General features: G+C 72.0%; 49 protein-coding genes (1 of these 49 cut by a window edge). 28 read left to right on the top strand and 21 right to left on the bottom strand.

What is annotated here, in order from left to right; translation table 11 throughout:
- Both ACFV88_RS19530 and ACFV88_RS19525 read left to right on the top strand, forming a co-directional pair.
- On the top strand, nt 1–7 hold the final stretch of the coding sequence (locus ACFV88_RS19530) for a LysR substrate-binding domain-containing protein (protein ID WP_385492811.1). It extends 821 nt beyond the left edge of the window; the window shows 7 of its 828 coding nt (coding positions 822–828); its start codon lies beyond the left edge, outside the window; it ends in the stop codon at nt 5–7.
- Nucleotides 8–85: 78 nt separating this feature from the next.
- Entirely contained in the window at nt 86–739 is a 654-nt protein-coding gene (locus ACFV88_RS19525; RefSeq protein ID WP_385492810.1) for an HAD family hydrolase, read from the top strand.
- 39 nt (nt 740–778) lie between these two features.
- On the opposite strand, the gene ACFV88_RS19520 is transcribed toward ACFV88_RS19525, so the two are convergent.
- From ACFV88_RS19520 to ACFV88_RS19505, 4 genes are all read right to left on the bottom strand, one after another.
- On the bottom strand, nt 779–2239 hold the full coding sequence (locus ACFV88_RS19520) for an MFS transporter (RefSeq protein ID WP_385493019.1): 1461 nt from the start codon (nt 2237–2239) through the stop codon (nt 779–781).
- A 253-nt stretch (nt 2240–2492) separates the two neighbouring features.
- Nucleotides 2493–3125 (bottom strand): GNAT family N-acetyltransferase, encoded by a 633-nt coding sequence (locus ACFV88_RS19515; RefSeq protein ID WP_385492808.1) that lies wholly within the window; start codon nt 3123–3125, stop codon nt 2493–2495.
- Entirely contained in the window at nt 3118–3741 is a 624-nt protein-coding gene (locus ACFV88_RS19510; RefSeq protein WP_385492807.1) for a hypothetical protein, read from the bottom strand. The genes ACFV88_RS19515 and ACFV88_RS19510 overlap by 8 nt, the downstream gene beginning before the upstream one ends.
- Entirely contained in the window at nt 3731–4330 is a 600-nt protein-coding gene (locus tag ACFV88_RS19505; RefSeq protein ID WP_385492805.1) for a TetR/AcrR family transcriptional regulator, read from the bottom strand. The genes ACFV88_RS19510 and ACFV88_RS19505 overlap by 11 nt, the downstream gene beginning before the upstream one ends.
- Before the next feature lie 229 nt (nt 4331–4559).
- Between ACFV88_RS19505 and ACFV88_RS19500 the strand changes: the two genes are divergently transcribed.
- From ACFV88_RS19500 to ACFV88_RS19460, 9 genes are all read left to right on the top strand, one after another.
- Complete coding sequence (locus ACFV88_RS19500) at nt 4560–6293, top strand: tetratricopeptide repeat protein (protein ID WP_385492803.1); 1734 nt, start codon at nt 4560–4562, stop codon at nt 6291–6293.
- A 660-nt stretch (nt 6294–6953) separates the two neighbouring features.
- Nucleotides 6954–7583: a hypothetical protein gene (locus ACFV88_RS19495; RefSeq protein ID WP_385492801.1), complete on the top strand. Its 630-nt coding sequence runs from the start codon at nt 6954–6956 to the stop codon at nt 7581–7583.
- A complete protein-coding gene (locus ACFV88_RS19490) occupies nt 7580–8188 on the top strand; it encodes a toxin (protein WP_385492800.1) in 609 nt (202 codons plus the stop codon). Before ACFV88_RS19495 ends, ACFV88_RS19490 begins: the two co-directional genes overlap by 4 nt.
- Entirely contained in the window at nt 8185–9372 is a 1188-nt protein-coding gene (locus ACFV88_RS19485) for an MAB_1171c family putative transporter (RefSeq protein ID WP_385492799.1), read from the top strand. The genes ACFV88_RS19490 and ACFV88_RS19485 overlap by 4 nt, the downstream gene beginning before the upstream one ends.
- Nucleotides 9365–10765, top strand: a complete 1401-nt coding sequence (locus tag ACFV88_RS19480) for an FAD-dependent oxidoreductase (RefSeq protein ID WP_385492797.1) — start codon at nt 9365–9367, stop codon at nt 10763–10765. Before ACFV88_RS19485 ends, ACFV88_RS19480 begins: the two co-directional genes overlap by 8 nt.
- Nucleotides 10766–10825: 60 nt before the next feature.
- Nucleotides 10826–11194, top strand: coding sequence for a VOC family protein (locus ACFV88_RS19475; RefSeq protein ID WP_385492794.1), 369 nt, complete (start codon nt 10826–10828; stop codon nt 11192–11194).
- A 202-nt stretch (nt 11195–11396) separates the two neighbouring features.
- Nucleotides 11397–12251, top strand: coding sequence for a metallophosphoesterase family protein (locus ACFV88_RS19470; RefSeq protein WP_385492793.1), 855 nt, complete (start codon nt 11397–11399; stop codon nt 12249–12251).
- Nucleotides 12252–12303: 52 nt separating this feature from the next.
- Nucleotides 12304–12708 (top strand): hypothetical protein, encoded by a 405-nt coding sequence (locus ACFV88_RS19465; protein ID WP_385492791.1) that lies wholly within the window; start codon nt 12304–12306, stop codon nt 12706–12708.
- A gap of 110 nt (nt 12709–12818) precedes the next feature.
- Entirely contained in the window at nt 12819–13463 is a 645-nt protein-coding gene (locus tag ACFV88_RS19460) for a dihydrofolate reductase family protein (protein ID WP_385492790.1), read from the top strand.
- 24 nt (nt 13464–13487) lie between these two features.
- Here ACFV88_RS19460 and ACFV88_RS19455 read toward each other — a convergent pair whose 3' ends face one another.
- The 3 genes from ACFV88_RS19455 to ACFV88_RS19445 form a co-directional block, all read right to left on the bottom strand.
- Nucleotides 13488–14447 carry a threonine/serine dehydratase gene (locus ACFV88_RS19455; RefSeq protein ID WP_385492787.1) on the bottom strand — a complete coding sequence of 320 codons (960 nt, stop codon included), beginning with the start codon at nt 14445–14447 and terminating at the stop codon, nt 13488–13490.
- 157 nt (nt 14448–14604) lie between these two features.
- Nucleotides 14605–14979 (bottom strand): hypothetical protein, encoded by a 375-nt coding sequence (locus ACFV88_RS19450; RefSeq protein WP_385492786.1) that lies wholly within the window; start codon nt 14977–14979, stop codon nt 14605–14607.
- A 195-nt stretch (nt 14980–15174) separates the two neighbouring features.
- On the bottom strand, nt 15175–17418 hold the full coding sequence (locus tag ACFV88_RS19445; protein ID WP_385492785.1) for an MMPL family transporter: 2244 nt from the start codon (nt 17416–17418) through the stop codon (nt 15175–15177).
- A 257-nt stretch (nt 17419–17675) separates the two neighbouring features.
- Between ACFV88_RS19445 and sigJ the strand changes: the two genes are divergently transcribed.
- The 3 genes from sigJ (at nt 17676) to ACFV88_RS19430 (ending at nt 21675) form a co-directional block, all read left to right on the top strand.
- Nucleotides 17676–18548: an RNA polymerase sigma factor SigJ gene (gene sigJ / locus ACFV88_RS19440; RefSeq protein WP_385492784.1), complete on the top strand. Its 873-nt coding sequence runs from the start codon at nt 17676–17678 to the stop codon at nt 18546–18548.
- Between the two features lie 69 nt (nt 18549–18617).
- Entirely contained in the window at nt 18618–19790 is a 1173-nt protein-coding gene (locus tag ACFV88_RS19435) for an NAD(P)/FAD-dependent oxidoreductase (protein WP_385492783.1), read from the top strand.
- Between the two features lie 217 nt (nt 19791–20007).
- Complete coding sequence (locus tag ACFV88_RS19430) at nt 20008–21675, top strand: ABC-F family ATP-binding cassette domain-containing protein (RefSeq protein ID WP_385492781.1); 1668 nt, start codon at nt 20008–20010, stop codon at nt 21673–21675.
- Here ACFV88_RS19430 and ACFV88_RS19425 read toward each other — a convergent pair.
- A complete protein-coding gene (locus ACFV88_RS19425) occupies nt 21631–22482 on the bottom strand; it encodes an AraC family transcriptional regulator (RefSeq protein WP_385492779.1) in 852 nt (283 codons plus the stop codon). The two genes, ACFV88_RS19430 and ACFV88_RS19425, sit on opposite strands and share 45 nt — an antisense overlap.
- 49 nt (nt 22483–22531) lie before the next feature.
- On the opposite strand from ACFV88_RS19425, the gene ACFV88_RS19420 reads away from it, so the two are divergent.
- A complete protein-coding gene (locus ACFV88_RS19420) occupies nt 22532–22903 on the top strand; it encodes a cupin domain-containing protein (protein WP_385492776.1) in 372 nt (123 codons plus the stop codon).
- Between the two features lie 7 nt (nt 22904–22910).
- Here ACFV88_RS19420 and ACFV88_RS19415 read toward each other — a convergent pair whose 3' ends face one another.
- Complete coding sequence (locus ACFV88_RS19415; RefSeq protein WP_385492775.1) at nt 22911–23594, bottom strand: TetR/AcrR family transcriptional regulator; 684 nt, start codon at nt 23592–23594, stop codon at nt 22911–22913.
- Nucleotides 23595–23688: 94 nt separating this feature from the next.
- Here ACFV88_RS19415 and ACFV88_RS19410 point away from each other — a divergent pair, with 94 nt between their 5' ends.
- Nucleotides 23689–24426: an NAD(P)-dependent oxidoreductase gene (locus tag ACFV88_RS19410; RefSeq protein WP_385492774.1), complete on the top strand. Its 738-nt coding sequence runs from the start codon at nt 23689–23691 to the stop codon at nt 24424–24426.
- Between the two features lie 99 nt (nt 24427–24525).
- Here ACFV88_RS19410 and ACFV88_RS19405 read toward each other — a convergent pair whose 3' ends face one another.
- Nucleotides 24526–25416, bottom strand: a complete 891-nt coding sequence (locus ACFV88_RS19405) for an SDR family NAD(P)-dependent oxidoreductase (RefSeq protein ID WP_385492772.1) — start codon at nt 25414–25416, stop codon at nt 24526–24528.
- A gap of 212 nt (nt 25417–25628) precedes the next feature.
- Between ACFV88_RS19405 and ACFV88_RS19400 the strand changes: the two genes are divergently transcribed.
- From ACFV88_RS19400 to ACFV88_RS19390, 3 genes are all read left to right on the top strand, one after another.
- Nucleotides 25629–26870: a sensor histidine kinase gene (locus ACFV88_RS19400; RefSeq protein ID WP_385492770.1), complete on the top strand. Its 1242-nt coding sequence runs from the start codon at nt 25629–25631 to the stop codon at nt 26868–26870.
- Nucleotides 26867–27508 (top strand): response regulator, encoded by a 642-nt coding sequence (locus ACFV88_RS19395; protein ID WP_385493018.1) that lies wholly within the window; start codon nt 26867–26869, stop codon nt 27506–27508. Before ACFV88_RS19400 ends, ACFV88_RS19395 begins: the two co-directional genes overlap by 4 nt.
- 192 nt (nt 27509–27700) lie before the next feature.
- Nucleotides 27701–28588 carry a DUF4190 domain-containing protein gene (locus ACFV88_RS19390; RefSeq protein ID WP_385492769.1) on the top strand — a complete coding sequence of 296 codons (888 nt, stop codon included), beginning with the start codon at nt 27701–27703 and terminating at the stop codon, nt 28586–28588.
- A 41-nt stretch (nt 28589–28629) separates the two neighbouring features.
- Here the strand turns inward: ACFV88_RS19390 and ACFV88_RS19385 are convergent, their stop codons facing one another.
- Nucleotides 28630–29391 (bottom strand): metallophosphoesterase family protein, encoded by a 762-nt coding sequence (locus tag ACFV88_RS19385; RefSeq protein ID WP_385492767.1) that lies wholly within the window; start codon nt 29389–29391, stop codon nt 28630–28632.
- A 223-nt stretch (nt 29392–29614) separates the two neighbouring features.
- On the opposite strand from ACFV88_RS19385, the gene ACFV88_RS19380 reads away from it, so the two are divergent.
- From ACFV88_RS19380 to tpg, 3 genes are all read left to right on the top strand, one after another.
- Nucleotides 29615–30502: a phosphotransferase enzyme family protein gene (locus tag ACFV88_RS19380; RefSeq protein ID WP_385492766.1), complete on the top strand. Its 888-nt coding sequence runs from the start codon at nt 29615–29617 to the stop codon at nt 30500–30502.
- 119 nt (nt 30503–30621) lie between these two features.
- Entirely contained in the window at nt 30622–32793 is a 2172-nt protein-coding gene (gene tap / locus ACFV88_RS19375) for a telomere-associated protein Tap (protein WP_385492764.1), read from the top strand.
- A gap of 10 nt (nt 32794–32803) precedes the next feature.
- The gene (gene tpg / locus ACFV88_RS19370; RefSeq protein WP_385492763.1) at nt 32804–33361 is read left to right on the top strand and encodes a telomere-protecting terminal protein Tpg; all 558 of its coding nucleotides are present in this window, start codon (nt 32804–32806) and stop codon (nt 33359–33361) included.
- Nucleotides 33362–33407: 46 nt separating this feature from the next.
- Here tpg and ACFV88_RS19365 read toward each other — a convergent pair whose 3' ends face one another.
- The 7 genes from ACFV88_RS19365 to ACFV88_RS19335 all read right to left on the bottom strand — a co-directional run bounded on the left by ACFV88_RS19365 (nt 33408) and on the right by ACFV88_RS19335 (nt 41304).
- Entirely contained in the window at nt 33408–35261 is a 1854-nt protein-coding gene (locus ACFV88_RS19365; protein ID WP_385492761.1) for a TniQ family protein, read from the bottom strand.
- Nucleotides 35258–36514, bottom strand: a complete 1257-nt coding sequence (locus ACFV88_RS19360) for a TniB family NTP-binding protein (RefSeq protein ID WP_385492759.1) — start codon at nt 36512–36514, stop codon at nt 35258–35260. The genes ACFV88_RS19365 and ACFV88_RS19360 overlap by 4 nt, the downstream gene beginning before the upstream one ends.
- Nucleotides 36511–38553, bottom strand: coding sequence for a transposase (locus ACFV88_RS19355; protein WP_385492757.1), 2043 nt, complete (start codon nt 38551–38553; stop codon nt 36511–36513). The genes ACFV88_RS19360 and ACFV88_RS19355 overlap by 4 nt, the downstream gene beginning before the upstream one ends.
- The gene (locus ACFV88_RS19350) at nt 38546–39391 is read right to left on the bottom strand and encodes a TnsA-like heteromeric transposase endonuclease subunit (protein WP_385492755.1); all 846 of its coding nucleotides are present in this window, start codon (nt 39389–39391) and stop codon (nt 38546–38548) included. The genes ACFV88_RS19355 and ACFV88_RS19350 overlap by 8 nt, the downstream gene beginning before the upstream one ends.
- Before the next feature lie 105 nt (nt 39392–39496).
- Complete coding sequence (locus ACFV88_RS19345; RefSeq protein WP_385492753.1) at nt 39497–39910, bottom strand: DUF6193 family natural product biosynthesis protein; 414 nt, start codon at nt 39908–39910, stop codon at nt 39497–39499.
- A gap of 111 nt (nt 39911–40021) precedes the next feature.
- Nucleotides 40022–40393, bottom strand: coding sequence for a hypothetical protein (locus tag ACFV88_RS19340; protein WP_385492751.1), 372 nt, complete (start codon nt 40391–40393; stop codon nt 40022–40024).
- 302 nt (nt 40394–40695) lie between these two features.
- Nucleotides 40696–41304 carry a hypothetical protein gene (locus ACFV88_RS19335; protein ID WP_385492750.1) on the bottom strand — a complete coding sequence of 203 codons (609 nt, stop codon included), beginning with the start codon at nt 41302–41304 and terminating at the stop codon, nt 40696–40698.
- A gap of 375 nt (nt 41305–41679) precedes the next feature.
- Here ACFV88_RS19335 and ACFV88_RS19330 point away from each other — a divergent pair, with 375 nt between their 5' ends.
- Nucleotides 41680–43149, top strand: a complete 1470-nt coding sequence (locus tag ACFV88_RS19330; RefSeq protein ID WP_385492748.1) for an FG-GAP and VCBS repeat-containing protein — start codon at nt 41680–41682, stop codon at nt 43147–43149.
- 72 nt (nt 43150–43221) lie between these two features.
- Here ACFV88_RS19330 and ACFV88_RS19325 read toward each other — a convergent pair whose 3' ends face one another.
- Complete coding sequence (locus ACFV88_RS19325; RefSeq protein ID WP_385492746.1) at nt 43222–44541, bottom strand: MFS transporter; 1320 nt, start codon at nt 44539–44541, stop codon at nt 43222–43224.
- 71 nt (nt 44542–44612) lie between these two features.
- Between ACFV88_RS19325 and ACFV88_RS19320 the strand changes: the two genes are divergently transcribed.
- A complete protein-coding gene (locus ACFV88_RS19320; RefSeq protein ID WP_385492745.1) occupies nt 44613–45659 on the top strand; it encodes a GlxA family transcriptional regulator in 1047 nt (348 codons plus the stop codon).
- On the opposite strand, the gene ACFV88_RS19315 is transcribed toward ACFV88_RS19320, so the two are convergent.
- Complete coding sequence (locus ACFV88_RS19315; RefSeq protein ID WP_385492743.1) at nt 45656–46651, bottom strand: GlxA family transcriptional regulator; 996 nt, start codon at nt 46649–46651, stop codon at nt 45656–45658. The genes ACFV88_RS19320 and ACFV88_RS19315 overlap by 4 nt on opposite strands.
- Nucleotides 46652–46723: 72 nt before the next feature.
- Here ACFV88_RS19315 and ACFV88_RS19310 point away from each other — a divergent pair, with 72 nt between their 5' ends.
- Nucleotides 46724–48082, top strand: coding sequence for an MFS transporter (locus ACFV88_RS19310; RefSeq protein ID WP_385492741.1), 1359 nt, complete (start codon nt 46724–46726; stop codon nt 48080–48082).
- Here ACFV88_RS19310 and ACFV88_RS19305 read toward each other — a convergent pair.
- Entirely contained in the window at nt 48009–48491 is a 483-nt protein-coding gene (locus ACFV88_RS19305) for a GNAT family N-acetyltransferase (protein ID WP_385492739.1), read from the bottom strand. The genes ACFV88_RS19310 and ACFV88_RS19305 overlap by 74 nt on opposite strands.
- 268 nt (nt 48492–48759) lie before the next feature.
- On the opposite strand from ACFV88_RS19305, the gene ACFV88_RS19300 reads away from it, so the two are divergent.
- The 3 genes from ACFV88_RS19300 to ACFV88_RS19290 are packed head-to-tail and all read left to right on the top strand — an operon-like array spanning nt 48760 to nt 57037.
- Complete coding sequence (locus ACFV88_RS19300) at nt 48760–54345, top strand: glutamate synthase-related protein (RefSeq protein WP_385492737.1); 5586 nt, start codon at nt 48760–48762, stop codon at nt 54343–54345.
- A 5-nt stretch (nt 54346–54350) separates the two neighbouring features.
- The gene (locus tag ACFV88_RS19295) at nt 54351–56111 is read left to right on the top strand and encodes a sulfite reductase subunit alpha (RefSeq protein ID WP_385493017.1); all 1761 of its coding nucleotides are present in this window, start codon (nt 54351–54353) and stop codon (nt 56109–56111) included.
- A 2-nt stretch (nt 56112–56113) separates the two neighbouring features.
- Nucleotides 56114–57037, top strand: a complete 924-nt coding sequence (locus tag ACFV88_RS19290) for a hypothetical protein (protein WP_385492734.1) — start codon at nt 56114–56116, stop codon at nt 57035–57037.
- Nucleotides 57038–57181: the final 144 nt, after the last annotated feature.

Below are 57181 nucleotides of genomic sequence, written 5' to 3'. Positions count from 1 at the left end.
GGGCTGACCTCCAGGGCCCCGCCCGGGCCTGCCCGGTAGGCGCACGCGCCTACCGGGAACGGGAGACCGCTGATAGGTGTAGCGCATGGCGAACACCACAGATGCCCCGTCGGGCCGTGCCTTCGACGCCGTCCTGTGCGACCTCGACGGCGTGATCCGCTTCTTCGACCACTCCGTCGTGACCCGAGGGGAACGGGAGGCGGGACTCCCCGAGGGCACGACGGCGACCATCGGGTTCGCCCCGGAGCACGACGGGCCGCTGCTGCTCGGCCGGATCACCCGGACGCAGTGGGCCGAGTCCATCGCCGGTGCGTTGTCCTCGCGGGTGTCCCGTCCCCGGGCCGAGGCCCTGGCCACCGCCTTCACCGAGGCCGACTTCTGGGCGGACGAGCAGGTGGTGGGAGTGCTGCGGCTGCTCCGGGGCCGGTGTCCCCTGGTCCTGGTCACCAATGCCACCGTCTGGCTCGACGGCGATCTGGCGGCCATGGGGTTGACGGACCTCGCGACGTCCGTGGTGAACAGCAGCCTGGTGGGCATGGTGAAACCGGACCCGGGCATCTACCGTCTCGCAGCCGGTCGGGTGGGCGCTCGGCTGGACCGTTGCCTGTTCGTGGACGACCGGGCCGAGAACGTCGACGCCGCGATCGCCTTGGGCGCGACGGGGGTGCTCTACCGGGAGGTGGCCGACCTGGAGCGGGCGCTGGCCCCGTTGCTGCGCGAGGCCCCGTCCCACCCGTAGGCGAGTGCCTCCTGGCCGACCGCGCGCGAGCCCGTCCCGTCAGTGGCTCCCGGTGGCTTTGAAGTTCTTGGGCACCAGCCACAGGACGAGTACGGTCACCACGGCGACGATCCCCGCCGAGACGTACGCGGTGGTGGTGAGTGCCTGGTCGAAGGCGCTCCGCGCCGTTTCCAGCAGTCGGCTTCCCGCCGGACCGCCGAGTGCGGCGGCGGCCTCCGCGGCGCCGCCGATCGACTCGCGCGCCGCCTCGGGCACGCCCCTGGGCATCAGGTCGGCGTAGAGCGCGCCGTGGATCGACCCCAACAGCGCGACCCCGAGACCGACCCCCAGTTCGTAGGAGGTCTCCGAGACCGCGCCCGCCTGCCCGGCCCGCTCCGGGGGCACCGCGGAGACGAGCACGGAGGCGGAGGTGGTGATCGCCAGACCGTCGCCGAGGCCCAACGTCACCAGGAACACGGCGATGTAGACGTACGAAGTCGGCTCCGGGGAGAGGGCCAGCAGCAGGAACCCCGCGAGCATGCCGAGCAACCCGGCCCCCATGACCGCACGCACCCCCACCGCGTGCATCAGCCGGGGCGCGGCCAGCGACCCGACCAGGGTGGCCAGGGCCACCGGCAGGGTCCGCAGGCCCGCCTCGAAGGGCGAGTAACCGTGGACGTACTGGAGCCACAGGGACACCAGGAACAGCGCGGCACCCGCGGCCAGCATGGCCATGAGGGTGGCCAGAGCGGCGGCGGTGAACGGATGGCTACGGAACAACCGGACGTCCAACAAGGGGTCCGGCAGCCGTAGTTGGCGGAGCACGAAGACGGTGAGCACCAGTGCTCCGAGAACCAGGATCACCACACCGGTGGCGGCCGGGCCGTTCTTGGCGACGTGCTTGATGCCCCAGGCCAGCCCCACGATGCCGACCACGGAGAGGGCCGCACTGGCCCAGTCCAGTGCGTGCGTGCCGGCTGCCTTGTACTCGGGCAGCAGCCAGATCCCGGCGGCCACGGTGACCACGACGACGGGGACGTTCACCCAGAAGGCGGCGGACCAGCCGTACTCCTCCACCAGGAGGCCGCCCACCAGCGGGCCGATCGCGGCGCCCGCGCCCGCCACGGCGGCCCAGAAGCCGATCGCCAGGGCCCGCTCGTGGGGGTCGGTGAAGATGTTGCGGATCAGGGACAGCGTGGAGGGCATCACCATCGCCCCGCCCACACCGAGCAGCACCCGGCCCGCGATGAGCTGGGTGGGGCTGTCGGAGGTGGCCGCCAGCACCGAGGCCACGCCGAACAGCACGAAACCCGCGAGGAACAGCCGCTTGCGTCCGAACCGGTCACCGATGGCGCCGGTGGTGACGAGCAGACCGCCGAGCACCAGGCCGTAGACGTCGATGATCCACAGTTGTTGGAGGGCGGAGGGGCGCATGTCGTCGATCAGGGACGGCAAGGCCACGTTGAGGATGGTGGCGTCCATCGCCACCAGCAGGAGGCTGGAGCACAGCACCGCGAGCATCGCCCACCGGCTCGACCGGGAACGCCCCGGCCCGCCGGGATCGGCAGGGCCAGCGGGGTCGGCGGGGTCGGCGGGGTCGGCGGGGTTCGAGGGGTGAGCCACGGCACGTGCCATCCCTTCACGGCCCGGAAGCGTCCGGGTGCGGACGTACCCGGACGCGACGGCGGACGTTCGAGACGGAACGCTCCGCTTCCTCCTGATATAGGCCGATCGGGATCACCGCGCAACGCGAGCCGCGTGGGTACGGGGCCGCTCAACCTCCGTCGCGGAGGTGCGGTCGCCACATGGCCACCGTGGTGAGCGGGCCGACGCCCAGGTGCCGCAGGGTGGTGAAACCGAAGCGGTGGTACAGCGACTCGTTCGCCGGATCGGCGGTGGTGAGGAAGACGCCGTCCGGCGCGGGGAGCGTGGTGAGGACGTGGTCGAGGAGGCGTCGGGCCGCCCCCCGCCCGCGGTGGTCGGGCACCACCCCGATGAACTCCAGGGTCCACGCCCCGGCGGGCGTCTCCTCCTCGGTGACCTGGAGGTACCTGAGCGTGCGGCCGAGCGCTGCCGGTCCGCAGCGCAGCGCGGTGCGCACCACCCAGGCGGTCCGCGCCCCGAGGGAGGGCGCGGTGTGCGAGGCGGTCAGGACCGCCGCGGCCACCGGGCGCCCCCGCTTGTCGACGAGGGCGAGCCGGCGGGCGCCGGGCAGCGTGGCGTGCGTGGCGAGCGTCGAGGCGAACCAGCGCTCCCGCACCGGTGCGGAGGTGCCGCAGATCCAGTGCGTCGCGGGTTCCCCGGCGAACGCTGCGGCCAGGACGGCGACGCAGTCGCCCACGGTGGCGGAACCGTCGAGTTCCCGGCGCGCGCCCTCCTGCTCCTGGGAGGTGTCGCCCTCAGTCATCACGTCTCCGCAGCGGAGCCTCGGGCACCAGGTGGCACACCAGCAGCTTGAGGAAGAACAGCGGAGCGAACCACAGCAGCGCGGCGGGCACCGTGAGCCAGAAGACGTTGACGAGCACCGCCGCCATCCACGCTCCCATCGCCACCGGGCGCTTGAGGTGCACGGGGGCGAACTCGACGGCAGCGGCACCGGCGAGGAGCAGCGCGGCGTTGCCCAGCATCCAGCCCGCGTCGCCCTCCAGGACCACCGTGCCCAGCACGGCCAGGTGCAGCAGATGGGCTCCGACGAACAGGAGCCGGGCCCGCCGGACGCCCGGTGCCTGGCGGTGGTACCAGCGCTTGGCGGCGTTGGTCGCGTTGGTGAGGACGCCTCCGACGAGGTCCAGTCCGGCGAGCGCCACGACGACGAGTTGGACGGTGGACCAGGACTCGCGCAGGCCGGAGGCGGCGGGGGACCAGAGGCCGGCCGCGAGCAGCACCGCGCAGAGCGCGCCCCCGCCGAGCTCCACGGCCGATTCCGAGCGGGACTTCCCCGGTCCCATGAACCGCTCCAGCCACCCCGCCGCGCCCTCGGGCGTGGGCGGGACGTGCCAGTCGGTGTCGAGGTCAGTGCGCACGTCCGCCCGCCTCCCGTCCCCACAGCCCCCGCAACAGGGTCCATACCTGTTCGCGGTCGGGTTCCCGGCCGGCCGCCAGGCCGGTGAGGGTCCACTCGTCGGCGGCCGAGAAGGCGGCGATCGTCATGGTGACCAGCAGGTCCTGGTCGACGTCCGTGCGGATCACACCGAGCCGTTGCCCGTCGGTGATCAGTGCGCCGAACCAGTCCCGCCAGGCCGTTCCCCCGTTCTGGGCGACCGCGGCCGGTGCGAGCGCCAGATCGTCCGGGTGCTCGATGAGGTGGCGGGAGAGCGTGTCCGCGTCCCCCTCCAATCGCGTCCAGAACGCCGGGGTGTCCGCGGCGGGCGTCCAGGCGCCGAGGGCCCCGAGCAGACGCGCAAGCACGTCGTCGAGCACGGCCGTGAGCAGGTCCTCGCGCCCGTCGAAGTAGTGGTAGGCGGCGGTCTTCGAGATGCCCGCCGCTTCGATGATCCGGTTGTACGAGGCGTTCTGCGGCCCGTGCTCCGCGAAGTGCTGGCGTGCGACGGCGAGGATCGCCGCCCTCTGTTCCGGGGGTAGGCGGTGGAACCGGGGAAGGGGTGGAGTCATGAGATCAACAGTACACACCATAGGGGTGTACTGCTAGTACACCCCTATGGTCTTTGTGGGTGAACCGACAGCCGGACCCTCGTCGTGACCCCCTCGGCCCGGACCGCGCCCGTGCACCCTGCAACGGCACGTTAAGGACGTCGACGCCTGGGTAGCACCCCACAACCCGGCGGGGACACGACCGGCGTCCCGCACCGAGGGGCACGGGGACAGGGGGACGACAGTGGCCATGGACACGCCTGAAAAACACGGGGACACCGGGGACACCGGGGATGGCGGGGGCGGCGGGGAGCGGCCGGGGGCCGTCGGGCCCGACCGGGCCGACGGTGCGAACGGGACACGCGATCTGGCGACCAGAACGGCGGCGGCGGAACGACTGGGACAGCAGGGCGAGACCGCCCGCGCGGTGCACGAGTTCGGTGCCGTCCTCGCGGAGCGGTTACGGACCGCAGACCCCCTCCACAAGGACCCGGTGAAGATCCGTCTGCGGCTGGCCCACTGGCTGGTGGCGAACCAGGAACACGACAGGGCCAGGACGCTCCTGGAGGAACTGCTCTCGCTCCAGATCCGGGCGAAGGGCGAGACCAGCGGTGAAGCACTCGCCACCCGCGGCAGGATCGCCGACCTCCTCGTCCACACCGGTGACTCCACCCGGGCCGTGACCGAGCTGCGCGCGATGCTCACCGCGAACCTCGACGCGGTGGGCCCGGACCATCCGGGGACCCTCGCCACCCGACGCAGACTGGCGCACGCCCTGCACGACATCAGTGCGCTCGCCGAGGCGGCGGCACAACTGGACGAACTGAGCCGGGCGTACGGCCGCGCCGGCAACCGCGAGAAGGCGGCCGCCCTGCGCGCCCGCTCGGAGCGTGTCGCGGCCGAGGCGTCCGGCGGCGTCACACCGCCGGCACCGGGGGACGGCGCCGCCGCTCCCGAGGACCTGGTGGCCGCGCTCGACGCGCTCGCCCCCGACGACCCGGAAGCGGAGCACCTGTTACGACGGTCCGCCGACGCCACCGGGGCCTCACCCCGCATCGTCCGCGCCCTGGACGACCTGGTCGCCCGCTGGAACGCAGTGCTCCCGGTCCACACCCCGCTGCTCGTCACCGCGCGGCTCGCACTCGCCGAGGCCAAGGGCCAGTGGGGGCAGCGGTCCGCCGCCGCCGAGGAACTCGCCCACCTCGCCGACGCGCTGCGGCAGCACTCCGAGGTCGCACCGTCGAGGCTCGCGGCGGTCCGTCGCCGACTCGCCCACTGGCAGGAGGCGGCCGGAGACCACCGCGGTGCGTCCGCGACCGTCGAAGCCGCCCTCGAAGCCCAACTCCGGACGTCCGAACCGGCGCACCGCAAGGTGTTGTCCCTCCGGGCCCGACTGGCCACGGTCCGGACCGCGAGCGGCGACCACGCCGGCGCCGTCGCCGAGTACCGCATCCTCATCGCCGCCGCCACGGCCGCCCACGGCCCGACCTCCCGCATCGCCCTCGACTTCCGGGCACGGTTGGCGACCGCGCTCACGGCGGTGGGGGACCCCGAGGGCGCACTCACCGTGCTGCGGGAGGTCCTGGAACACCGGACCGCGCTGCGCGGACCGGACAGCAGCGAGGTCGCCGCGGCCCGCCGCAACCTGGCCGTCGCCCTCGTCGCGGCCGGACGGCGCCCCGAGGCGGTGACCCTGCTGGCCGACACCGCCACCGAGTACGAACAGCGACTCGGCCCCGCACATCCGCACTCCCTCGCGGCCCGGCAACAGCTGGCCGTCGTCCGGCACGACGGGGGGGACCTGCCGGGCGCCCTGGCCGACCTCACCCTCGTCGTGGCGCGCAGACGGCAGGCACAGGGCGACGCGCACGCCCAGACCCGGACCGCCGAACGGCTGCTGACCGAGTGGACGGCGACGGCCGAGTTCGCGGCCCGGGCGAAGCCGCAGGGGAGGCGCCGTGGGCGACCTCAGGAACCCCGGTGACGCCGGACCGCGGGGCCGCCCTGGTGGCCGGGCCGGGCGAACCGTCGCGGCTACGGGGCCGGAAGGGCCGTCCAGGAGGGTTCCCTGCGTGCCGGGAGCGGCGCCAGACAGCGGGCGGGGCGGTCGGGTTCGGTCAGACGGGAGCGGATCATCGTGATACCTCCGACGGGGGGCGAGGGTGGGCGAACCGGGCGCGGCGAACCGCTCCGGGATGCCGCCCCCCATAGACGGCACCCCGGGGCACGCCGACTCCACCGCGGCGGGTGCTGGGGGGCACCCCGTGCGACGGCGGACCCGGCTCGGTCGTCCCGCGCGCGGCGACGCTGCCGCCGCGACGCCGGAGCTGTGCGCACGGCACCCCTTTGGCGCCCACCCGGGTCGGCGGCCAGCGCAGGCTGTGGTCGGTGCCGCCCGATCTCCGGGGTGTGAACAAGTGCGCATCTCCACGCGGTTGCTGCGGAACAGAACGCCGCCCGGAAGCCAACGCGCCCGGTTTCCCGGACGATTCGCTTCCACTGCCGGGGATATTGCTATGCGTCGACGCTAGGTGTCAACGATAGTTTTCAGAAAGGAAACGATCGTTGAGGGGCTTGGGGTGCCGCGGTACCGTGTCGTGTGCGCACGACACCCCTATCGATCCCGATCCCTGGGAGTACCTCGGTGGAACCAGTTCCGTCGCTCTCCGCGACGCTTGAGCGCCTGGAAGCGTTCATCGAAGCGCGGGGGTTGAAGAGGCCGGAACTCCTCGACGTCGCGGAACTGGCGGCCAGGACGGCATTGGCCGAGTCCGAGGTCCGGGTCCTCCTCGCCGGCGGCAGTCCGCCGGCGGACACGGTCAACGACCGGGTCCGCACCCGGATCAGGACCCTGGCCGAGATCAATCTGCGGCGCACCGGGAGGAAGATGTCGGAACTCGTCGCGGAGATCTCCAGGCGCCTCGGCGTCTCCGAGTACTGGGCACGCCAGGTGTGCGACGGCAGGAAGGTGCCCAGCGTCGAATTCCTGCACGGACTGGTGGAGTTCTTCGGGGTCGACGGGGGAGAGGCGTTCTTCACCGCTCAGGGCGACGAGGCGCTGAACCGGGTCCTGCAACCCCTCCTGCGCACCCTGGAGGATCCCGCGGCGGACCCCGTCCAGGCACTGATGGACCGGTACGGAGTGAAGTCCACGGACCTGCGGACGTACGGGTTCATGACCCGCGAGCAGCTGGAGCGGCTCTTGGAAGGGGTCCTCAGGTCGGTGCTGCCCGAAGAACCGGAAGGAATCGACCGGGGCGGCACGGTCCGATGAGCACCAGGGCGATGAAGGCCCTACTCGTCGCGTTGGGCAAGGAAGCCGCGAAGACGGTACGGCGGCCGGCCGACCCGGAAACGGTGATGCACGAGTTCTGCCGCGCCATGAGCGTCCGCCGGGGCAAGCCGGTGCAACTCCTCTTCCGCGCCTTCCCCTCCGACATCCCGGTGTCCGGCATGCGCCTGGACTGTGGCGAACGCTCCCTCGTCGTCGTCGACGAGGGCACCGTGCCCGAAGCGCAACTGGTCATCCTCGGGCACGAACTGTGGCACGAGGAACAGGGCGACCACGGCCACGGTCACGGCCTGCCCGCCGCGGGCCGTACGCTCGGCACCGGACACGACGTGCCACGAGCCGTCCAGCGGGCCGCCGAAGCGGTGCTCGCCGCCGAGGAAGTGCCTCGCGAGGCGCTGCACGTGGTGGCGGCCCGCTCCGCCTCGACCGACGAACACGAGGTCGACGCCGAGACGTTCGGCCTGCTCTTCGGTCGCGAAGTCCGCACCTGGATGACGGGCCGCCACGCGGAGGGCCCCGTCACCACGACGACGGTCGAAGGCCGGATCAACCGCTCGCTCATCAACCGCCGGGGACGCCTCCTGTGACGGTCCCCGCCTTCCACATCCCCTACCTCCTGCCCACCGCCCTGCTGTTCATCGCGGTGGCCCTGAAGTTCCCCACCTTCGTGCGCGCCTGGCGGGACCCCGACATCCGCGCCACCACCCTGCTCCTCGCCCTGGCCTCCGTCGTCTACGTCATCATCACCCCGGTCAACATCCACCGGCTCAACGAGTTCACCGGCGTCCCGAACATCGCCTCGCCCAGCGCCTACTCGTTCCTGACGGCGTCCTGCGCCACCAGCCTCACCATGATCACGCGATGGCGGGAGGAAGAGAGCGAGAGCCGGCGGCGCAGAATGCGCCGCATCCATCTCATCTACGCCGGAATCACGGTCGCCCTCTGGGTGACCTTCTTCCTCGCCCACGCCCCCGCGGTACGCATCTACGACCTGGACACCTACTACGCCAGCACCCCGTGGATGCGCGAACACATCCTCCTCTACCTCGCCGCCCACACGGCTTCGTGCTTCGTCGCCTCCTCCATGCTGTGGAAGTGGTCCCCCGCAGTCACCAACCGCTGGCTGAAATCGGGCGTCGTCCTCCTCCAACTCGGCTTCGCCTCCGGCCTGGTCTACGACGCGATCAAGTTCTGTGCCATCGTCGCGCGCTGGTGCGGCACGGACTGGGACCATCTGAGCACCCGGGTCGCGCCGCCCTTCGCGCTGCTCCAGGGAGTCCTGACGGCCATCGGATTCATCGTCCCCCAGATCGGCCCCTTCCTGCTCCGACGGGCCCGCGACCGGCGCGACTACCGATGCCTGCTCCCCCTGTGGCGGGCGCTGCGGACCGCCACTCCCTCCGCGGCGACCGCCCGCCTCGGCCGCTGGGCACCCCTGGACCTCCTCCTGCTCCAGCGGGAACAGCAGATCCACGACGCGCTGCGGCTGCTCGCCCCCCACATCGACCGCGACCTCCACCGCCTCGCCCACCAACTGGCCCGCTCCGAACACGACGAGGACCGGGCGATCGGTCTGGCCGGCGCGGTGGCCGTCACCGTCGCCGTCGAACGCCACCGTGCGGGCCAGCGCTGCCCCACGGACCCGGTGCAGGTCAACGCGGACATCAGCAACCACATCCACGACATCTCCCGAGCCATGCACCACCCCCGAACCATCGACACCCTCCGCCGACGGGTGTCCCGCAGAGAAGGCGTGAACACCCATGCGTGACAGAGCAACGGCCCGCCGCCCCACGGCCCTCGTGATCGGGGCCAGCGCGACGGGCCTGTTCGCGGCCACCGCACTGGCCGAGTTCGCCGACGTGACCGTCGTGGAACGCGATGTGCTCCCGGACGGCCCCGAGCCCCGGCGCGGAGTCCCCCAGGCGCGCCACGCGCACGTGGTGTGGAGCGGCGGCGTGAAGGCGTTCAACCGCCTGCTGCCCGGCCTCGTCGACGACATCGTCGCCCACGGCGGCCGACTCCCGCGCATCATGGGCGACATGGTCTCCCGCGCCCCGAACGAGATATGGTTCCGGCGCTTCACGGCCACCCCCCACCGCAATCTGGTGTGCTCCCGGGACCTCCTCGACTGGGCCCTGCGGACCCGGGTCCTCGCCGACCCCAGGGTGACGCTCCACCAGCACACCACCGCCCTCGGCCTGACCGGTGACCGCACCCGCGTCACGGGCCTGCGCGTGCGCAGCGCGGACCAGGAACAGGTGCTGACCGCCGACCTCGTCGTCGACGGCTCCGGCCGCGGCTCCCACGCCCCCCGGTGGCTGGCGGCCCTGGGACTGCCCGCGGTCACCGAGCGCCGGGTCAACGCCGGAGTCACCTACGCCACCCGGCTCTACCGAGCCCCCGGCACCACCGCGGGCATCGCCTTCCCCCTCGTCAACGTGCAGGCCAATCCCGCCAAGGCACCCGGCCGGGGCGGCATCATCCTGCCCATCGAGGGCGGTCGCTGGATCGTCACCCTCGCCGGCACCCGGGGCGGTGAACCCACCGGCGACCCCGCCGCCTTCGTGGACTTCGCGCTCGGCCTCGACGACCCGGTCATCGGCGAACTGCTCAGGGAAGCGACCCCGCTGGGCGACGTGGACACCACCAGGGCCACCGCCAACCGCCGCCGCTACTTCGAGAAGATGAACCGTTGGCCCGACGGCTTCACCGTGCTGGGTGACGCCATCGCCGGATTCAACCCCGTCTACGGCCACGGCCTCACCGTCGCCGCGCAGAGCGCCCTCGCCGTGCGCGACACGCTCGCCACCACGCCGCTCACCGCCCCCGGCACCGCCCGCCGACTCCAGCGCGCCGCGGTCCGCCCCGTCGCCGCCGCCTGGGACCTCGCCGTCGGACAGGACGCCTTCTACCCGGGAGCCGCCGACACGCCTCCCACCCCCCTCGAACGGTGCCTCGCCCGCTTCGTGGACCGGGCCGTCGCCACCGGGGCCCGCAGCCCGCGCGCCCTTGGCGCCCTGCTCGACGTGATGAGCCTGGAGCGACCGGCGACCCGCCTGTTCTCGCCCGACATGCTCATCCCCATGCTGCTCGGCCCCAAGACCCCGCACCTGCCCGGCCCCCCACTGGCGGACGCGGAACGCGACGCCGCCCTCCCCTAACACCGGACCCGAGGCGGATATCGGCTGGCGGGCGCGGCCCGCTCCACGGTAGGAAGGCGCATGCTGAGAATCGGATCCACGGTGTTGGGCGTCTCGAACGTGCCGCGTGCCGCAGCCTTCTGGACGCAGGCCCTCGGGTACGTCCCCCGGGAAGAGACGGCGGACGACTGGGTGGTGCTGGTCCCCGCGGACGGGAACGGCACCCAGTTGTCCCTGGGCCGCAGCCGGACCCCGGTGCAGACCCACCCCCGGGTACACCTGGACCTGTACGCGCAGGACGCGGCCGACCAAGCGGCGGAGGTCGACCGGTTGCTGTCCCTCGGCGCCCACCGGGTGGACTGGGACTCGTACCCGCCCGACCCCGACTTCGTGGTGCTCGCTGACCCGGACGGCAACCGCTTCTGCGTCATCGACACCAGCCGCGGTTGACCGGTGGCCGCCACAACGGCCCGGACCCCGTGGCCACTTCAACCGATCGGCCGCAGAGGAGGAACACGTAGAGTGTGCTGCACACCTGCCGTCCCCGCCCGGGGACGAGCGACGGGGCGGCGCGCCTGGACACCAGGACGCAGAGCGGGAACGGGGGAACGGTGTACGAGGATGCCCAACACGGTTCGATGGAGCCGCTGACATGAGCCTGCTAGCCATCAGCGACCTCCACGTGCGCTACACCGAGAACCGGGACATCGTCGAGGGACTACGGCCGGAGTCGGACGACGACTGGCTCGTGGTCGCCGGAGACGTCGCGGAGACCTTCGAGGACGTCGTCTGGGCGCTGCGCATCCTGAGCGAACGTTTCGCGAAGGTCATCTGGACGCCCGGCAACCACGAGCTCTGGACCCCGCCCAACGATCCCGTCCAACTCCGGGGCGAGGAACGCTACCGCCACCTCGTCGACACCCTGCGCGGACTCGGCGTGGTCACACCGGAGGACCCGTACGAGGTGTGGCAGGGCGCCACCGGCCCGGTCGCGATCGCACCGCTGTTCGTGCTCTACGACTACTCCTTCAGGCCTCCCGGCACCTTCACCAAGGCGGGAGCGCTCGAAGTGGCGCACGAGGCCGGTGTGGTCGCCACCGACGAGTACCTGCTGCACTCCGACCCCTACCCCAGCCGTGAGGCGTGGTGCCGCGCCCGGCTGGACTACACCCGCGACCGGCTGGACCGGATCGACCCCGAACTGCCCACCGTGCTCGTCAACCACTTCCCCCTGGTGCGCGAGCCCACCCGCGTGCTGCGCTACCCCGAGTTCGCGCTGTGGTGCGGCACCGAGGCCACGGCCGACTGGCACACGAAGTACCGCGCGGCAGCCGTGGTCTACGGGCACCTGCACATCCCGCGCACCATCCACTGCGACGGTGTGCCGCACCGCGAGGTGTCGCTCGGATATCCCCGCGAGTGGCGCAGCCGGCCGACCGCGCCCGCCGGACTGTGCCGCATCCTCGCCGGGCCCGCACCGCACACCGACCGCGTCGCACCCGCCTGACACGAGCCGGCAGCCGACGCGGAACCGTGCCCCGCGCACTACCGTGAGCCCCATGGAGTCCGAGGTCAGCACGTTCCCTCCGCACCCGGTCCGGGGTGTCCGGGCCGTCTACGCGCGCCAGAGCAGTTGCCCCTCCGATTTCGCCGAGGTCACCGTGGACTTCGAGCCCTGGGAGGACGGCGTCGTGTTCGAGGTGGCCGCCGACCTGACCACCCACGGAGACCTCGGCCCGGACGAGCTGACCGCCTACCGGACCGCGCTCGCCGCGGGCGTCCGCGAGGAACTGGCGGAGCTGGGCGGCACCACCTGCGCGTTGGCGGTGGTGCTGCGCGGCATCCGGATCCACGAGGTGGATTCCCGCCCGGGGTCCTTCCGGGCGGTCGGCCGCATCGCCGTGCGCAACGCCCTGGCCCGGGTCTACGGACCACCCCCGCGGCCGAAACGCCGCCGGACCTGACCCGCCGGACGCCGGCGCCCCGGATCGGCCGCGGAGGTGGCGATGAGTTTTGCCGGCCCGGACGGTCTCACCCCCGTCAACACCCGCACCGGAGGAAGGCGAGCAAGAACGTGCCACAGCTACTCAGAGTGCAGAACTTCAACGTGTCGAGCGACGGCATCGGCGCCGGTGAGGACCAGAGCCTCGAACGTCCCTTCGGCCATGTCGATCCCGGGCGGCTGTTCGCCTGGGCCGGCGCCACGGCGAGCTGGCCCATGCGCACCGACCCCGGGGGCAGTCGGGGCCTCGACGACTACTTCACCCGCGACTTCGCCCGCAACATCGGCGCCGAGATCATGGGCCGCAACAAGTTCGGCCCCCAGCGCGGCCCCTGGCAGGACCACACGTGGCAGGGCTGGTGGGGTGACGAGCCCCCGTTCCACACCCCGGTGTACGTCATGACCCACCACGAGCGCCCTTCGTTCACCCTCTCCGACACCACGTTCCACTTCGTCGGCGGCGACCCCGCCACGGTCCTCGACCAGGCCCGGGAAGCGGCGCAGGGCAAGGACGTCCGACTCGGCGGCGGGGCGACCACCATCCGGCAGTTCCTCGACGCCGACCTCGTCGACACCCTGCACGTGGTCGTCTCACCGGTGGAGCTCGGCTCGGGAGTACGCCTGTGGGAGTCCCCCGACGAACTGCTCGACCGGTTCCACCTGGAGGTCGTGCCCAGCCCGAGCGGGGTGACGCACCACCTGTTCTGGCGCAGATGACCACCGCTCGGGGCGGCCTGTGCGTCACCGCAGGTGGAACCGGTCCGCCCAGGACATGACGTCCGTGGTGGTCGCGTTGCCGCCGCAGAGCACCAGCCCCAGCCTCGCCCCGTCACCGACGCGGTCCAGCACCTGCCGGGCCGCCGGAAGGAGGCATCCCGCGGCCGGCTCCGTCCAGACCTTGGCATGGTTCGCGAGATCGAGGGTGCCCTGCACGGCCTCGGCGTCCGACACCACGACCACGTCGGTGACGAGGGCGGACACATGGTCGTAGGTGAGCTGGGAAACGGCGGGCGCGCTCAGCGTGGAGACGATCGAGGACAACTCGACGGGTACGGGGCCGCCCGCGGCCAGCGCCGCGGACATGGACCGGGCGCCCTCCGTCTCCACGCCCCAGATCCGCACCTGGGGCCGTCGGGCACGCAGCGCCACGGCGACACCGGAGACCAGCGCGCCACCCCCGACGCTGACGAGGACGTCGGTCACCTCACCGGCGTCCTCCGCGAGTTCCAGACCGACCGTGCCCTGGCCGGCCACCACCACGGGATCGTCGAACGGATGGACCAGGGTGAGCCCCTCGCCCTGCAAGCGGGTCATGAGCGCGAACGCGGCGTCCATGGTGTCGGCCAGCTTCACCGTGGCCCCCGCGGCTTCGGCGATCTCCACCGCGCGTGCGGGTGCCGACCGCGGCATGACCACGGTCGCCTTCACGTCCAGCACCTCGGCCATGACCGCAACGGCGATCCCGTGGTTGCCGCCGCTCACCGCGACCACCCCGGCGGCGCGGTCCGCCGCGCTCAACGCCAGCAGCTTCGCCGCCGCCCCGCGCGCCTTGAAGGAGCCGGTGCGCTGCAACAGCTCCAGCTTGGCGGTGACCGGAACCCCGAGCAGCGCGGACAGGCCCGGGGCGGCAACGGTCGGGGTGCGCAGGACCTGCCCTGCGATGCGGCGGGACGCCTCTTCGATGTCCGAGATGTCGATCACGGCTGTGCCCTTCTGTGCGGGTCCCCGGCGGGCGACGGAAGGGGACGAGCCCGCCGGCGGGCTCGCGCGAGTCTCCCGCGGAGACCTAGGGACCGTAGCACCGCTCAGCGGCGGGCGAGGGCGCCCCCCGACGCGCTGAGCAGCGCAGACGCTCCGTTCAGGGTTTGAACCACGCGGTGCAGCCGGTGTCCGCGCCGGCCGCGCCCGCGCAGACCCGATAGCTGAGCACCGGTGCGCTGGCGCTCGTGCTCTGCTCCCCGCACCCGGCGGTGACCCCGTTGGCGTCGGCGATCGTCGCCGTCACCAGGTTCCCGGAACTGCTCGTGAACGTGTAGTGGGTCCGTACGCCCCAGTTGTCGCTGAAGGTGTCACAGGCGTACACCCGTAGACCGTCGCTGCCCGCGCCTCCGTACCCGCGGGTCTGACCGTTGACCTGCACGGTCTGCTCGCCGGCCGAGGCCGGTGCCGCCGTGAGCAGCGCGGTGCTCGTCGCGGTGACGGCCGTCAGTAGCGCTCGGGTCGTTCGTCCCATGGCTGAATCCCCCTGATCGTGCGATGCGTCACCAGGAGCTTGGCACCGGCCGCCCCGTCCGAACCTCCGGCGCCGGGCAGGTCACCCGGATCCCTGATCCGCGGGACGGTTGTTCACCTCCCCACCGGGGTGGACATCCCACGCGATCACTGGACCGTCATCACTGCCCGGGAAGCGGGGACCCGCCCGGCCGGCTCAGGTGCGGCTGCGGGGCACCACTGCATCCGGGTCGGCCCGGTGCTCGGGCACCGGCTCCGGCGGATCGGACTCGCGCAGACCGATCCGACCGTGCAACCGCCGCAGCGGCCCCGGTGCCCACCAGTTGGCGCTGCCCGCCAGACGCATGAACGCGGGTACCAACAACCCGCGCACCACCGTGGCGTCCATGAGCACGGCGAGCGCCAGCCCCAGGCCGATGGCCTTGAGATAGGTGATGCCCGAGGTCATGAAGCCGGCGAAGACGATGGCGACGAGCAGCGCCGCGGCCGACACCAGACTGCCGGTGCGGCCCAGCCCCCGGGCCACCGACCCGACGGGGTCACCCGTTCGCTCGTACTCCTCCTTGATGCGGGAGAGCAGGAACACCTCGTAGTCCATCGACAGTCCGAAGGCGATGCAGAACAGCAGCATCGGCACGCTCCACGTGATCGCGCCGGTCACCGTGAAGCTGCCGATGACGCCGTCCAGATGACCTTCCTGGAAGCCCCACACCAGAACGCCGAAGGTGGCACTCAGACTGAGCAGGTTCAGCACCAGCGCCTTGAGGGGCAGCAGCACGCTCCCCGTCAGCAGGAACAGCAGGACCAGCGTGCTGCCGCCGATGACGGCCAGGGCCCAGGGCATCTTCGACGTCAAGGACCGCAACGAGTCCTCCAGGACCGCGCCGGGACCGGTGACCTGAACGGGGAACGGCGCGTGCGCGGTGCGGATCTCCTGCACCAGCGCACGGCCCGCGTCGTCCGTCTCGGGTTCCTTCGGGACCACCTTCAGATAGGCGGACCGCTCCGCGGCGAAGGCGGCCGATGCGGCACCCGGGGGAGTGCGGCGCTCGCCGTGCGCATAGCCGCCCGTGTAGGTGTCGACCCGCGCCACGCCGGCCAGCCGGGACAGCCGCTGCGCGTAGGCGTCGACCTCGCCCACGGCCGCCGCGGGATCGCCCACCGCACGCAGCACCACCAACGCGGCGTGGTTCTCCTGGGAGGCGTACTCGTTGCGCATGACCTCGCCGACCTGGAAGGAACTGGCGCTCGACGGCAGGATGCGCTCGTCGGCCAGATTCAGCTTGAGGTGGAGGAAAGGCGCCCCGAGCAGCAGGAGCAGGGCGACGGCGGCCAGACCGACGGGCAGCGGGAAGCGCATCACCGCCGTGGCCGTGCGGTGCCAGAAGTTCTCCTCCCGCCGGGGCCCGGACCGGCCGGGCACCCGGAGGCTGTCGATGCGCGGACCGAGGACCTTCAACAGCGCCGGCAGCACGGTCACCGAGGCCAGCGCGGCGATCAGTGCCACGGGAATGCCGGCATAGGCGAAGGAGCGCAGGAAGTAGAACGGGAAGACCAGCAGGCCGCCGAGCGCCAATGCGACCGTCACCGCGGAGAACGCCACGGTACGGCCCGCCGTACGCACGCTGGTGATCAGGGCCGTGTCGGTGTCGGCGCCGCGCGCCAGCTCCTCGCGGTACCGGCTGATGATGAACAGGCTGTAGTCGACGGCGAGTCCCAGCCCCAGCCCGGTGGTGATGTTCATCGCGAAGACCGACACATCGGTGAACAGGGTGAGTACGCGCAGCACGAAGAAGGCGCACGCTATCGTCAGGGTGCCGATCACCAGCGGCATCGCGGCCGCGACCACTCCACGGAAGACGAAGATCAGGACGACCAGGAGCACCGGCATCGCGATGGCCTCGGCTTTGAGCAGGTCCGCCATCGTCCGGTCGGTGATCTCGACGCCCGCCTTCGCGGCGCCGCCCTGCCGGATCTGCACCCCTTCCACGGTGCCCTCGTACGCCCCGCCGCGCTCGGACATCCACCTCTGGACGTGGTCGTCGTTCCCCCTGACCCAGGCCAGGATCAGGGCACTTCGGGAGTCCGCGGCCCGCAGTGCTGCCGGCCGGCCCGCCGACCAGTACGAGTACGCCTGGCGGACGTCGGGTTCCGCGGCCAGACGTTCCGTCACCCGTGCGGCGGCGGTGGCGACCGTCGCGTCGTCCACACCCCGTTCGTCCTCGACGAGCAGCACCAGATTGGGTTGACCCACGTCGAAGCGGTCGGCCAGGAACGCTGTCGCCCGGGCCGACTCGGTCCCCGGGTCCTCGTAGCCGCCGGCCGAGAGTCTCGGGAACGCGGTGGCGCCCACGGCGGCGGCGACCACGAACAGCAGCAGGGCGACGCGGAGGAAGCGCCTGCGCTGCCGTAGTACGGCCCGGGCCAGTGACTGGAGCATGTCTGTCTCTCCTCGGAGTGTTCCGCCCCCGCCCACCGGATGACCGGTTCCACAGGGGCCCGTCGAGCGGGAGCGCCTTCTCGGTGGGCACGGCCGTGCCCCCTCGGGGTGCTTCCAGGAGGTCGACGGAACGAGGCCCGCCGTTCGTGACATCGGGCACGGGCCGCGGCTCCAGCGGCCGTTCGGGGACGTCGGTCCGCCGGACGGAACCTAGAATCGGACGAGATCACGAACGCACGGGGCAGAGGGGACAACGGGTGGAGCTGACCGGTGCGTTGGCGGACGTCGACTGGGCCTCGCACCGCCCCGCGGTCTTCGGAGCGGCCTACCGGATCCTGGGCACCGTGGCCGAGGCCGAGGACGTCACCCAGGAGGTTTGGTTGCGCGCCGCCGCGGCCGACCGGTCCGACGTGCGCGACCTACGGGCCTGGTTGGTGACCGTGGCCGCCCGGACCTCGTACAACGTGCTGAAGTCGGCCCGGGTCCGACGCGAGTCCTATGTCGGGCCCTGGCTCCCCGAGCCGCTGCTGACCGGACCCGACGTCGCCACCCAGGTGCTCGTGGACGAGTCGGTGGGCACCGCGATGCTGGTCGTCATGGAGCGGCTCACCCCCGCCGAGCGGGTGGCGCTGGTGCTGCACGACGTCTTCGACTTCCCGTTCGTCCGGATCGCCGAGGTGCTGGGCGGCACGCCGGCCGCCAGCCGGAAGCTCGCCTCCCGTGCACGGGCGCGGATCGCCCAGGTCAAGGAGCGCCCCCGGGCGTCCAGAGCCGAAACGGAACGCGTCCTCGGGGCGTTCAAGGCGGCTGCCCAAGCGGGGGACATGGCCGGGCTCGTCGCACTGCTGGACCCCGGGGCGGTCTACGTCGGCGACGGCGGCGGTCGGGTCGCCGCCGCCCGCAGGCCGGTCCTGGGCGCCGGGCCGATCGCCCTGCTGGCGGTCAGGCTGGTCACGATCCTTCGTCCCGACTCGATCCGGATCGTCGAAGCGAACGGGTACCCGGCCCTGGCGACCTACCGCGCGGGTCAACTGCTCTGGCTCGACACGGTGGAGATCACCGACGGGCGGATCACGGAGCTCCGCAGACTGGCCAATCCCGAGAAGCTGGCCCGCATCGGTCACATCTGAATCCGCTGTCCTGTCTCCCTGTCGAACCCTCCGATCCCCGGAGGGGCCGAACGGGAGAGGGACGACACGATGGCCCACGTAGTGATCATCGGAGGCGGTTTCGCGGGCGTGTGGAGCGCGGCGGGCGCGGCGCTGGTGCGCGGCGATGCGGACCTGCGCATCACGCTCATCGCGCCGAACGAACACCTGGTGCTGAGGCCGCGGCTCTACGAGGCGGAGCCGGACCTGGCCAAGGTCGAGCTGAGCCGGGTCCTCGAACCGATCGGCGTCGAGCACCTGCGGGCCTCGGTGAGCACGATCGACACCGGCCGCCGCGTCGTGGTGGCAGCCGGCCGGGAGATCGCCTACGACCGCTTGGTGCTGGCGGCGGGCAGCAAGCTCGTCCCGCCCCGGGGCCTGCCCGGCGCCGAACGGCTCTTCGACATCGACACCCTGGACGGGGCCCGTCGCCTCACCGACCATCTGCGCGGCCGGGCGGAGCACTCCGTCGTGGTCGTCGGCGCCGGATTCGTCGGACTGGAGGCCGCCACCGAACTGGCCGCCCGAGGGAGGGTGTTGCTGGTGGACCGGTCGGAGGTGGTCGCCGAGCAACTCGGCCCGGGCCCGCGGGCGGCGATCGAGTCGGCCTTGGACGAGTTGGGCGTCGAACGTCGCCTGGGGACGACGGTGACGGAGGTCGGCGACGGCTACGCCGTGCTCCGTGACGGCACCAGGGTCCCGGCGGACGCCGTGGTCTGGTCCGTGGGGATCAGGGCCAGTGAGCTCACCGGGCAGATATCCAAGGAGTTGGATCACCTCGGCAGGATCCCGGTGGACCGACACCTGCGGGCGCTTCCCGAGGTGTTCGTCGCCGGAGACACGGCCGCTGCGGCCTTCGACTCCGAGCACACCGTCATGCAGGCGTGCCAGCACGCCACCCCGCTGGGCAGGGTGGCCGGCTACAACGCGGCAGCCGATCTGCTCGACGTGCCGCTGCGCGACTTCACCCCCGGCCCGTACGTCACCTGCCTGCACCTGGGGAGCGCCGGTGCGGTCTTCACCCGGGGCTGGGACCGCACGGTGATGGCCTCCGGTGCCGAGGGCGCGAGCGTCAAGAAGTGGATCAACGAGCAGATCCACCCTCCGGTCGACGACGCCTCGGAGATCCTTGCCGCCGCGGACCACGTCCACCTCGACATCCCGTTCTTCCCCCTCCCCGAGCTCCCCGACCTTCCCGACGAGGAGGCCGTTTCCGCCGTCTGAACCCCGCACAGGGGCCGCCCGGTCTCCTCACGGCCCGGCCAGCCGTGAGGGCCGGGTTGCTATGCTCGCTGTCATGGCACGAGGTATCTGGTCGCAGAAGGTTCGATCCGCCCGCTGACGGCGGCGCCTTCTCCCTGCTGAATCAGCGCTCGCCGTCCCGGTTCCCGCCGGGCGGCCCTTCCGCTTGCCCGGCTCCACTGCGAGCTGCGGAGCACCGTTGAACCCCACGCCGATCACGCCGACCACGCCGACCCACGAAGCCGTGTCCCTGCCCGTCGAGGCGGGTGCCGGCGCGCACCTGCGCATCGAGGGCGTCACCGTCACCCGCGGAGCCCGACGCGTCCTGAACGACGTCTCGCTCACCGTGTCCGCCCGGTCGCGGACCGCCGTCGTCGGCGAGAACGGCCGCGGCAAGACGACCCTCCTCCACGTACTCGCCGGGCTGATCACACCCGACGGGGGCACCGTTCGTCGGGCCGGCACGATCGGCCTGGCACGACAGGAACTGTCCGTGCGGGGCGGCGAGAGCGTCGGCACCCTGACCGCCCGGGCGGCGACCGCGTCGCTGGCCGCCCTCGACGCGCTGGACCGGGCGGCCTGCGCCATGACCGACGGCGACCCCGCCGCCGGCGACCGGTACGCCGCTGCACTCGAAGCCGCCACCCGGCTCGACGCGTGGGACGCCGAACGCCGCGTCGACGTTGCACTCGCATCCCTGGGCGCCCCCACCGACCGCGACCGCCCCCTGACGACGATGTCGGTCGGGCAGCGCTACCGGGTCAGGCTGGCGTGCCTGCTCGGCGCCCGACACGACGTCCTGCTGCTCGACGAACCGACCAACCACCTCGATGCCGCCGGGCTGGACTTCCTGACCCGCAGCCTGCGCGAGCACCACGGCGGGCTCGCCGTCGTCAGCCACGACCGGGCGCTGTTGCGCGACGTCGCGAACCGGTTCCTCGACCTCGATCCGACCCGCGACGGCAGGGCCCGCCTGTACACCGGGAGTTACGACTCCTGGCAGGACGGCAGACGCCGCGAGCGGGAACGCTGGGAGCAGGACCACGAGGAGCAGCAGACCGAGCACCGTCGGCTCCAGGACGCGGTGTCGAAGGCCCGGGACCGGCTCTCCACCGGCTGGCGACCGGACAAGGGGACGGGGAAGCACCAACGGCAGTCCCGTGCACCGGGCGTCGTCCAGGCCCTGAACCGGCAGCAGGAAGCCCTGGAAGCGCACCGGATCGACGTACCGGAGCCGCCACCGGCCCTGCGGTGGCCCGACTTCGGCATCCGTCCGGGTGCGCCACAGGTGCGGGCGCACGGTGTCGCCGTCGCCGGGCGGCTGGCCGGTCCCCTCGACCTCACCCTCGACGGCGGTGACCGGCTGCTCGTCACCGGACCGAACGGTGCCGGCAAGTCCACGCTGCTCGCGGTGCTGGCCGGTTCGCTCGCTCCCACGGCCGGGCACGTCGTGGTGGCGCAGGGGGCGCGGATCGTCCGGGTCACCCAGGAGACCACCGCGCAGGACCCCCGGCTCACGGCCCGTGAGGTGTACGCCGACCAGGTGGGACGGTGGGTGGCCCGCGGTGTGTTGCGGGACGCCGACGCCGTGCCGCTGGGAGGGCTCGGGCTGCTGGACTCCGAGGCCGCTCGCACTCCGGTCGGGCGGATGTCGCAGGGGCAGCAGCGGCGCCTCGACCTGGCGCTGGCGCTGGCCGGGCGGCCCGGACTGGTCCTGCTCGACGAACCGACCAACCATCTGTCGTCGGGCCTGGTCGACGAGCTGACCGACGCGATCCGTGGAACGAGCGTCGCCGTCGTCGTCGCCACGCACGACCGGCAACTACTGCGGGACCTCGCCGACTGGCCGCGTCTGGAGGTGGGCTGACCTCCGGTACCGGGCGTAGCGAGCCGGTGTGACGTCGAGGTGGCGGGTGAAGTGCCGGTTCAGATGGGCCTGGTCGTAGAAGCCCACCGCCGCTGCGACGTCCGCCGGTCGCTGGCCGGCGAGCAGGAGCCGGCGTGCCCGGTCGATGCGCCTGCCGGTGAGGTAGGCGTGCGGAGGGAGCCCGTAGGTCTGCTTGAAGCAGCGGACCAGATGGGTGGGGTGAGCGTGCAGCAGCCCGGCCGCCTCGTGGAGGGTCAGCCCGTTGGACAGGCGCTCGTCCAGCAGGTCGCGTAGGGCGCCGGCCGTGCGCGAAGGCTCGCGGTCCGGTGCTCCGGTCCGCGGTGCACGGAGGTGGCGGAGCAGCCGTTCGCGTACCAGCGTCAGTCGGCACTCCGCTTCGAACGCGTCCTGCGGGCCGGTGAGTGCCCCGTGCAGTTGGTGGACGCGACGGCGCAGGACCCGGTCCGCGTGGACCGGGTCGTCCACCGCGGCTCCGATCCACCGTGCCGGGAGGACCCCGGTGTCGAGGTAGAGCACGCGCTTGCGGAATCCCGACGGCTGTACCGTCCTCCCGTCGTGGGGTACCCCGGGTGGCAGCAGGACGACCGCACCCGCGCCGGCCGCCCCGTGGCGACGCCGGTCGACGGCGAAGTCCACCGTCCCGGCGTCGAGGATCATCAGGCTCCACGTGTCATGGGTGTGGACCGGGTAGGCGTGGTCGGTGAATCGGGCGTGGAACACCTCGGTGATCCCCGCGACCGACGGTCGCCAGGCGCTGACTCGGGTGCGGGGCAGCTCGTCGGTCATGCCAGGAACGTACAAGACCCGGTGCCGGCGGTGGTCGCATGCTCGTCGTATGACCACACGCAAGGAATCCGTGAACCTCGCCCACGCCCTCGCGCAGTTCAACGAGTTCTGGGCGCAGAAGAAGCTCGCCGATCTCAACGACTACGAAGTCAAAGTCGCCAAGCTGAAGGGCGAGTTCGTCTGGCACGCCCACGAGGACACCGACGAACTGTTCCTGGTCATCAGCGGCCGGCTCGTCATCCAGCTCAGGGACGGCGACGTCGTGCTCGAACCGGGGGAGCTGTTCGTGGTGCCCCGGGGCGTCGAGCACTGCCCGGTGGCCGACGAGGAGACGGCCGTCCTCCTGGTGGAACCGGCGGGAGTCCGCAACACGGGCGATGCGGGCGGGCCGCTGACCAGGGCCCCCGAGACCCTGGGCTGACGTCGCCCTACGCGCGGGCGTCCTCGTCCGGGTGCAGGGCGTCGAGGATCAGGGTGAGGCCGAAGGTGAATTCGTCGGCGTAGTCGTACCCGGGCTTGAGGGCGTGTTCGGTGGCGAGTTCCGTGAGGTGGGGGTAGGCGTCGGTCGGCATGTCGCGGAGGATGGCCCCCGCGACTTCGTCCAGCTCCGCCGCGCCGTTGAACGGCAGGCTCAGCTCCTGCATCACGAAGCCGTACAGGTAGCTGTCGATCAGCGAGAAGGCGTGCGCGGCCATCGCGACGGAGAAGCCCCCCGTGCGCAGCGTCCCGATGACGGCGTCGTGGTGGCGCAGGGTCGCCGGGCCGGGCCGGGCGCGGGAGTCCAGCAGGCCGACGGCCCACGGATGGCTCCGGAGCACGGTGCGTACGGAGATCGCGCGCAGGCGCATGGCGCTCTTCCAGTCCGCGTCGCGCGGCGGCAGGGCGATCTCGCTGAACACGGCGTCCACCATGCCGTCGAGGATGTCGTCCCTGCTCGCGACGTGGTGGTAGAGCGACATGGCTTCGACGCCCAGCGGTTCGGCGATGGCCCGCATGGTGAGCGCGGCCGTGCCCTTCTCGTCCGCCACCGCGACCGCGGTGCGGATCACGCGGTCGCGGCTGAGCGGGGTGCGTGCCGCCCCCTTGCGCCGGCCCTGGCCCGCCTCGCGCATCTACCGTCCCCTTCCCGACTCCTTGACTGCCTTACGCCATAAGGTTACGTTCCCTTACGACGTAAGGTCAACGTTGCGGCGAAGGGGATGCGCCATGGGCACGGAACGCGTGAAGAAGGTCTGCATCATCGGGGCGTCGGGGAAGCTCGGCCAGTACATGGTCCGACACGCGCTGGAGCGCGGCTACGAGGTGGTGGGCGTGTGCCGGGAACGCAGCGTGCCGAAGCTGGCCGGGTTCGAAGGGCGGATGACCGTCGTCCCCGGACCCACGAACGACCCGGAGGTGATCCGGCGGGCGGTCGCCGGGTGCGACGGGGTGCTGACGGTCCTGGTGCCCTGGGGCGTGCAACAGTACGCATCGGGCACGGCACAGGCGGTGCTCGACCACGCGCGGCCGGACGCCCGTCTGGTCTTCTCCTGCGGCTGGCACATCACCCGCGACGGCAAGGACACGTACTCCCGGCTGTTCACGGCAGCGGTCAGGGTCGCCGCCCTCCTGGGCAAGCTGGTCCGCGCCGCCGAGATCGACGACCAAGTGGAGGCGTGTCGCCGGGTGTTCGCCAGTGACACCCGGTGGACCGTGGTGCGCGGCAGCACCTTGGAGGAGGGCGAGAGCCAGGGCCTGCCCGTGTGGAGCCGGCGGGTGGGCGATCCCGTACTGGCGAGCAACCTCACGCGCCGGGTGGACTTCGCGCTGTTCATGGTGGCGGCGCTCACCGACGACGCCCTCCTCCAGGAGGCCCCGGCGATCGTCGGCCGCTACACCCCGAGCGCCCTAGCCCACGGCCCCGGGGCGGGCGGTCGGGAACGGCTGCCCGAAGACCGCCCCTGACCCGTGCGCTGCCGCCCCCCGTAGCGGCAGCGCCGTGCAGTGGCCCGGCGTCGCCGGAGCCGGTCCCTGCCCCGCCGGGACATCAGCAGAGCGGACGGGTCACATGCCGGCCAGTTGGCCGCCGTCCACGAGATGGGTGGAGCCCGTCTGGAAGCCGAAGTCGGCGGAGGCCATGCCGAGGGCTGCGGCAGCGATCTCCTCCGGCAGCGCCATCCGCTTGAACGCGTCCACGCTCCGGGCCGCCATCTCCGCCTTCAAACGCGCCCACTCCGCGTCCGAGACGCCCGCGGGCCGGTGCACGTCCAACATCGGCGTGTCCGTCATGCCCGGTGCGAGGGCGACCACCCGGATGTTGTACGGACCGTTCTCGATGGCGGCGGCCTGGACGAGCCCGGTCACGCTGTTCTTGGACGCCGTGTACGAGGCCAACCCCGGCCGCGTCTGGATCTGGTTCGACGAGCCGGTCGCGATGATCACGCCACCGCCCCGGCGCCGCATGTGCGGGATCTCGTACTTCAACGCCAGGAACAGTCCGCGCGCATTGGTGAGGGCGACATCGTCCCAGTCCGCGACCGACACCTCGTGCAGATCCGTGAACGCCTTCTGGACGCCCGCGTTGTTGAAGGCCACGTCCGGGCCGCCGTACCGGTCCACCACCCGGTCCACGAACGACTCCACCTGTGCGGGGTCGCGGACGTCGGCACGGAAGTAGGTGGCCTCGCCGCCGGACCCGCGGATCTCCTGTTCGACCTCGCGGCCGAGGCGCGCCGTCCGTCCGCAGAAGCCGACCCGGGCGCCCTCACGGGCGAAGGCCAGCGCCGCGGCCCGTCCGATCCCCTTGGTGGCGCCGGTGATCAGCACCGTCTTGCCCGCGTACCGACCGGCACCGGACCTCCCCGCGGCCCGTTGCGAGGCCGCTGCGCCCGGTGCCCCCATGGCCGCACCGGCCGCCGCGGCCGCCGCGCCACCCAGTACGGTCCTCCGGTTCACCGACCCGACTCTCCTGTCCGTCACTGCCTCGTCCCTCACAGTCGTCCTCCTGGTGCCCGAACGTGCGATCACCCCGAACCCTCCTGCACCCGCGGACCGGGTACATCCGCCGGACGAAGGGAAGGCGTGCCGACGAACGGCGGTTGTGACGTTCGGGGACCCCCGACTTTCGTCGCATGCGCTCGGCATCGCGGTTGCCTACCATGCAGGGGATGCGGACCACTACGCCGTTGTTCTCAACTCCTTTCACCACAGGACCGGTTGTGCACCTCTACGGGGTGCCCCTGACGCCGGCCCGACGCCGTCTGCTGCTCGCCGCCGGCCTCGCCTTCGTGACGTACCGGGCGGTGAGCGATGCACTGACCAGCGGTGCGGGCTTGATCGGCAACCCCTGGGCCAGCGCCGCGGTGGCCGTGGCCCTGTGCGCGGCCCTGCCGCTGGGCGGCCGGCTGCCGCTGGCCGTCGCGGTGCTCGCCACGGCCGGTTTCCTGCTGGAGAGCCAGGTCTGGCCCGTGCTGGTGGCGCTGTACGGAGTCACGCTCCGCCGGCCGCCGGCGGTGGCGCTCGCCCTGACCGGCGCCGCCTACGTGCCCGCGGCCCTCGGTCCGGCCCGGGAGTGGCTGAACATGCCGGTGCTGACCTTCCTGCCCTGTGCCGTCCTGGTCGTGCCACTCGCCTTCGGGCTGGCCGCGGGCAGCCATCGCGAACTGGCCCGGCACCTGGCCGGTCGGCTCGACGAGGCGGAGGTGCTGGCGAGACTCCGCGACGAGCAGGTGCGCCTGTCCGAACGCGCCCGCATCGCCCGGGAGATGCACGACGTCCTGGCCCACCGCCTCAGCCTGCTCGTGCTGCACACCGGGGTGCTCCAGCGGCGCGCGGACGAGGTGCCGGAGCCGGTGCGCGAACGGCTCGCCCTGCTCCGCGACGTCGGCGCCGGCGCGCTGGACGATCTACGTGACCTGCTCGGGGCGCTCCGCGATCGCGAGAGCCCGCCGCCGCTGACACCCACCGCGGACGACCTCCCGGGCCTGATCGAGGAGGCGACGGCGGCCGGCACCCCGGTGCGGTCCCGGGTCGATGCGCTGACCGGGCTGCCGGCGGCGCTGCGGCTCGCCGTGCACCGCATCGTCCAGGAGGCCCTGACCAACGCCCGCAAGCACGCCCCCTCGCAACCCGTGGAGCTGACGGTGGTGGTCGGCCCGACCCGGGTGGAGGTCCGCGCGGTGAACCCCGTCCCCGGCGAGGCGGACGGCGGGCCGGACGGCGGGCCGGCACCGAACGGTCACGGCGGCTACGGTCTCATCGGGGTCGCCGAACGGGTCACCGCCCTGGACGGTGCGTTGACGGCCCGCCGCACGGATGACGGCCGGTTCCTGCTCCGGGCGCGGCTGCCGCTCGGCGCCCACCCGGCCGGCGGCACCAGGAAGGGGGCCGCATGGGAGTCGGCCCACTGATCAGAGTGCTGATCGCCGATGACGACCCCTTCGTCCGGGCCGGTCTGAGTGATCTCCTGCGGACCGACGACGGACTCGAACTCGTCGGCGAGGCCCCGGACGGACGCGCGGCGGTGGACCTCGCGCGACGGACCCGTACGGACGTGGCCCTGGTCGACATCCGCATGCCGGTGATGGGCGGCATCGCGGCGACCGGCGCCCTGCGGTCCCTGCCCCGCCCGCCCGCGGTGGCCGTGCTCACCACCTTCGACCTCGACGAGTACGTGTACGGGGCGCTCCGCGCCGGGGCCGCGGGCTTCCTGCTCAAGGACACGCCGCCGGACGACATCCTGCGCGCGGTCCGGGTCGTCGCGGGCGGTGGCGCCATGCTCTCGCCGACGGTCACCCGTACCGTCATCAGCCGTTTCCACCGCCCCGACACCGCACGTACCCGGGCCGCTCGCAGGGCCGTAGCCCGTTTGACGGCTCGGGAGCGCGAAGTGCTGGACCTCGTGGCGGAGGGGCTGACCAATGCGGAGATCGCCGGCCTGTTGCAGCTGCGCGAGTCGACGGTGAAGGCCCACGTCAGTCGCATCCTCACGGAACTCGGCGTGACGAACCGCGTCCAGGCCGCCCTCGTCGCCCGCGACGTGCTCTGAAGCGGCCGGCTCCCAGCACCCCGGCCGTGCCCCGACGACGACCGCGGATCGCCGTACGTCCGCCCCTCCCGGCGAAGTCCACAGCGCTCCGGGTCCACCGGCGTGCGATTCCGTAGCTAGGGGTAAGGAAACCGTAAAAGCGGCTGGTAGGGTCATCGATCCATCTAATTCAACCTGTCCGAAGGACTTCGCATGACCATGCCCGCGCCACCCGGCGACCAGAACCCCAAGGGCCAGGAACCGACGGCCCAGGGTCCGTGGGGCTCCGGACCGTGGGGGCCGTCCGCTCCGCACTGGCCGTACCCGATGGCGACGCCGCCGCCGCGCAACGGCATGGGCATCGCGGCCCTGGTGCTCGGCGTGGTCGGCGTACTCCTGGGTCTGGTCGTCATCTTCTTCTGGATGTCCTGGCTGCCCGCCCTGCTGGCGCTCGTGTTCGGCTGCATCGGGCTGAGCCACGTCCGCAAGGGGGTGGCCACCAACCGGGGGATGGCGCTGGCCGGCGTGATCCTGGGCGTGGTCGGTCTGCTGGTCTCCGTCGGCGGCGGGGCGCTCACCGTGTGGACGCTCAACGACGTCACCGAAGAGGCCCGTGACGACGCCGTTGCCGCGGAGGCGTCGACGGCGGCGGAGGAAGCGGCCGAGGAACGGGAGCGGCACAAGGAACGTGAGGAGGAGCGGGCCAGGCGGTTGTCGTTCGGCGAGACCTACACGTTCGGGGACGGTCTGAAGGTCACGGTTGCCAAGCCGAAGCCGTTCGTCCCCGATGCCTATGTGGAGGGCCACGCGAAGGGCAACGAGGCGATCGAGGTGACGGTCACCGTCGTCAACACCGGCCCGGAGCGGGTCCCGGTCGAGACGGGGCTGCCCACCGTCATGGACGCCGACGGCGTCTCCGCGGAGCTGGTGATCGACGGAAGCGGACGTCAGAAGATCATCACCGGCCATGTCCTCCCCGGCAAGCAGGCCGTCGGCAAGTACGCCTACTCGCTGCCCCCCGACGCGGCCGATGAGGTCGAGGTCCAGTTCAGCCCCGACCTGGAGCGGTGGGCGGATTCGTACTGGTCCGGCCCCAACTGATCTGCTGGTGCCGCACGGGGACCGGGAACCACAACCGGGCCTCAGGGAGCGTGGCCGCGGCCGTCCCGCGGACCGAAGGCCGCGAGGGCGTCCGCATCGGTCGCGCGGGCCCGCAGGAAGTAGTCCGCCCACGCTTCGACCTCGGGATAGGACGAGTCCCGGCAGACCTCGACGACGGCCGCGTCGATGTCGAAGTCGGTGACGCGCAGCTCGACACCGGGGCCCAACAGGGCCCAGTGCGCTCCGGCCCGGCCGTAGGGCATGCCGACGCTGCCGGGATTGATCACGAGCCGACCGTGGGCGAGGCGGACGAACGGCATGTGGGTGTGACCGCAGACCACCGTGCGGACGTCGCTGCCGAGGCCGTCGAAGACCTCCGCCCAGCGGTCCGGGCGGGAGTCGACCAGGACGACCTCCTCGTCGTCACGGGGGGTGGCGTGGCAGAACAGCACCTTCCCCAGACCGCGCACCGAAAGCGACACCGATGCCGGCAGCGAGGCGAGGAGGTCGAGGTGGCCCTCCCGGAGCTGTTCGGCCGCCCAGGGGGCGATCGGATCGGGGACGGTGCCGCCTCCTCCCCGGCGGCACTCCAGCAGCTCGCGGTCGGCGTTGCCGCTGACCCAGACGACGCGCTCACCGAGGCCGAGCAACAGGTCGAGGACCCGGGCGGGCTGCGGTCCGGCCGCGATGTCGCCGGTGACCACGAGGCGTTCGGCGGCGCTGACGTCGGGTTCGGCGAGGGCGGCCTCCAGGGCCGGGAGGACTCCGTGGATGTCGGACAGGACGGCGACTCGGTTCAGCATGGTGGCCACTGTGCGGGGAAGTCCGCCGAGGAGCGAGGATGTTCGCCGGGCGCGTAGTTCACCTGACGGCCGTTTCCGGGTGCGTCGAGCTGTCTCCACGAAGGTCGAGCCACTCTCAGTGAAGGTCGAACGACCGCCCCTGACGGTGTGCCGAGCCGCACTGATCGGCACCTGACCACGCCGGTTGATACCGCCCCTCGCTCATCCGTGCCAGGATTCGCGGGTGGAGAGCATCGACGTCCCGCGTGCGATCGCAGCTGCGACTTCGGTCGCCGCATCGCTCGACCTGTCGGCCCACGACGCGATCGTTCTCCACCACTCGAACAGGCTGGCGCTGCGGCTGACGCCGTGCGACGTCCTCGCCCGGGTCGCCCCTGCGGAGCACGGGGCAGCACCGTTCGAAGTCGAGCTCGCGCAACGGCTCGCCGAGGTCGGATGCCCGACGGGCCTCTTGGAACCCCGGGTGGTCCCACGGGTGCACCTGCGTGACGGCTTCACCGTGACGCTGTGGACCTACTACGAACCCGTGACGACCCACACCTCACCGGTCGACTACGCCACGGCGCTGGAGCAGCTGCACGCCCGCATGCGCCAGGCCGACGTGCCGAGCCCGCGGTTCACGGATCGCATCACGGAGGCCGAAGACGTCGTTGCCGACCCGCATCTCTCGCCGGCACTTGCCGACGCGGACCGCGCGTTCCTCAGTAGCAGACTGGCAGGCCTGCGACGGGCGATCGAGGACCGCGGCGCCACGGAGCAACTGCTCCACGGCGAGCCGCATCCGGGCAATGTGCTCGGCACGAAGAACGGCCCGTTGTTCATCGACCTGGAGACGTGCTGCCGTGGACCCGTCGAGTTCGACCTCGCCCATGTCGCCGAGGCGGTCTGCGCGCACTATCCGAACGTCGACCGGGGACTGCTGGACGACTGCCGGCAGCTCGTGCTCGCGATGGTCGCAGCCTGGCGTTGGGAACGCGGCGACCGGCTTCCGAACGGGAGGCGATGGGGCGAGGAGTCCCTGCGCTCGCTGCGCCAGGGTCCTCCTTGGCCGACACTCGACACGGTCGCCAGGCGACTGGACGGTCCGGAGAATGCGCCGAAGGCCACTTGACGGCCTTCGCCGGAACCGAGCGGGGAAGGTGCCCGCCGAACGGAAACCGTCCGCCTCGCGTACGCCGAACGTACGCCAGGTGTCCGCTCAAGGGATAGGGTGCCGTCGGGAGGTAGTCCATGTCCGAATTGTTCGACGCCGTCGACGCACTCCTCGCGTCCCGCGCCGCGCTCCCACCGCCCGAGGAGCGCAGACGACTGCGACGCGCCCACGGGCTGACGGTCGATGAGATCGCGCAGGCCCTGAAGGTGCGCAGGGCCACGGTCAGCGGTTGGGAGTCCGGCAAGACCGAGCCGCGGCCCCCGGAGCGTGACGCCTACGCGCGTCTCCTCGAAGGACTCGCCGGGCTCTACCCCCCGCCCCCGCCCCCGTCCGAGACCGAGACCGTCCCGACACCGCAGCCACGTTCCCTGCCCGCGGACCCGGTCCCCGAAGCCGCGGTGACGACCGGCCACGGGAGCACCCGGACCCCTCCCGCGCCCCCACCCCCGCCGCGTGCGACCGGGCAACCGTCGAGCCGCCCGCCGACGAAGGAGCCCGCACCGGGCACCCCTCCCGCGCCCCCGAAGTTCGAGAACGGGCCGCTCGCCGTCGTCGATGTCGACGACGACGGCCAGGTGTTGGCGTACTGCGTCGGCGGCCTGGTCCTGGACGTACCGGCGAAGTCGGTGGCCGGCCTGGTGGACTGGACGCTTCGAGAAGCGGGGCTCGGCCAACCGAGACTGTCGGGGCCGGGCAAGGACGCCGACCCGCTGCTCGTGCTCACCACGGCCGCGTTGGAGCGCTACGGCCTCCCGACCGCCCTCACCGAGGACGAGCGGCTGACCGGACGCCTCCCGGAGGGGCACAAGGTCCTCAAGCAGCTGGCGCGCGCGGAGTGGAAACTGACGAAGCGCGGGTTCGGACCGTGGGCACGGATCTACCGCGCCGCCCAGGGTTCGGAGCGTGCGTGCGTTCAGTTGTGCATCCCCTCGTGGCAGGCGCTCGACCCCCGACACTGGGGGCGGGCCGGCCAGTTGCCGCCGGCGGGACTGGCCCGACTCCTGGGCGTGTACGCGGCTCGGGTGATGACTCCGCGCGGCTCCACCGCCGTCACGGGCCTGGAACTGATGACCGCCCTTCACCCGCCGACCCGCGCCTCGGCCCCCGATGCGAACGGCAAGCGGCACTCCGAGCACAACCCCGGCTCGCTCGGGAGGGAACCGGTCGACCCGGCGCCGTGCGAGGCCCCCGACGGGCACCCGCTGCTGGCGGACCTGCCCCGCTTCCACGTCCGCGGTTCCGGGGAGAAACTGTTCGAGGAGGCGTACGACTGGGCACGCCCGCTCACCGACGACGAGTGTCTGCACCGCAACCTCGTCGGCATCGACGTGAACATGGCCTTCGCGGCAGGAGCGAACGGACTGATCGTCGGCCTCGGCGCGCCCGCGCACGTCACGGAGCCGACCTTCGACCCGAAGCTCCCGGGCAGCTGGCTGGTGGACCTGTCGCACGTCGACCTGTCCCGTGTCAAGGTCGGCACGCAGTGGGCGCAACTGGACGGCGCCCTGCTGCCCAGCCCGTTCACGCCGAAGGGCGAACGCCCGGACGGACCGTCCTGGTACGCGACTCCGACCGTTGCCTACGCGGTGGAACTCGGGTACGAGGTGCGTCCTTCCCAGGCGTGGGTGCGGCACGAGAACGGTCGCTACCTGGACGCCTGGTACAACCGGCTGCGTGACGCGTACCTCGCCACGATGGCGGACCTCGGGGTGCGCGCCGACCTCGCGCCGGAGGAGTTCCTGGCGGCGATGGAGGGCTACCGCGGCCGTGACCCGGAGCTGGCGATCGTGGTGTCCGCGGTCAAGGCGACGGTGAAGGGCGGACTGGGGAAGCTGCGCGAGCGGCCCCGGGGCGAGGGCTGGCGACCCGGTCAGCCGTGGCGGGCCCTGTCCCGCCCCACCTGGCGGCCGGACGTCCGCGCGGCCGTGATCTCCCGCACGCGGGTCAACCTCCACCGGAAGATCGTCAAGCACGCGGCGTTCACCGGGCAGTACCCGATCGCGGTGCTCTCCGACTGCGTGGTGTACGCGGTCAACGGCGAGGGTCCACTGGACTTCCTCCCGTACCGGGACGGCAAACCGCTGCCGGGGGGATTCAAGCTCGGAGTCAATCCCGGTCTGGTCAAACACGAGGGCACGCAGACCACGTTGTGGGGTGAGGGCGTCCGTGAGCAGTTCGGTGCGCCGGAGCTCAACCTCGCCCGGTACATCAAGGACGGCACCGTCACCGACCAGGACAACGGAGAGTAGGTAGACCGCGATGAGCATGTTCGGGGACGGCCTGGAACAGGCCGTGCAGAAGGCGTTCACCCGCCCGATCCCGAAGAGCGCGGGCCCGCAGATGCGGTACCTGGTCAAGCAGCTCAAGGGCACCAAGGCCGTCGCCCAGCTGCTGAGCGTGTCCCAGCGCACCGTGGAACGTTATGTGAAGGACCAGATCAAGACCCCTCGCAAGGACCTCGCCGCGCGTCTGGAACGCGAGGTGCGTGCCCGGTGGCAGCCGCAGATCCGCGCGAAGGCGCGCGAGAGGGCGGCCAGCACCAGCGGCATCGTCATCGACACCCGGGCTCGACTCGGCTACACCGCGCCGATCGGCTCGACCGACCAGGACCGGATGCGGCACCTGACCGTCGCCCTGCCACCGCAGTACGCCGCCCGTCTCTTCGACGCCCAGGCGCACGGCGCCAGCGACGAGGAACTGCGGGGGATCGCCGCCGAAGCCCTCAAGGACGTGTACTTCCAGGACCACGGCCGCCGTGCCGGAAGCCTGGAAGAGGTCCGTTTCACCGACGTCGAGCACGTGGAGTTCGACCTGTAGGAGTCAAGAAGCCGGGGTGGCCCGGGGGCCCGTGTGACTGAGCGCTTCATTTGGCGAGTGAGCGCGTGAGTTGGCGATCGGAGTGTTCGGTGTCGATGGCGTGGATGAGCTGGTCCGCGTAAGCGTCGAGGAAGGGCTTCATCTGCTGGTAGTAGGGCTGCTTGTTCTGCTTGAGCCAGTGGGCGATGTCGTAGCGGTCCCGGCTCCATGCCGCTTCGTGCCCGGGGTCGTGCTGAGCTTCCGGAGGGCATGGGGCGAATTGGGTCTCGCCGTGGGTGACTCGGGTCCAGATGTAGGCCGTCACGGCGAGGCGGGCTCGGTCGTCGGAGACGTAGCGGGGACTGCGCCGGCGCTCCAGCCGGGCCGCGATCTGGTGCCATGAGTCGGGTGGCAGTGTCCAGTCTGCGAGGTGTTCGCGGCGATGCCGGTAGTTGATCAGCGGAGCGGAGGTGAGCTCTGCGGCGATGGCGTCCAGTGCCCGCTCGTATGCTTCCGGGGTGCCCTGGCGGCGGGCCCAACTGGTGATGGGGGAGCCCAGGCCCTTTCCGTCGATGCCGAGTCCGAGGAATTCAGCGGCGTCGACGATGGTCTTTCCGAGGGCTCGTCGGACGAGGAAGGCTGAGGTTGTGCGCCGCAGGACCGGCATGCTGAAGGCGACGGTGAAGGCGCCGAGGTGGCGTTCGGCCCACTCCAGGGGGAGGAACGCCGGAACGTGCTGGGGGCCGTAGCCGAGGCCGCGGTGGGGCAGCCGGCTTCCGCTCCTGCCGTGTCTGCGGTGGGTGGAGACCAGGTATTCAGCGGCGTTCCGAAATCTCTCTGAACACTCGTCCTGGTAGCGGCGGTAGGTGCTGTCCCAGCTGCGGTGACGCTTCGGTTCGATGCCGCTGCGGGTGCGGTTCTCGACCGGCGCGAGGGGAGCCAGCGCGGTTCGCAGGTCGGCGGCCGCCAGGATGGCGTCGGCGGCGAGGAGGATGCTTGCGCAAGCGCGGGCATCCTGGGGCGGTGCACTGGCGTGGAGCGAGAGCAAAGGGTCATGGCGGCCCGCCAGGACCAGATCGGTGCGGTGGGTGTCGACGCCCGGTGCGGATGGGCGGGCCTTCGGCCAGGTGATCATGACGAGCCCGCTGACCATCTGGAGGTCGGTGAAGTACTCGCTGGCCGTGACCGCCGGAGTGTCCGGGCCGAGCATGGCGGTGATCTTCATCTGCAGCTCGGCGAGTTCGCTGGGCAAGGGCCCACCCGGTTCGGACTGCAGCCGGTCCAGGCGGGCTCCGCAGAGTTGGGTTGCCCGCCGTGCTCGGGACGATCCGTGGGCGAGAGGCGCTCTGCACTGGGCCGGGTGCAGACCGGCGATGGTCGGCCGGGGAATCAGCACTCCGGGTCGGCCGGCGATGGATTGCCGGCAGTCAGGGCAGGCATGCTCGAGGAAGCGCCGATGGCGTGAACACGCGAAGACGACGGGCAGTCTCCAGTCGGTCTTCCATGGGCCGCCGTGGTCCGTCTGCAGGGAGGTCCCGTCGCCGGCGAGGCAGTCGGGGCAGTAACGGGCAGCTGCGGGGAAGAGCCAGTCCAATGCGGGGATGCGCTTGCCGGTGCGGACGACGTCGAGGCTGTGGACGACGGGCGGGTAGCGGGGTGCGAGCGGCAGAAGGGTCAAAGCGGCGGCTTCGGCCTCGGTGAGCCGGGTGGCCGTCCGGAAGTCGTTCATCCGTTGGGCTGGCAGCTCGAGGGAGAGGGCGGTGCGGGTGACGGCCTGGGTGTTGGCCTGGATGTCGACCAGGCCGGTGCGACGCAGGACGGTGTCCGGGGCGACGTCGAGGCGGTGGGCGAGTCGCATCACGTAGCCGGCCAGAAGTTCTCCGGCCAGCGGGTCCAGGCTCCGGGGCAGAGGTGTGATCACCGGGCGCCCTCCTGAGCTGTGCCGAGGGGGCCGCGGTCGTCGAAGACGGTGTTGCGGCCGCGGCGGGAGCGCTGGCGTGGGGCAGGCTTTTCGGGGACGTTGGGGACTTCGCCGGCGCCGGCGTCACGTCGGTCGCTGTCACGCAGGTCGATGGCGATGTGCTCCAGGACTTCTTCGTTCAGGCGTTCGCGGCCGGAGTCGATGGCCTCGCGGCAGCCGTCTTCGATGAGCCGTTCCAGGAGGCCGACGACACCGTTGGTGCGGTGGTAGAGGTACTCGGGCATCGTGCCCTCGGTGAGCATGCCGGGGCCCGCGTCCAGGAGCCGCAGACCGCTCTGGACTCCGTGCAGGTGCTGGACCCAGGCGGAGATCTGCGGGGCGGTGCTGTAGTGGAAGCGGTCCAGTTCGATGAGGTCGAAGCGACGTTCGGTCTGGGTGGCCTCCAGGCCATGAGCCTTGGCATGCCGGGATGGGGGTAGGCGCCACTGTCCGGTGGTCGGGTCGTGGCGTCCTTCGCGCAGCAGACCAGAGCCGGGGATGTCGACGCCGATTAGGACCAGGGTGACGTTCATGCTCATGAACGCGCGGATCAGGTCGAGAGTGTCCTGGTCGTCGGCCCGGTGCATGCGAAGCCTCGTGATGTCGTCCAGGATGAGGACCTTGGTGCCGTGGTCCCGCAGGGAGGCTGTGACCTGGCGGATCAGGTCGGGCAGGTCCGGGCGTGGGCCGATCGGCGCGTCGAAGAAGTTCAGGATCGCTTTGCAGGTGCTCTTCGGTTTCGCGGTCACCGGGGTCTGGACGTAGGCGACCGGGATGTGCAGGTCGCGGCTGCCTGGGCGGGCGTCGGGGTTGAGGTAGTCGTTCAGGGCGAGCCACCGCTCCTCGAAGGCGGCGGCGATCTCGCAGACGCATTCGGTCTTGCCCTGGTAGCCGCCGCCGGAGACCATCACCCCGGCCCTGGTGGTGGGCTTGATCTTCAGCGCGTTGGTCTCGATGCGGCCGCTGAGGAGTTTCTCCACCGTCCGGCTCATCGGGGTGTCCAGCAGCTGCAGGTTCGCGTGGGTGGCTGTGCGGTGCAGGTTGTGCAGCATCTTCTTGCGCCGGCTCAGCAGGTCGAAGGCCGCGCGGTCCATCATCGGCGCCGGGACGAACAGCTTGCGGGTGCGGCACCAGTGCTGCCAGCCGGCCGCTGTGTCGCGGGCCGGCGCGGGGCCGGTCAGGACGAACGGCAGCGTCTCCTTCTCGCCGGTCACTTCGGTCCTTCCTGCGCTGGTGGGGAGTCGGGCTCGTCGTCGGCGTCGGGCAGCATGAACAGCGAGCGCTGACGCAGGCCGTCGCCGAGGCGGGGCGGTAGGGCGAGCGGGGCGTCGACCGCGGCTTCGCGTCGGCGGCGCCGTTCCGCGTCGACGGCCTGCTGGTTCTGGCGGACGAGCTCGGCCGGCCGCGGCGCGACGGGCAGCGACGTCGGACCCGTGGGGGCCGCCCGGTCGCGTTCGGCGGCCCGTGCGCGGGCGACCTCTCGGGCCCGCTCGGTCCGCTCGGTCTTGGTCATCTGGCTCGGCCAGGAGCCGACCGGAGAGTGGGCCCCGATCAGGTCGAGCAGGACGGGCAGGAGTTCGGTGTCGTCGCGGGGCTTCAGCCCGGCCCGGGCGGCCTCGCGCAGGACCTGCTGTACTCGCGCGTCGGAGAACGCGAGGACGTCCTCGCCCTTGGGCAGCCCGTTCCAGGGCAGGGGATGCCACTTTCCGGCGAGCTCGATGAACACCTGTCGGCAGTCACGGGGATCGCGGTGCACGACCCACTTGCCGCGGTGCCGGCCGCTGCGTGGTGAGGGGAGCGAGCCGAGCCCGGCCAGGACGGGGTGGTCGCCGCCATACCAAAGTCCGCCGATCTTGACTCCGCGACGGCCGTGGACCTTCACGAAGTGAGCGGGCAGAAGGCGGTGGTAGAGGCTCGCGTCTGGGATCTGCAGAGCGATCCCGTCGCGGGCGGCCGCCGTTGCGAACAGCGTGTTCGGGCTGTGCCGGCCACCGGGGTCCCAGGCGGGGGCGTACTGGTCCAGCCTGCGGTTCTGCCAGACGCCCACGATCCAGGTGGCCAGCAGATGTTCTGCCTCATCCACGGTCCAGACCGCGTCTTCCTCCGGATCGGCGCCCCGGTCCGCGACGTCCCGTCCGCGATAGCCCAGCAACAGTTCCAGCAGCAGCGACTGGATCCCTGAGAACGCGCGTTCGCAAGCCGCCTTGTCCTGAGCTCGCATCACCCTCGCCGGCAGCACCACCGTCCCCAGCGTGCGGGCAACCTGCACCAGGTGGTGGTTCTTGTAGACGCTCCCGTGATCGCTGGTCACCGTCTCCGGGGCGAAGAACGGCCGTCCGGCGACCGGATAGCCGGCGAACTCGGTGATCAGCGCGGACGGGACGCCGGGATAGTGCCATTCCATGTCCGGTGTCCAGTCCGGCCGCATCGGCAGTGGCAGCATCACGTCCCGCAGCAGCATGGCCACCTCGATGGAGGAGTCCGATTCCGGGGTGAGCCGGAAGGCGACCAGGGAGTGCGTGAACGCGTCCAGTCCGAGGGTGAGATCGACAGAGATCGGCTCGCCAAACACGTCGTCGCGCAGCTTCACCGCGAACGGCGTGGTGTCCAGCACGACCACCTGGCCGGGACGGGTGGTCGTCACCGTGGAGCCCCCGGTGTCGACCGCTGCGGCCGAGCGGAGGTAGCGCTGGCGTCCCCCCTCGGGCCCGAACCACTCTTTCCAGACCTTCAACAGCGTCGTGTAGTGCGGGATCTTCGTCTCCGCCTCCGTGCCGAACTTCTCCCGCACGAACTGGTGGATCATCCGTTCCTTGGTCTTCATGCCGACCCGGGAGCGGTGCAGGCACTCCGCATGAACCGCGTGGATCGCCTCCCCGACCTGCGGCGTGATCTTGCGGTGTCCGCGCAGGACCGGGGTGAGACGGCCGTCCGCCAGCCCCATGATTCCCTGATCAGGCCAGGCGGCGGACCAGCGTTGCAGCGTGCGCTCGCTGATCTGCCCCAGGCCAAGCTGGTGGGCGTCATTCGGGTGTAGGGCCTTCAGCTCGGCCACCTTGGCGAGTCGGCGCTCGGTCAGCGTGGTCCGCTCCGGGTCGTACTCGGGCCGGGGCTCATCCTCCTGGGCCCAGTGCCGGCTGCCGCTGCGGTAGCCGCTCTCGGCCTCCAGGAAGTGAGCCACCCGCAGCCGCAGCCGCTTCTGGTCATCGTCCTTCAGGTCCTCGAACCGCACCGGCTGCCGCTTGTCATCCATCGAGCCCTCCCGCCGGATAGACCCAGCTCTCGTCGCCGAACGGCAGAGCCAGGTCGACGGCCATCCGTCGGAGCCAGAGCAGACGAACCGCGTGCGTGCGGGCCACTGCCTCCACCTGCGTCTGGCCCACGAGCTCCCCGAACGGCCACGGACGCCGGCCGACCGCGGCCAGCAGCTGCCGCTCGAGCCCCAGAGGGTCGGCCATCGGACGGCGCCGCACCGACAGCGCGTCGATCGCCGCCAGCACCTGCCGACGCCAGCCGGTCACCACCATGTAGCGCCAGCCCGCGGCGGCCGCCACCTGCGCGGCCGCCGCGAACCGCACCTCGTCCTCCTCGCCGATCAAGCCCTCCGGACGCACGTCCAGCAGCCACGACGCCCCCGCTGCGAGCACGAGGAAGTCCGGAATGTGTGAGCCCTTCCCCTCCGAGGAGGAGAACCGCAGACGGAACGGCTGCGACAGCACCTCGTCGAACCCGCCGACGAAGTCCAGGACCAGCAACAGCCAGCGCTCGGCCAGACTCTCGAAACCGTGCTGCCGGCCCGTCGAGACCAGATACTCCAGCCCGGGCCGGTGACGCTGACCAGTCCGCCAGGAGAACCGCCGTACCGGCACCGACCCCATCGCCGGCCCCGCCGAAAGGTCCTTCACCGGGACGATGACGTCGGACTTCCCGACCTTCCACGTCACCGTCCACGTACGCGGCCACCCCGGCCCAAGAGCCAGGCACTCGGTGGCGCGCTCGGGAAGCTCGTACGGCAGCGCGAGGTCCTCCAAATGGCAGGCGTGCGACCACACCGGACCTACCGGAACATCGACGACCTGTACGTCACCCATGGCCAGAGCACACCGCACAGCACGAGCCGTACGCGAGAGAAGGCCCAAACCTGCATCGCCAGCAGGGCCGCACCGGTACCCTGCTCAACTCGCCAAATCAAATGCTCAGTCACAGCCCGGGATCTCGGGGTTCGCGGGCAGGACCGTTGCGTCGTGGGCGGCGAGTTCTTCTCGCGTTCCGACGAGGGCAGGTCCGCAGTGGGGAGGGAGTCGGTCGACGACCATCGTGACGGCCTGCTGTGCCGTCGCCGCCGGCCCCACGGACTCGCTGCGCAGGGGGCCGGAGACCCAGTACGCGCCTTCTGCTGCGGGCTGGACGTAAGGAACGTCCCATGCCCACGGCCACTGCGTGCAGCGGCTGAAGTGCAGCTCTCCCATTCCCGTCCAGGGAAACAACTGGCGTAGCCGGGGTTCGGCGTAGGCCGCTTCGAGCAGTTCCGGACGGACCCGTCCGTCATCGCGAACCTTCTGCCAACCCGCTTCGACCAGGGCCTGCCGGTCCGGTGGTGCCGTATCCATGGTCACCATCATCCCCGAGCCGCGGAAGCCGGATGTTCGCATCCGGCTCCAGCGACGATGGCACGTCACCGCACCCGGGACACGATGGTGGTCGCCACGGCATGCGGGTCGTCACTTCGCGTCGGAGCCCGGCTCTGCCGAGGGCGCGGTTCTGGCAACGCCGGCGCACGCCATCACTGCGGTAGCGCTGGCGTTGAGGAAGAGCATGAACGTCCAGGACATGTCGGCCGCGTCGATACGCCCGACGCGGACGGGCTCTTCTGCCGCCTGGGAAAGGATGTCGACGGCGGCGGCGAGGGCCAGCGTCTGCTGGCCGCGTTTCTGGGTGATACGGAGCCGGGCCCGGTAGATGCCTGCGAGTTGGGCGGCGGGAACCGGGTTGTCCCAGACGACGAAGGTCCCACCGGCGATCAAGGCCTCGCGGGCAGGGCCGCACGCCGTGGTCTGCTCGCCGAGCATCCCGGCCAGGTCGTCGCGCGTCACGCCTCGACCTGGTGACAGGACGGCCGTTGAGGGAGCGTCTGTGACAAGTGGCCCGCCTCCCGGGTGACCACCGGGCTGCTTCGGCCCAGTGCTTCTGCCAGCGTATCCGGCTCTGCCGGCGTGCTGTTCCTGCCCACTGCGAGCGGTCGGCGGCACGCACGGCCTCCGGCCCGGTGCGAGCCCGGGCGTCGCCCCCGCCCGGCAGGCCGGAAGTGGGGGAACACGCCAAGATCGGCTCGTCTCGCCACCGACGTCCCCTGGCCCGACGGCACACACTGACCCGGGCCCGACCCCAGCACCGGTCACGCCTCCCGGGTGTGCGGACTCCGCTCGGTGCGTTGCTGTCGACGTGCGAGGTCGACCTGCGAGCGGATCGAGGCGGCGAACAGCCCCTCGGGGTCGCCGTCGGGCCCCGCGAGGCCGAGGGTCAACGTGGCCACCTGGGAGGCGAGAACGGTGATCACGTCCGCACTCCCTTCGGGCCCGCGCGCCAGGACGAGCGCACGCACCACCTCGTCGAGCCGATCGAGCGTGGTGACGTCGCCCAGGGCGAGGCCGAGCCGGTCGGCCAGGATGTGGCGGACGACCGCCACGGCGTCGCCGAGGGACTCGTCTATCCCGAACTCGTTCCGGGCCGTGCGGCTGGCGTCGAGGACGGCGGGCGCGGGAACGTGCCCGTCCTGCGGGATCAGTCCCTCCTTCGTCCACTCCTCGTACGGAGGCGGCCCGGCAGCGTCCCGTCTGGCGCGGTGGTGTTCGGTGGGATAGCCGGCGGGGGAGCGGCAGGCGCGACCGTCGGTCGAACGGCAGACGGGGCACTCCACGCGCCGGTACCAGGCACGCACCATGCGGATCGTCTCTCCCGAGCGGCACTGGCGTCGCCACTGCCCCCACTGTTCCTGCTGGCTCATCTTCCCTTCCCCCTCCGAAAGATGGTCCTCTGAAAGATCGTCATTCCCTCATCTTCGCCCGCGGTCCTGCCACGTCGCAGCCGAAGCGCGGTTCCGGCCGCGGAGGCGGCGGCCCGCCGTCGGTAGCCCGCCGGTCGCCGGGGGTCGCACGGCCCGCGCGTGACCGGTCAGGTGCGCGATCGGCCGCTGCCCCGACCTCCGCTGTTCGGACACCCGCGTTCGGACGCCCGCGTTCGGACACCAGGTCTTGAACTCTCCTGCCTTTTCCTCTTTTTCTCCCTTTTCCCTACAACCCTCACGCCTCGTCGGTGGTCACCCTTACGCCGTACGACCAGGACGTCCGGGAAGGCGTCCCCCACCGCAGGAGACCTCCGCATGCACCAGCGCACCAGACTCGCCCTCGCGACGGCCGTAGCGGCCACGCTGACGGGCGGGTTGCTCACCTTCACGGCCGGTCCGGCCGCAGCGGCACCGGCAGGACCGGCCCCTGCCGCACCCCTCGCCGCCTCGGACGTGGACTTCAACGCGGACGGATACGCGGACGTCGCCGTCTCCTCCAGCGCCGCCACCGTCGCGGGCCACAAGGCCGCGGGGCAGGTCGTCATCGTCTACGGCGGTTCCCCGGTCGCCGGTCAGATCGCGATCAGCCAGAACACCCGCGGTGTCCCCGGCAGCGCCGAGAAGGAGGACCGTTTCGGCGGCGACCTCGCGTACGGCGACTTCGACAACGACGGTTACGACGACCTCGCCGTCGGCGCCCTCGGCGAGGACCTGGGCAGTGACAAGGACGGCGGCACCGTCATCATCCTGTGGGGTTCCGCCTCGGGCCTCAAGGGCGGCTCGACCGTGGCCGACCCGCGCCCCACCAAGCACGACGGCTTCGGCCGGTCCCTGGAAGCGGCCGACTTCAACGGCGACGGCAAGGTGGACCTGGCGATCGGCTCCCGTGACTCCGCCACCGTCGACGTCCTGCGCGGCGGCTTCAACCGCGCGGCCAAGCCGGCCGGCCGTTACACCGTCACCCCGGCGATCTACGACGGCGGGGGCAACGGAGTCATCAACCTGCACTCCGGCGACGCCAACGGCGACGGCCGCGAGGACCTGATCGTCAACGGGTACGCCGAGCCCGACGGGTACAACGCCAACTACTGGCTGCCCGGTTCGGCGCGCGGCGTCACCACCTCCGGTGCCCAGAAGCTCCCGGCGGGCGTCATCACCGACGTCGGCGACACCGACCACGACGGCATCCAGGACGTCGTCCTCGGCATCCAGTGGGACAGCGGCATCCCCGGGGCCGCACTGGGCGGCCGGGTGCTGATCGCCAAGGGTACGCGCTCGGGACCGGCCCACGGGCAGCGGCAGTCGTTCACCCAGAACACCAACGGGATACCCGGCGGCAGCGAGAAGCAGGATGCCTTCGGCCTCGAGGTGGACCTCGGTGACGTCAACGGGGACAAGCGGCTCGACCTGGTCGTCGGTGCCCCGGGCGAGGACCTGTCGGGCGGCAAGGACCAGGGCACGATCACCGTCCTGTACGGCGCTGCGGGCGGCTCCGGCATCAGCGCGGCGGGCGCCCGCACCTTCAGCCAGAACACGGCGGGCGTCCCCAACCACGACGAGACCGGCGACGCGTTCGGCGGGGACGTCCACGTGGACGACCTGAACGCGGACGGCCGCGGCGACGTACTCGTCGGAGCGCCGGGCGAGGACGGCGGCAACGGCGCGGTGTTCGCCCTGCGTTCCCATGCCAACCGCACGTTGACCGCACCCGCCGGCATCTACGTCACCAGCGTCGGCATCTCGACGGCGGGCTCCCCCCACCTCGGCAACAACTTCGCCGACTGAGACGAACGCCCCGGACGGGCCCCGCCACTGGCCGGGGTCGTCCGGGGCGGTCCGCGCCGGCTGCGGGTGCGCTCACTTCCCGGGCGGCCCGCCCGGTGCCCCCGACTCGCCGTCGCCCGGTGGCACGGCGCGGCGCAGCCTGCGGATCGCCGGGACCGAGAACAGTGCCGCGGCGCCCGCCAGACCGGCGCCCGCCGACACGAGCAGCAGGTGCTTCGGGGAGGCGAGCGCGAGGGCGGGGCCGGCCAGTATCTGGCCGAGCGCGATGCCGGACACCGAACCGGCCAACTCGTACGCGGAGACCCGGTTGAGCACCGCAGGCGGCGTGTGGGTCTGCACGCTGGTCGCCCACATCACCGACCAGAATGCCAGGGCGCCGCCGCCGAGCACGTGGCCCGCCAGGAGCACCGGCAGATCGGTGCCGAACGCCACGCACAGCGGCAGCACGGTGTACAGCGCCATCGCCAGCGTGCCGGCTGCCAGCGGCCGGGCCGGTCTCATCCGCAGCGCCAACAGGCCGCCGAGCACCGTTCCGGCGCCGAGGAAGGAGACGGCCAGTCCGTACGCGTTCGGGCCGAGCCGGTCACCGACCAGCGCCGAGCTGAGCGGCACCAGCGGGCCGAAGAGCAGCACCCCGTAGACCACCCAGATCAGGATCACCGCCCACATCCAGGTGCGGGCGCGGAACTCCTGCCAGCCCTGGCGCAGGTCGCGACGGAGTGAACTGCCGGTGCGGACAGCGGCGTCGGTGGGCGCGCCGGCCGGTGCGAACCGGATGAGCGCCAGGCACAGGGCGCTGAGCGCGAAGGTGCCGGCGTCGATCGCGTACACGGTTCCGGCGCTGGTCAGCGCGATCAGGAGCCCTGCGCAGGCCGGGCCGAGCAGATGGGCCAGCGCGTCGGCCACCTTCAGCGTGGCGTTGGCCCGCTGCGGTTCACCGGCGACCAGGGGAACCATGCCGTTCGTCCCCGGCAGGAACATCGCGACGGCCGCACCGGCCAGTGCCGCCATGGTTATCAGCAGCCAGAAGGGCGGCGTCCCGGCGAAGAACGCGGCTGCCAACACCCCCTGGGTGAGCACGCGGACGAGGTCCGCGCCGACCATCATCCGGCGGGCGCCGAACCGGTCGGCGAACACTCCGCCGAACAGGACCAGGACGACGAACGTCCCGGTCCAGGTGCCGAGGACGAAGCCGACCCCGGAGATCCCGTACAGCGCGCCGACGGCGAGCGCGGTGGCCACCGGCATCATCGCGTCGCCGAACAGCGAGATCGTGCGGGCGGTGAAGAAGAGGGTGAAGCGCCGGTCCCACAAGGGGAGTCGGGTGGGCGGCGGGGCGGTCGGCGGATCGGTCCGGGACGTCTGGGTTGTTCGAGCGCGCAAGGTGGTCACCGCATCGATACTGGTTCGGCCCCGTCGCTCACCCCAGTGTCCGAGACGACACGATGGGGTACTTTCCCGCCATGACGCTTCGTTCGCTGCCGGAGCCCCCGGCACTGCACCGGGTGGTGGCCCTGCTGCACCCCCCGCAGTCGACCTTCCTCCTGGCCTGCGCGGCCGAGGTGTTCGCCGACCACGGCCCGACGATCCCCGCCCGCTACGCGTTCGAGGTCTGCACCGAGCACCCCGGACCGGTGCGCACCCAGGCGGGCTACGACCTGCTGGTCACGGCGGGGCTGGACGCGCTGGACGGCGCGGACACGGTGTTGGTCCCCGGCTGGCAACCGGTGTCCGGCACCGAGGTGCCGCCGGCGGTGCTCGCGGCGGTCCGCCGGGCGCACCGGCGCGGCGCGCGGGTCGTCGGCATCTGCTCGGGCGCCTTCGTGCTCGCCGCCGCCGGACTGCTGGACGGTCGGCGGGCCGCCACCCACTGGGCGTTGGCCGACGACCTGGCCGCCCGGTTCCCGCAGGTCCGGGTCGACCCCGCCGTGCTCTACGTGGACCACGGTGACGTCGCCACCAGTGCCGGATCGGCGGCCGGCGCGGACCTCAGCCTCCACCTGGTGAGCGCCGACCAGGGCGCCGCGTACGCGTTGCGGATCGCCCGGCAGATGGTGATGCCGCCGCACCGTGAGGGCTGCCAGTTGCAGTACGCCGAACTGCCCACGTCCGGGCCGGTCGCCGACTCGCTGGCACCGCTCCTCGACTGGCTGGCCGAGCGACTGGACCAGCCGATCAGCGTCGCCGAGATGGCGGTCCGTTCCCGGGTCTCGACGCGTACGCTGACCCGGCGCTTCACCGAGCAGTTGGGCATCAGCCCCGGACGCTGGCTGTTGGCCCGGCGGATCGCCGCCACCCGGGCGCTGCTGGAGGAGACCGACCTGCCGGTGGAGACCATCGCGCACCGGGTCGGCCTCTCCTCGGCCGTCAATCTGCGCCGGCGCTTCCACGAGGCCCTGCGCACCACGCCCGCCGCCTACCGGCGCGCCTTCCGGGTGGACGAGGCCGGAGAGGACCGCCGCACTTCGGCTCCCGGGGCGTTCACCCCGGGACGGGCACCAGCGGTCTAGGTCGGTGTCTCCCGCCGGGGCGTGCCGCGGAAGGTGGTGCGGTACGCGCGCGGTGACACGCCGAGGGCTTCCCTGAAGTGGTGCCGCATCGCCGTTCCGGTGCCGAAACCGGCGCGGGCGGCGATGCGGTCGACCGGTTCGTCGGTGCGTTCCAGTAGCCGGCGTGCGTAGTCGAGCCGTTGCCGGCCGAGCCACTGCATCGGCGTGACCCCCGTCTCCTGCCGGAAGCGGCGGTTGAGGGTGCGCACGCTCATCGCCGCGTGCCGCGCCAACTCGTCCAGGGTGAGCGGCTCGTTCAGCCGCTGGAGGGCGTAGGTCCGGGCGGGGGCCGTGGCGGAGTCGTCCTCCTGCTGGACCGGCCGGTCGACGTACTGCGCTTGGCCGCCCTCCCGGTGCGGCGGCACGACCGTTCCGCGGGCCACGGTGTTGGCCACCTCGGCCCCGTGGTCGCTGCGGATCATGTGGAGACACAGGTCGATGCCGGCCGCGACCCCGGCCGAGGTCAGCACACCCCCGTCGTCGGTGTACAGGACATCGGGATCGACCGCCACCTCCGGGTACAGCGCCGCCAGTTGGGCGCACGACTTCCAGTGCGTCGTGGCCCGCAGCCCGGTCAACCGGCCGGCCGCGGCCAGCACGAACGAACCGGTGCAGATCGACGCGATGCGCGCGTGTGCGGGAACGCGTCCCAGGGCCGCCCGTACCGCGGGATCGAGGTGACCCCTGGTCTGCGGCCCGTAGTCCTCGACGGCCGCCGGCACGACGACGGTGTCCGCCGTCTCCAGGGCCGCCGGGCCGTGCGGGACGTTGATGCTGAAGTCGGTGTCGGTGGCCACTTCTCCCGGCGCGGTCGCACACGTCACCACCGAGTACAGCGAGCGGCCGTCGGGCCCGGTCGCCGTCCCGAAGAGCCGGTGCACGATCCCGAGCTCCATCGGCAGCAGCCCGGGACGCACCAGCACCACCACCCGGTGTGCCCTCGCCTGCGTCATGGCCAGATTCTTTCACTCAGCGTCCAGCTGGCCAGTGGTGGGCGTCGTGAGCGCGAAGAAGGATGGCCAACCATGCGAGTCACCCCCCGACCTCACCGCATGACCTTCGGCCGCCGCCCGTGGTGGGTCGCCGTCGCCACCGGCCTGACGATCGTCGTCGCCGGCGCCTTCTCCACCCTGCCCGGCATCCTCCAGGCGCCACTGACGGAGGACTTCGGCTGGTCCCGCGGCTCCATCGCCCTCGCCGCCTCGGTGAACATGATCCTCTACGGGGTCACCGCCCCCTACGCGGCGGCGCTCATGGACCGGTTCGGCATCCGAGTCGTCCCCGCGGTGGCGCTCGCCGTGATCGCGGCCGGTGCCCTGCTCACCACCGTGATGACCACCGCATGGCAGTTCACCCTGTACTGGGGCCTCCTCGTCGGACTGGGCACCGGCTCCCTCTCGATGACGTTCGGCGCCACCGTCACCCACCGCTGGTTCACCGCACACCGCGGGCTGGTCACGGGCGTCCTGTCCGCCGCCAGCGTGCTGGGACAGATGGTCTTCCTGCCCGCCCTGTCCTGGACCGTCGACCACCACGGGTGGCGACCCGCGCTGGTGACCCTGGCCCTCGCCGCCCTCGCCCTCACTCCCGTGGCCGTCCTCGTGCTGCGGGACCACCCGGCCGACACCGGTCAACGCCCCTACGGGAGCGACGTCTTCGTCCCCAAGCCGCCGCCGGTGGTCGGCGCCGCCCGCCGCACGCTCACCGTCCTGCTGACCGCCGCGCGCACCACCCCGTTCTGGCTGCTCGCCGCCGCGTTCGCCGTCTGTGGTGCCTCCACCAACGGCATCATGTGGACCCACTTCGCACCCGCCGCGCACGATCACGGCATGGCGGTCACCACCGCGTCCACCCTGCTCGCCCTGATCGGCGTCTTCAACGTCGTCGGCACCGTGGCCGCCGGCTGGCTCACCGACCGGATGGACGCCCGCCGGCTGCTCGCCGTCTTCTTCACCCTCCGCGGGCTGCTCCTCGTCGCCCTCCCGCTGATCATGGCGGCCACCGTCGACCCGCCGATGATGGCCTTCGTCGTCCTCTTCGGTCTGCTCGACCTCGCCACCGTCCCGCCGGTCATCGCCCTGTGCCGCCGTTACTGGGGCGAGGACAGCGCCATCGTCTTCGGCTGGACCAACGCCGCCCACCAGCTCGGCGCCGCGCTGGCCGCCGTCCTGGGTGGCGCCGTTCGTGACGCCTTCGGCACCTACGACCCCGTGTGGATCGTCCTCGGCGCCGCCTGCGCCGTGGCCGCGCTCCTCTGCCTCGTCATCCCTCGTGCACCGCGGACCGCCCCCGGCCCCGGTGTCCACGAGGTCAGCGCAGTCCCCGGACCATCACCTGCTCCCGGGTCACGCCGTCGGACAGGACCTCCCCGAGCGCTTCCGTGAGGACGAACCCGTTGCGCCGGTAGAGGGCGAGGGCGTGTGCGTTCCCGGGGATCACCGAGAGCTCCAACGTGGTGGCGCCCGACTCCAGGGCCCAGGTCACGACCTCCCCGATCAGTCGGTCTCCGACCCGCTGACCCCGCGCCCGGGGGCTGACCCACAGCGACCTGAGCGCATGCGTCCCGCCGTCCCCGGGGATGCCCCGGACCATGCCCACGGGCAGTTTGTCGCACAGCGCGACGACATGGAGACAACCGGGGACGGTCAGGCTCGCGCGCCACTGCTCCCGGGCGCTGCCGTGCCAGTCGGCGATCCGGGACTTGAACGCGTGCGGCGCATCGGTCAGGGCGGCGACCCGGACCTCCTGCCACAGCGGCCAGTCACCCTTCGTGATCATGCGCAGAGTCACCATGCAGGGGAGTGTGCCGCACCGGGCCGGAAACAGTAGTGCACGCAAGGACGCCATCGGCCGTGAGAGGGGACACGTGCAGGTCATGGTTCCGCAGGCGCGCCGTTCCCGATAAAGTGGCGCGTACACACTTGCGGTGGCGGTTAGGCAAGCCTTACCGTTCTCATCCGCACCATTCGGGGCTCGACCGTCTCTTCGGTCCGCCCGCGGCGAGCGCTTCACCGACGCAGCCTGGCCGTCCGCTGCCGGAACACTCGCCGACAGGACCCATGTGAATCACTCGACCCCAGGTCTGTACAGCCCTGCCCGCGAACACAGTGACTGCGGCGTCGGCTTCCTCACCCGTCTCGACGGGCAGCCGAGCCACGACGTCATCCGCAAGGGCGACGAAGCGCTCTGCGCCATCCCGCACCGCGGCGGCCAGTCCGCCGAGGGCGTCGGGGACGGCGCCGGCGTGAGTGTCGACCTGTCGGTGGAGTTCTTCGGCGCGATCACCGGCGAAGCGCTGCGCGCCGGACACTTCGGGGTCGCGAACTGCTTCGTTCCGACCGACGCCGCCCGCCGTGACGGTGCGGTGGACCTCGTCGGCCGCAGCATCGCCGAGCAGGGGTTCGACGTCCTGCTGGTCCGTGACGTCCCGGTGGACCACAGCGTCCCCCGACCCGCCGCCCGCCAGTACCAACTGCCCATCGTGCAGTGGGTGTTCCGCGCGCCCCAGGGCTGGGACCGCACCGAGGTCGACGCAGCCGCCAACCGGGCGCTGCTCGCCGTCGAGGCCGTCGCCTACGCCGAGGACGCCTACGCCGGGCTGTACCCGCTGTCGCTGAGCGCGCGGACCCAGGTGCTCAAGGGACGCCTCAACTCCGGCGAGGTCATCGGGTACTTCCACGACCTCTGCGATCCGCGGCACTCCGTCCGCTCGCTGTACTTCCACACCCGGTTCTCCACCAACACCGAACCGCACCCGACCATGGCCCAGCCGTTCCGCCTCATGGCGCACAACGGCGAGCTCAACACCGACCGCAAGAACCGGCTGTCCGACGAGGCCCTCGCCCGCGCCCGCACCCGCAGCATCGTGCGCCCGCCGGGGCAGTCGGATTCGAGCCGGCTCGACCAGACCCTCCAGAGCCGGGTGTTCGACGACGGCCTGGACATCGTCGAGGCCGTCGTGTCGCTCATGCCGCCCGCGTGGGAGAACGACCACACGCTGCCCGTCCCCGTCCGGGACATGCTGGAGCACTTCTCCCTCTACGAGGAGAAGAACGACGGCCCGGCAGCCGTGATCTTCAGCGACGGCGACGTCATCGGCGCCCGGCTCGACCGGCTCGGCCTGCGCCCGCTGCGCACCGTGGAGACCGCCGAGTACCTGATGGTCGCCTCGGAGGCCGGCCAGGTCACCTTCCCCGACGAGGAGGTCGTGCACCGGGGCCGCATCGAGGCCGGCGGCATGCTCGTCGTCGACCACCGCACGGGCCGCCGGATGCGCACGCGTGAGGTGCTCGACGCCCTCGCCGCGCGCCGCCCGTACTCCGAACTGCTCGCGGCGGCGCGGGTGAACCTCGACGACCTGCCGGCCCCCGACTACGAGCGCGGCACCACGACGCTCGGGTACGACGGCGATCTGACGCTCCCCGGCCGGTACGTCGCGTACTCGCTGAACCAGGAGAGCTTCCGCTTCATGCTCGACCCGATGCTCGCCAACGGGTCGGAGCGGATCTCGGCGATGGGGTACGGCAACGCCATCAACGCGCTCAGCGACACCGAGGGCGGCATGGCGAAGTACTTCTCGCAGCGCTTCGCCCAGGTGACCAACCCCCCGCTCGACAGCATCCGCGAGGCCGACGGCATGAGCATGCGGATCGCGCTCGGCCCCAAGCCCGACGGCACCGGGAACACGAGCGGCCGGCAGCTCGTACTGTCCTCGCCCGTGCTCGGACACCTCGACATGGTCCGGCTGCGCGACCAGCGGATCGTGCCGCTGGAACGGTTCGACATGCTCTACGTCCCGGTGCTCGGCGACGAGAGCGCGAACGCCGATGCGCTCCGGTCCGCACTGGAACGGCTCTGCGAGGACGTCGAGCGGTTCGCCACCGAGCGCGGCGGGATCGTCGTCCTCAGCGACCGGGCCATCTCGTCGACGCACGCTCCGCTGCCGGTGATCCACGCCGTCGCCGCGGTGAACCAGCACCTCATCGACACCGGGCTGCGCCTGTGCGTCTCGATCGTGGCGGAGAGCGGCCAGCTGGCCTCCTCGCACCACGTCGCGACGGCGCTCGGCTTCGGCGCCTCGGCGGTCTACAGCCTCAGCGCACGCCTGCGCGCCGAGGAGAAGTACCCCAGCGCACCGGCCCCCGCGGGGGAGGTCACCGAGACGGACCGGGCCCTGGCGAAGTTCCGCAAGGCGGCCGAGAAGTCCCTCGCCAAGACCATGGGCCGCGTCGGCCTGTGCACCGCCGAGAGCTACGTCGGCGGCGAGTTCTTCGAGCCGAACTACCTCGACACCCGCGACGACGTGTTCGCCCGGATCTTCCCGCACATGGAGGCCCCGGTCGGCGGCGTCGGGTTCGCCCGCATCGCGCAGACCGCCACCGACTGGCACGAGCGCGCCCGCACGGTGCAGACCGATCAGCAGATCCCGCTGCTCGGCCTGTTCAAGGAACGTTCGGACGGCGCCGGCCACTCGTTCGGCGTCACGGCCGTACGCGGTTTCGGCGGCATGACCGAGGAGCCCCCGAAGTTCGGCCGGCAGGACGACCCGGACGCGCTGCGCCTGCTCACCCTCGGCCAACTCGACGACGCGTTCGGCATCACCGAAGCCGCCTACCAGAACACCGGGTACGACGCGCTCAGCGACGCCGAGATCGACGCGTTCCGGATCACCCCCGGGTACCGCTCCTTCCTCCGGACGACGCACGAGGAGCGCTCGCGCCGCCCGGCCGCGCTCCGCGACGTGCTCGCGCTGCCCGCGGACGTCACCGGGCTGCGCACCCCCGAGGACTTCGCCCGCGAACTCGGCCGGTTCTCCACGACCGGCAACGAGAGCGTCACGGTCCGCGGCGTGGTCGTGTCCCTGGACCTGCCCACGGCCACGGACGCGGCCACGGACGCAGCCGCCGAGCGCCGGGAAGGCACGGTGACGGCCCGGCTGCGCCTCACGTCCACGGGCCCCGACGACGCCCAGCGGCACACCGCCCTCGCCGACGGGCTCGCGCTCGCGCACCCGGGCGAGGTCGAGACGCTCGACGCCGGCCCGGACGGTGTCGTCGTCGCCGCCGTCGGCACCGCCGCGCAGCTGCTCACCCTCGTCGAGAACGCCCCCGACAGCGTGCCGCTCGACGAGGTGCAGCCCGCGCACGAGATCACCCGTGCGCTGGCCTCCGGCGCGATGAGCCACGGCGCGCTCGTGGCGACCGCGCACGAGGCCGTCGCGCACGGCACGAACATGGTCGGCGGCATGTCCAACAGCGGCGAGGGCGGCGAGCACCACTCCCGGTACGGCACCATCCGCGGCTCCCGGATCAAGCAGTTCGCCTCCGGCCGGTTCGGCATCTGGGCGGGCTACCTCGCCGACCCGATGCTCGAAGAGCTCGAAATCAAGATCGGTCAGGGCGCCAAGCCCGGCGAGGGCGGTCAGCTCCCCGCGCCGAAGGTCACCGTCGACATCGCCGCCGCGCGCGGCGGGACCCCGGGCATCGAACTGATCTCCCCGCCGCCGCACCACGACACGTACTCCATCGAGGACCTCGCGCAGCTCATCCACGACTGCAAGGCCGCGCGGGTACGGGTCATCGTGAAGCTCGTGTCCTCGGAGGGCATCGGCACCATCGCGGTCGGCGTCGCCAAGGCCGGCGCGGACGTGATCAACGTCGCCGGGAACACCGGCGGTACCGGCGCCGCCGCCGTCACCAGCCTCAAGTACGCCGGCCGCTCGGCGGAGATAGGCGTCGCCGAGGTGCACCAGGCGCTCGTCGCGAACGGGCTGCGGCAGAAGGTCGTCCTGCGCTGCTCCGGCGCCCACCAGACCGGTGGCGACGTCGTCACCTCGGCGCTGCTCGGGGCCGACAGCTTCGAGTTCGGCACGACCGCGCTGATGATGCTCGGCTGCGTCATGGCGAAGAACTGCAACGTGAAGTGTCCTGCCGGGCTCACCACCAACCCCGAGGCGTTCGAGGGCGACCCGCGCGCCCTGGCGCAGTACCTGCTCAACATCGCGCACGACGTCCGACAGATCCTCGCCCGCGCGGGTCTGCGGTCCCTGCGCGAGGCCCGGGGACGCACGGACCTGCTCCAGATGCTCGACCACCCCGCGAGCGTCGGCCGCCTGGACGTGCGCCGGCTGCTCGCGCGCGTTCCCGAGAAGGTCATCGCGGACCCGGAGTACTTGGAGAAGGACTTCACCACCGACGACGCCCTCATCGAACGGGTCCGCGCCGCGCTCCTCGACCGGCGCGAGCCCACCGCGCTGATCGAGGGCGTCCGCCTCGCCAATAGCGACAAGTCGGTCGGCGGGCAACTCGGCATCGACGTCGAGCGGCTCCTCAACCACGAACTCGACGCCGCTGACCTGGCCGGTGCACCCGCGGTCGTGACCGACGATCGCGGTCGCCGCCGGCTCGTCGACGGCGCCGTCCGGATCCGCACCACCGGCTCCGCCGGCCAGTCGTACGGCGTCTTCTGCAACGACGGCATCACCCTGGAGCACACCGGCACCGCGAACGACGGCGTCGGCAAGAGCCAGAGCGGCGGCCGGATCATCGTCCGCGCCCCCGGCGGCGGCAGCACCGAACGCGGCGGCAACGTGCTCGTCGGGAACTTCGCGCTGTTCGGCGCGACCGGCGGCCGGACGTTCGTGCAGGGCGAGGCCGGCGACCGGTTCGCCGTGCGCAACTCCGGCGCCACCGCGGTCGTGGAGGGCCTCGGGGACTTCGGCTGCGAGTACATGACCGGCGGCACCGTGCTCAACCTCGGCGGCTTCGGCAAGGGCCTCGGCAACGGCATGAGCGGCGGGTTCCTCTACCAGTACGACCCCTCGGGCGAGTTGCCGGGCCGGGTGAGCGCCGACTCGCTGCGGGTGTTCCGGGTGACCGACACCGAGCACGGCGCCTTCCACGAGGAAGCCGTGCGGCTGCTCCTGGAGTGGCACGTGGAGGCCACCGGCTCGCCGCTCGCGGCCCGGTTGCTCCACGACTGGAACACCGAACGCCAGCACCTGTACTGCGGGATGCCCAGGGCGCTGCTGCTGTACCAGGACGCCTCCGAGATCCTCGCCGCGGCCACCCGGTCCGAGCTCCTCGACGAGCTCGCGACGTCGATCGCGACGGACAAGCTCCGTGCGTTCAAGGTCGACTACCGCGACCGCCGCACCGTGCTCGGCGGTCGCGCCCCGGCCCTCGGCGACCAGGGCGGCGACGACATGTTCTCGCTGCTGTCCTCGTACACGGTGCTCGGCGTCGCACAGGACCTCGCGCTCAAGAGGGTGCCCGGAGCGAGCGGCCCGGACGACCCGCGGGTCGCCGAGGCCGTCCGGAACCTGGTGCTGACCGAGGACTTCTTCGTCAAGCAGCGCGTCGTCAAGTACCTGCGCGGCACGCTGGAGCGGTTCGACGACGAGGAGCTCGCCACGCTCATCGCCGTCAAGCGCCTCGACGACTACAAGCGGGCACTCAAGCAGCGCAACAACCTGAGCGTGGACGCTCCCGGCACCTACGGCTGGATCCTCCACCAGAACAGCAAGAACGCCGGCCGCGTCCGGGCCGCCCGGTTCGACGAACTACTCGCGACCGCGGCCCTCACCGACCTGGCCGACCTGGCCGTCCGCCACCTCCCGCAGGCCCCGACCGAAGCGGTGACCACGTGACACTCATGTCCCCGACCGGGTCCCTGATCCCGGCCGACGCGCCGTTCTCCGCCGAACAGGAGGCGTGGCTCGCCGGGTTCATCGCCGGCATCGCCGCCGCCGGACGCCGGGAAACCGCGGCCGGCGACGCGCCCACCGCCACCATCGACGTCCTGTTCGGCACCCAGACGGGAAGCGCCGAGTTCCTCGCCTGCGAGCTCGTCGCCGGGGCCCGCACCCGGGGCCTCGGCGGGACCGCCACCGAACTCGACGCGGTCACGCCCGAACAACTCGCCGGAATGTCCCACCTGCTCATCGTGACCTCGACGTACGGCGAGGGCGAGATGCCCGACAACGCCGGACTGTTCTGGGAGGCGCTCCAGGCCGAGGGGGCACCCCAGCTGGAGGGTCTGCGTTACGCGGTCCTCGGGCTCGGCGACCGGGGGTACGACGAGTTCTGCCAGGCCGCGAAGCTCATCGACACCCGCCTGGAGCAGCTCGGCGCGACCCGCCTGCTCGACCGCGTCGACTGCGACGTCGACTTCGAGGACCCGGCCGCACAGTGGACGACGGCGGTCCTGGACCGCCTCGTCGCCGAGACCGGTGCCACGCCGGCGGGCCAGCCCGCCGCGGCGAGCCCCGCAGCCCCGGCTCCCGCCGCCCGCTCGACCTGGAACAAGCGCAACCCCTACCGGTCCCGGCTCGCGGCCAACAGGCTGCTGTCCTCGCCGGACAGCGCGAAGGAGATCCGCCACTACGAACTCGCCCTCGGCGACAGCGGGATGACGTACGCGGCCGGCGACGCGCTCGCCGTCGTCCCGGTGAACGACGGCGCGCTCGTCGGCGAGCTGCTCGCACACCTCGGTGCCAGCGGTGACGAAGAGGTCGACGGGCGCCCGCTCGCCGAGGTGCTGCGCACCGGACGGGAGATCCGCACCCCGTCGAAGGAACTCGTCGCCGACCTGGTCGAGCGGGCGCCGTCGAGCGAGCTCGCCGCGGTCGTCGCCCACGGCGACCGGTCCGACCTCGACTCCTGGCTCTGGGGCCGGGACGTCCTCGACGTGCTGCGCGACGCCGGCCCCTCGGCACCGGGCCTCGACGAGTTGCTGCCCTTCCTCCGGCCGCTCCAGGCGCGGCAGTACTCGATTTCGTCGAGTCCGCTCGCCCACCCGGACCACATCCACCTCACCGTCGCGTCCGTCCGCTACGGCACCGGGCAGCGCCGGTACGAGGGCGTCGCGTCGACCTTCCTCGCGGACCGGATCGGCGACCACGCGGAGCACCCGGACGTCGGCGTCTACGTCCAGCCGAACGCCTCCTTCAGCGTTCCGACAAACGACGACGCCCCGATGGTCATGATCGGCCCCGGCACCGGGATCGCGCCGTTCCGCGGCTTCCTGCACGAACGCGCCGCACGGGGCGCCACCGGCCGCAACTGGCTGTTCTTCGGCGACCAGCACCGTCAGACCGACTTCGTCTACGAGGACGAGCTCACCCAGCTGGGCGAGCAGGGTGTCCTCACCCGGCTCGACCTCGCGTTCTCCCGCGACCAGGCCGAGAAGATCTACGTACAGACGCGCATGCGCGAGCAGTCGCGCGAGCTGTACGGGTGGCTGGAGGACGGCGCGTACCTGTACGTCTGCGGCGACGCCTCCCGGATGGCGAAGGACGTCGAGGCGGCGCTGCTGGGCGTCATCGCCGAGCAGCGCGGACGCGGTGACGACGACGCCGCGCAGTACCTGGCGGACCTGCGCCGGGCGAAGCGTTACGTGCGGGACGTGTACTGAGCATGGCGGGCGATCATCCGGAGCCGCAGGACACCGACGGGCTGTGCGCGTTCGAGAAGTGCTGCGGCAGGAGGAACAGCACCGTGCGGCTGATCGACGCGCGGATGCCGGAGCTGGCGCACTGCCTGACGCTGTTCCAGCACGTCCAGGCGGTCACCGGCGGGCCGGTCGCACGGATCGACCAGGCCGGCAGCTACGGGGTGCCGAGCCTGCGCGGTGAGGCGTTCACCGTGCAGCCGGGCTCGATCGCCCTGCGCATCGACGGCGACGGCCTCGTAGCGGCGGCGGTCGTCCGGGACGAGGGCACCGGAACGGTCACCCTGGACCTGTTCGACGCGGAGGGCCGCACCGTGCACCGCGGGCGGCTGCTCTCCGAGGCGGACCGCCTGCTGGTCGGCCTCGCCCGCCCGGCCGGCGTGGGCACCACGGTCACCGCACCGCCCCGTGCCCCCCGGGTGCCGGCGTGGGAGGACGGCGACCAGCTCGCGCAGCTCGACGCGGTCCTCCTGGACGGCGGCGCGGCCCGGCGCGCGGCGTTCGACCGGTACCGGGGCGAGCACCGGGCGATCGACGTCGGCGTGGTACCGGCGGTGCTGGAGCAGGTCTGCTCCGCGGGCCTGCCGATCGGCGTGGCGGTGTTCGCTCCGGCGGCCATGCAGGCGTGCAGCGGCCGGGTGCACGTCACCGAGCAGACCATCGGCGGTCAGGTGTTCGCGGCGATCGCGGAGAGTTCGGTGGAGATCGAACTCGGGGCCGTCCGGGCGGGCCACCTCGTCCGTTCCACGGCGGCGCACGGACCGACCTCGGCGATCGAACTCGATGACGAGGAAGGGCGCTGCGTCGCGGTCCTCACGCAGTTCGGGATCGTCGGCGAGCAGGTGCACGCGGCGTGGGAAGACCTCGCGGAGTCACTGCCCGACGCCTAGACGTCACCGCGTGAGCGCAAAGAGGGGGCGGATCGTCCGCATCGGACGGACCCCCCCCCCACGGGTATCGCGAGGTGGGGGGGGGGCCGCGGCCCCCCGCGCGGACCGCGGCGCCCCACCCCGCGGTGCCCGCGGCGCGGCCCC

Source organism: Streptomyces sp. NPDC059816, from assembly GCF_042732055.1.
Taxonomy (GTDB): domain Bacteria; phylum Actinomycetota; class Actinomycetes; order Streptomycetales; family Streptomycetaceae; genus Streptomyces.
The sequence above is the reverse complement of the archived record's forward strand: the minus strand, read 5'-3'. Positions and strand labels throughout refer to the sequence as shown.

Excerpts from the sequence above, each read along its gene's own strand:
- ACFV88_RS19525 (WP_385492810.1), top strand. The coding sequence starts at position 86 with ATGGCGAACACCACAGATGCCCCGTCGGGCCGTGCCTTCGACGCCGTC.
- ACFV88_RS19520 (WP_385493019.1), bottom strand. The coding sequence starts at position 2,239 with ATGCTCGCGGTGCTGTGCTCCAGCCTCCTGCTGGTGGCGATGGACGCC.
- ACFV88_RS19515 (WP_385492808.1), bottom strand. The coding sequence starts at position 3,125 with ATGACTGAGGGCGACACCTCCCAGGAGCAGGAGGGCGCGCGCCGGGAA.
- ACFV88_RS19505 (WP_385492805.1), bottom strand. The coding sequence starts at position 4,330 with ATGACTCCACCCCTTCCCCGGTTCCACCGCCTACCCCCGGAACAGAGG.
- ACFV88_RS19500 (WP_385492803.1), top strand. The coding sequence starts at position 4,560 with ATGGACACGCCTGAAAAACACGGGGACACCGGGGACACCGGGGATGGC.
- ACFV88_RS19490 (WP_385492800.1), top strand. The coding sequence starts at position 7,580 with ATGAGCACCAGGGCGATGAAGGCCCTACTCGTCGCGTTGGGCAAGGAA.
- ACFV88_RS19480 (WP_385492797.1), top strand. The coding sequence starts at position 9,365 with ATGCGTGACAGAGCAACGGCCCGCCGCCCCACGGCCCTCGTGATCGGG.
- ACFV88_RS19475 (WP_385492794.1), top strand. The coding sequence starts at position 10,826 with ATGCTGAGAATCGGATCCACGGTGTTGGGCGTCTCGAACGTGCCGCGT.
- ACFV88_RS19470 (WP_385492793.1), top strand. The coding sequence starts at position 11,397 with ATGAGCCTGCTAGCCATCAGCGACCTCCACGTGCGCTACACCGAGAAC.
- ACFV88_RS19465 (WP_385492791.1), top strand. The coding sequence starts at position 12,304 with ATGGAGTCCGAGGTCAGCACGTTCCCTCCGCACCCGGTCCGGGGTGTC.
- ACFV88_RS19450 (WP_385492786.1), bottom strand. The coding sequence starts at position 14,979 with ATGGGACGAACGACCCGAGCGCTACTGACGGCCGTCACCGCGACGAGC.
- ACFV88_RS19445 (WP_385492785.1), bottom strand. The coding sequence starts at position 17,418 with ATGCTCCAGTCACTGGCCCGGGCCGTACTACGGCAGCGCAGGCGCTTC.
- ACFV88_RS19435 (WP_385492783.1), top strand. The coding sequence starts at position 18,618 with ATGGCCCACGTAGTGATCATCGGAGGCGGTTTCGCGGGCGTGTGGAGC.
- ACFV88_RS19425 (WP_385492779.1), bottom strand. The coding sequence starts at position 22,482 with ATGACCGACGAGCTGCCCCGCACCCGAGTCAGCGCCTGGCGACCGTCG.
- ACFV88_RS19420 (WP_385492776.1), top strand. The coding sequence starts at position 22,532 with ATGACCACACGCAAGGAATCCGTGAACCTCGCCCACGCCCTCGCGCAG.
- ACFV88_RS19415 (WP_385492775.1), bottom strand. The coding sequence starts at position 23,594 with ATGCGCGAGGCGGGCCAGGGCCGGCGCAAGGGGGCGGCACGCACCCCG.
- ACFV88_RS19410 (WP_385492774.1), top strand. The coding sequence starts at position 23,689 with ATGGGCACGGAACGCGTGAAGAAGGTCTGCATCATCGGGGCGTCGGGG.
- ACFV88_RS19400 (WP_385492770.1), top strand. The coding sequence starts at position 25,629 with ATGCGGACCACTACGCCGTTGTTCTCAACTCCTTTCACCACAGGACCG.
- ACFV88_RS19390 (WP_385492769.1), top strand. The coding sequence starts at position 27,701 with ATGACCATGCCCGCGCCACCCGGCGACCAGAACCCCAAGGGCCAGGAA.
- ACFV88_RS19385 (WP_385492767.1), bottom strand. The coding sequence starts at position 29,391 with ATGCTGAACCGAGTCGCCGTCCTGTCCGACATCCACGGAGTCCTCCCG.
- tap (WP_385492764.1), top strand. The coding sequence starts at position 30,622 with ATGTCCGAATTGTTCGACGCCGTCGACGCACTCCTCGCGTCCCGCGCC.
- tpg (WP_385492763.1), top strand. The coding sequence starts at position 32,804 with ATGAGCATGTTCGGGGACGGCCTGGAACAGGCCGTGCAGAAGGCGTTC.
- ACFV88_RS19355 (WP_385492757.1), bottom strand. The coding sequence starts at position 38,553 with ATGGATGACAAGCGGCAGCCGGTGCGGTTCGAGGACCTGAAGGACGAT.
- ACFV88_RS19350 (WP_385492755.1), bottom strand. The coding sequence starts at position 39,391 with ATGGGTGACGTACAGGTCGTCGATGTTCCGGTAGGTCCGGTGTGGTCG.
- ACFV88_RS19345 (WP_385492753.1), bottom strand. The coding sequence starts at position 39,910 with ATGGATACGGCACCACCGGACCGGCAGGCCCTGGTCGAAGCGGGTTGG.
- ACFV88_RS19335 (WP_385492750.1), bottom strand. The coding sequence starts at position 41,304 with ATGAGCCAGCAGGAACAGTGGGGGCAGTGGCGACGCCAGTGCCGCTCG.
- ACFV88_RS19330 (WP_385492748.1), top strand. The coding sequence starts at position 41,680 with ATGCACCAGCGCACCAGACTCGCCCTCGCGACGGCCGTAGCGGCCACG.
- ACFV88_RS19320 (WP_385492745.1), top strand. The coding sequence starts at position 44,613 with ATGACGCTTCGTTCGCTGCCGGAGCCCCCGGCACTGCACCGGGTGGTG.
- ACFV88_RS19315 (WP_385492743.1), bottom strand. The coding sequence starts at position 46,651 with ATGACGCAGGCGAGGGCACACCGGGTGGTGGTGCTGGTGCGTCCCGGG.
- ACFV88_RS19310 (WP_385492741.1), top strand. The coding sequence starts at position 46,724 with ATGCGAGTCACCCCCCGACCTCACCGCATGACCTTCGGCCGCCGCCCG.
- ACFV88_RS19305 (WP_385492739.1), bottom strand. The coding sequence starts at position 48,491 with ATGGTGACTCTGCGCATGATCACGAAGGGTGACTGGCCGCTGTGGCAG.
- ACFV88_RS19295 (WP_385493017.1), top strand. The coding sequence starts at position 54,351 with ATGTCCCCGACCGGGTCCCTGATCCCGGCCGACGCGCCGTTCTCCGCC.
- ACFV88_RS19290 (WP_385492734.1), top strand. The coding sequence starts at position 56,114 with ATGGCGGGCGATCATCCGGAGCCGCAGGACACCGACGGGCTGTGCGCG.